Origin of the sequence: Pseudomonas sp. BN417 (assembly GCF_029871205.1) — a bacterium.
In the GTDB taxonomy this organism is placed as follows: Bacteria; Pseudomonadota; Gammaproteobacteria; order Pseudomonadales; family Pseudomonadaceae; genus Metapseudomonas.
In genome coordinates, this window is the sequence record NZ_SSOJ01000095.1 from 1 (window position 1) to 41,126 (window position 41,126).

The following is a 41,126-nucleotide window of genomic DNA, read 5'->3' on the forward strand; positions in this document are numbered from 1 at the left end:
TCAGCCGCAACCGACCTGAAAGGGTCGGTTGCATCTGATCGGAGAGATGGTATCTACGAACTGACGCTCTTCTGTGGGGGCGAATTCATTCGCTAGGGACCGCGCAGCGGTCCCAGTGGCTCGGAGCAACGGGCAGACCTTCGGCCTGCTTAGCGAATGAATTCGCCCCCACAAGGTTTGCCACGATCAAGCCCCAGCCCTACCCCACCACCTTCGCCGCTTTCAACGCCTCGATCTCTTCCCCGCTCAGGCCCAGCTCAGCCAGCACCTCGGCCGTATGCGCGCCCACCGCCCCACCGGTATGGCGCGGCGCCGGCAGCCCGGTGGAGAACTTGATCGGGCAGGCGATCTGCCGCTGCGGCGGCAGGCCATCGCGGGGCACTTCCACCACCAGGCCACGCGCTTTGATCTGCGGGTGCTCCACCGCCGCGGACAGCGGCAGCATCGGCTCCACGCAGGCATCCAGCGCCGCGAATACGTCCAGCCACTCAGCGTAGTCGCGCTTCTCGAACTCGGTCTCGATGGCCCGCTTCAGCTCGCGCTGGTCTTCGGCCTTGGGCGACAGTCCCTTGGCCGCCAGTTCCGGCCGGCCGATCGCCGCGCAGAACTGCTGCATGAACTGCGGCTCCAGGCTGCCCACCGAGAACCAGCGGCCATCGCGGGTGCGGTAGTAGTCGTAGAAGCTGCCGCCATTGAGGACCTGGTTCTCCATGTCCGGCTCCACACCGGCACCCAGGTAGGCCGCGCCGGCCATGCCGTGCAGGGCGAAGGCGCAGTCGGTCATGCTCACGTCCACCTGCTGGCCCTCCCCCGTGGCCTGGCGATGGATCACCGCCGCCAGCAGGCCCATCACGCCGTGCAGGGAACCGCCGCCAATGTCCGCCAGCTGGACGCCGAGCGGCAGCGGACCGCTGTCGCGGCGCCCGGTGTAGCTGGCGATGCCGGCCAGGGCCAGGTAGTTGATGTCGTGCCCGGCGCGGTCGCGGTACGGGCCGGTCTGGCCGTAACCGGTGATGGAGACGTAGATCAGCTTCGGGTTGACCGCCTTCAGCGCTTCATAGCCCAGGCCCAGCCGGTCCATCACGCCCGGGCGGAACTGCTCCAGGACGATGTCGTAGCCACGCACCAGTTGCTTGACCAGCTCCACTGCCTCCGGACGTTTCAGGTCCAGGGCGATGCTGCGCTTGTTGCGGTTGAGGTAGGCGTGGCTGGTGGACTGGCCGCCGTCATGGGGCGGCAGCACCCGCACCAGGTCCGTACGACTGGGGGATTCCACCCGCAGCACCTCGGCACCCATGTCGGCCAACAGCAATGAGGCGAACGGCCCCGGCAGCAAGGTAGAGAAGTCGAGGATTTTCAGTGAAGACAGCGGGCCTTTCATGGCGACTCCTGATCTGTTGGTCATTCCCAGTGCAGCGCCTGGCGTGCATCGAGACGTTCGACGGCCGGGGCGTAGCGGGCCTCCAGCACGTTGCGGCGAATCTTCATGGTCGGCGTCATGCAGCCGTTATCTACGGTCCAGGGCTCGCGCACCAGTAGCAAATGGCTGACGCGCTCGTGGGGCGAGAGGTTGCCGTTGAGTTGCGCCAGTGTGGCCAGCAGGTCGGCCTCCACCCGCGCACGCGCCTGCTCGCGGGCCGCCGGGCTCAGCTCTATCAGCGCCAGGGGCTGGTCGAGGCCGCTGCCCATGAGGCACACCTGCGCCACCCAGTGGCTCTTGGCGATTTCGCCTTCGATGGGAGCAGGCGCCACGTACTTGCCCTTGCTGGTCTTGAAAATGTCCTTCACCCGGCCGGTGATGCGCAGGTAGCCCTGGGCATCGATCTCGCCCTTGTCGCCGGTGTGCAACCAACCGTCACGCAGGGTTTCCGCACTCTTGTCCGGCTCCAGGTAGTAGCCGGCCATCAGTGCCGGGCTGCGATAGAGGATCTCGCCGTCTTCGGCGATGCGCACTTCGTTGTCCGGCATCACCCGGCCCACCGAGCCGAAACGCACCTGCCCCGGCCGGTTGAAATTGCCGTAGGCGAAGTTTTCGGTCATGCCGTAGCCCTCGCAGATGGTCAGGCCGATGCGCCGGTACCACTCCAGCAGCGCCACCGGGATGGGCGCGGCGCCGCTCACCAGCACCCGCGCACGATCCAGGCCAAGCCCTCGGCGCACTCGACGCGCCACCAGGGCGCCCAGCAGCGGGATGCGTAGCAGGCGGTCGAGCCGGCGCTGCGGCAGCTTTTCCAGCACCCCCTGCTGGAAGCGCGTCCACAGGCGCGGCACCGAGAAGAACTGGGTCGGCCGGACCTCGCGCAGGTCCTCGGCGAAGGTCTCGAGGGATTCGACGAAGGCGATGCCCCCGCCGCAATAGAGGCTGTTGGTTTCCACCAGGAAACGCTCGGCGGCATGGGACAGCGGCAGGTAAGAGAAGAACTGGTCGCCCTGCCCCAGGCCCATCTCCACCACCGAGCGGCTGGAGGCGAAGGCGAAGGCCCGTGCCGTCTGCATCACGCCCTTGGGCTGGCCGGTGGTGCCGGAGGTATAGAGGATGCTGAGCAGGTCGTCCGGCTGCTGTTCATGGGCATCACGCAAGGGCTCATGGCTGCCCAGCAGCTCGCCCCAGGCGTGGTCGGCGCGCAGGGTCGGATAGGGCATGGCGATGCGCACCACGTCCGCGGGGATGCCCGGCTCCAGGTGTTCGGCGCCGTCCAGCTTGCCGAGGATGATGGCCTTGCATGCGGAGTGGCGCAGCACGTAGCCGATGCTCTCCGCCGACTGCAGCGGGTAGAGCGGCACACTGACCAGCCCGGCGAGCATGATCGCCAGGTCGCTGAGCACCCACTCGGCGCAGTTCTTGGCCAGTATCGCCACCCGGTCGCCCGGTTCGCAGCCCAGCTCGCGCAGGGCACTGGCCAGGCGCCGGGCCTGGTCATCGGCCTGGCGCCAGGTGACGGGGTACCAGGTGCGCGCCACCGGTTGACGCAGCCAGACGCGGTCCGGACAGGTCGCCACCCAATGGGCGAAACGTTGCAGCGGCAGTTGCTCGCTCATCCCACAGCCCTCTTATTGTTGTTATCGGTTCGACGCCAGATGGCCCGCCACTCTAGAGCTTGAAGACCTTCCGCGCATTGGCGTGGAGGAATTTCTCGCGCACATCGGCAGTCAGGTCGAGCTCGGCCACCTGCTCCATGCAGCGGGAAAGCGAAAGCTGCGGGAAGTTGCTGCCGAACAGAACCTTGTCCTGGCCGTAGCTCTTCATGTACTGCAGCAGCGCCTGGGGGTAGTAGCGCGGCAGGTAGGCGGAGGTGTCGATATAGATGTTGTCGTGCTTCCAGGCGACGCCGATCATCTCCTCGGTCCAGGGGTGGCCGATGTGCCCGGCGACTATGCGCAGCTCGGGGAAGTCCAGCGCCACCTCATCCAGGTAGGGCACCGGCCGGCCGGTTTCCGAAGGCATCAAGGGCCCGGTATGGCCGACCTGGGTGCAGAAGGGGATGTCCAGCTCGATGCACTTGGCATAGAGCGGATAGTAGAGCCGGTGGTTGGGCGGCAGCTTCCACAGCCAGGGCACCACCCGCAGCGCCTTGAAGCCCAGTTCGGTCACTGCCCGCTCCAGCTCGCGCAGGGCGGCCATGGGCTTGCTCATGTCCACCGCGGCGACACCGACGAAACGCTCGGGATAGTCGCGGGTGTACTCGGCCACCTCGTCATTGGTGCTGACCCAGCGCTCGGGCCGGCACCAGGCGCTGACCATCAGCTTGTCGATGCCGGCGCGGTCCATCTCCGCCACCGTCTCCTCCGGGCTCAGGCCCTTGTCGAGCAGGGCCGTAGTGCCGGACTTCTCGAACAACCGCACGGCTTCCGGGATCAGTTCGCGGGTGCGGCCGGTGGCCAGTTGGGCCCAGGCGTCGATGGCGCCTTGTGCGTGGGTCATGACGATTGCCTCAATGGTGTCTGTCCAAGGTGCGCACGGCGCACCCTACGGGGCACATTTGCAGGGTGCGCCATGCGCACCACTCGCCCGCCTCAGAGCTTCATGCCGCGACTGATGATCTCCTTCATGATTTCCGAGGTGCCGGCGAAGATCCGCTGGATGCGCGCGTTCGCGTACATCCTGCAGATCGGGTACTCCCACATGTAGCCCCAGCCGCCGTGCAGCTGCACGCCCTCGTCCACCACCTTGCACAGCAGTTCGGTGGTGAACAGCTTGGCCTCGGCGGCCACTTCCGGGGTGAGCTTCTTCTGGTTGTGGTCCATCACGCAGCGGTCGGTGAAGACCTGGGCGACGTCTATCTGGGTGCGCATCTCGGCGAGCTTGAAGCGGGTGTTCTGGAAGGTCGCCACCGGCCGGTCGAAGGCCTTGCGCTCCTTCACGTAGTCGATAGTGGTCAGCAGCGCCGCCTCGGCCCCGGCCACCGCGCCGCAGGCGTTGGTCAGGCGCTCCTGGGCAAGCATGTTCATCAGGTAGAAGAAGCCGCCCTTGGCGTCGCCCAGCAGGTTCTCCTTGGGTACCTTGACGTTGTTGAAGAACAGCTCGGCGGTGTCCTGGCTCTTCATGCCCAGCTTCTTCAGGTTGCGCCCGCGCTCGAAGCCTTCCATGCCCCGCTCCACCAGGAACAGCCCCATGGCGTGCTTGTTCGCCGGGTCGGTCTTGGCCGCGACTATCACCACGTCCGCCAGCAGGCCGTTGGAGATGAATACCTTGGAACCGTTGAGGAGGAAGTGGTCACCCTTGTCCACCGCCGTAGTGCGCATGCCCGCCAGGTCGGAACCGGCGCTGGGCTCGGTCATGGCCACCGCGAGGATGGTTTCGCCACGGATGATCCCCGGCAGGAAACGCGCCTTCTGCTCGGCGTTGCCGTATTCGGCGATGTAGGGGCCGCAGAGGGCGGAATGCAGCGGGATCATGAAGCCGGGTTCGTTGATGTAGGCCAGCTCCTCGGCCATGATCTGCTCGTAGCGGAAGTCCTTGAGGCCGGCGCCACCGAACTCCTCGTCCGCCCAGGGCAGCAGGAAGCCCATCTCCCCCGCCTTCTTCCAGACGCTGCGGTCGACCACGCCGGCGGCCTCCCACTCTTCCTGGTGCGGCACTACTTCCTTCTGCAGGAAGGACCGGAAGGCCTCGCGGAACATATTGTGTTCGGTCTCGAAATGAATGCGCTGCATGGCGTTGCCTCCCTGGGCCGACGTGGTGCCGCAGGTTAGGCGCCAGCGCCGGACGCCCTCAATGACGCAAGCGCTCAGGGCAATTGACGCAATCGGTCAAGGCGTTTGGCGCGCCCGATCGCGATCGAAATCGCTCCCACAAGGAAAAAATCGCGGACAAAAAAAGCCCGGCTACGGGGGCCGGGCTTGAGAAATCTCCTCACCGGGAGGAGAACGCTGTAGCTATACGTCGATCAGGCAGCGGTTTGCGGGGCGACGGGCGCGTCGGCCTTGCCGCCGCTGGCCAGTTCGCTTTGCAGGGCGTTTTCGTCCAGCTGCTTGCACCACTTGGCGACAACGATGGTGGCCACGCCGTTGCCGATCAGGTTGGTCAGGGCGCGGGCTTCGGACATGAAGCGGTCGATGCCGAGGATCAGCGCCAGGCCGGCGACCGGCAGGGTGCCGACGGCGGACAGCGTGGCGGCCAGCACGATGAAGCCGGAGCCAGTGACGCCGGCGGCGCCCTTGGAGGCGACCAGCAGCACGGCCAGCAGGGTCAGCTGGTGGGTAAGGTCCATCGGAGTGTCAGTAGCCTGGGCGATGAACACCGCGGCCATGGTCAGGTAGATGGAGGTGCCGTCCAGGTTGAAGGAGTAACCGGTGGGGATGACCAGGCCGACCACGGACTTGTTCGCGCCCAGCTTTTCCATCTTGTTCAGCATGCGCGGCAGGGCCGACTCGGAGGAGGACGTGCCAAGCACGATCAGCAGCTCTTCGCGGATGTAGCGGATGAAACGCAGGATGCTGAAGCCGTGGGCGCGGGCGATGCCGCCCAGGACCACCAGGATGAAGAACACGCAGGTGATGTAGAAGCACAGCATCAGCTGGCCGAGCTGCACCAGCGAGCCCACGCCGTACTGGCCGATGGTGAAGGCCATGGCGCCGAAGGCACCGATGGGGGCGACCTTCATGATCATGTTGATGATGCCGAACATCACGTGGGCGATGCGGTCGATGAACTCCAGCACCGGCCTGCCGTAGTCACCCATGCGCTGCAGGGCGAAGGCGAAGATCACCGAGAAGAACAGCACCTGCAGGATGTCGCCACTGGCGAAGGCGCCGACAATAGTGCTGGGGATGACGTTGAGCAGGAAGGCGATGGTGCTCTGCTGTTCGCCGGCGGAGGCAAAGGCGGCGATGCCCTTGGTGTCCAGGGTGGCCGGATCGACATGCATGCCGACACCCGGCTGCACGATATTGACCACCACCAGGCCGATGATCAGGGCAACGGTGGAAACGATTTCGAAGTAAGCCAGCGCGTAGCCGCCGGTCTTTCCCACTGCCTTCATGTCCTGCATGCCGGCGATGCCGCTGACCACGGTGCAGAAGATGATGGGTGCGATGGCCATCTTGATCAGCTTGACGAAGCCGTCGCCCAGGGGTTTGAGCGCGACGCCGGTTTCCGGATAGAAGTGGCCCAGGAGGATACCGATGGCGATGGCGGCTATGACCTGGACGTACAAGCTCTTGTAGAACGGTTGGCGGGACATGGCAGTGTTCCTTTCGAGTGATCCCGACCTGTTCCGTACGGTCCGGCGTCACCGTGATCGACATATCTCCCTGTCCGGGAGACTTTTGTTGTTGTGCGGTCCAGTCGAATGGACGGCACTGTCCCTATCGCAAGCCCTGTGCCAAACCTGATAAATAATTAAAATCCTTTAAAATCAATGAATTAGAAAATACGCGCGAATATCTGGCAGCACCTCGCGGGCGGATTTCCGCCAAGACCCCGGGGGGATTTCCGCCACTTGCGCCCTTGTGGCCGCCTTGGCGAGGGACCTACCATCGGCCTCCCCGGACCACGGAACAGCCCCATGCGCGAGCGCACCATCGCCAGCCATTTCGTCCGTGCCGCCCTGCGCGGCGCCACCCGCCAGGGCGTGGATTGCGTACCCATACTGCGCGCCGCCGGCATCCAGCCGGCCCTGCTGGACGAACCCCGCGCACGGGTGGCGCCCGAGCAGTTCGCCCGGCTGCTGCAAGTGCTCTGGGAAGCGCTGGACGACGAATTCATGGGCTTCGGCCTGCAACCCAGCAAGCGCGGCACCTTCGCCATGATGTGCCACGCCATCATCCATTGCCGCACCCTGGAAAAGGCCCTTGGCCGGGGCACCCTCTTCTACGGGTTGTTCCCCGATGCACCGCCCATCACCCTGGAGCGCGACGGCGAGTTCGCCGTACTGACGGTGGACGACGCCCTGCTCCAGGATCCGGACCACTTCCTGGTGGAAAGCCTGCTGGTGATCTGGCACCGCCTGGGCAGCTGGCTGATCGGCCAGCGCATCCGCCTGGAGGAGGCCACCTTCAGCTACGCCGAGCCGGCCCACGCCAGCGAGTACGAGCTGCTGTTCACCAGCAACCGCCGCTTCGACGCCCCGCGCATCGGCTTGCGCTTCCACGCTCGCTACCTGGCCATGCCACTGCTGCAGGACGAACGCACCCTCAAGCATTTCCTCGAGCATTCCCCGGCCGACCTGCTGGCCCGTCCCGACGGCGGCGACACCCTGACCAGCCAGATCCGCCGCCTGCTCGGTCGCGATTGCCGCAACTGGCCGGACCTGGACGCGGTAGCGCGGCACCTGCACACCAGCCCGCAGACCCTGCGCCGGCACCTGCGGGAAGAAGGTTCGAGCTTCCAGGAACTCAAGGACCACCTGCGCCGTGACCTGGCCATCTACCACCTGGGCCGGGACGAGCTGTCGATCCAGGACATTGCCGAACAGCTCGGGTTTTCCGAGCCTTCGGCCTTCCACCGGGCCTTCAAGAAATGGACGGGGCTGACCCCGGGGGCGTATCGGGCGCAGGAGGCCTGATCGGTTCAGCCGCAGGAAAACTGTGGGGGCGAATTCATTCGCTATGGGCAGCGCAGCTGCCCCAGCCCCTCAGGGCAGACCTGCGGCCTGCTTCGCGAATGAATTCGCCCCCACAAGGAAAGCGACTAGCTCACCTGCTCAGAGCAACGGAAAGCGAATCCTGAACTCCGCCCCGCCCAGCGGCGAGTCCTCGAGGAAGAGTTCGCCGTCGTAGCTCTCGATGATGTCCTTCACCACTGCGGTGCCGATGCCCTGCCCCGGATGCTGGGAATCCAGGCGCTCGCCGCGCTTGAGGATGCGCTCGCGCTGGCCCACCGGCACGCCGGGGCCATCGTCTTCCACCCGCAATTCGCAGTAGCCGTCCTGCACCCGGGCGCTCACCCGGATCTCCCCGAGGCAGAGGCGGAAGGCGTTCTCCAGCAGGTTGCCGAGCAGCTCCAGCAGCGCGCCCTGCTCCATGGGGATCATCAGGCCGCTGTCGAACGCCCGCCCCACCCGCACGCGCTTGTCGCGATAGACCTTGTCCAGCGCGTCGCAAAGGGTATCCAGCAAGGGCGCCAGCTCGGCGCGATGACGCACCAGGCCGCTCTTGCGCAGGCTGGCCCGTTGCAACTGATAGCCGATCTGCTGGCTCATGCGCTCGACCTGGTTCTGCAGCACACGCGCCTGTTCGCGGGCCTCGGGCTGGTTGGCGATCACCTCGCTGACGCCCTGCAGCACCGACAGTGGCGTCTTCAGGCTATGCGCCAGGTCATCCAGGGAATGGCGGTAGCGCTCACGCTGTCGGCGCTCGCTGTCCAGCAGGCGGTTGAGGGACTTGGTCAGGCGCAGCAGTTCGCGGGGATGCTCGTCGCTCAGGCTGTCGCGGCTGCCGGACTCCACCTCGTCCAGCTCGGCACTGAGGCCCCGCAGGCTGCGAAAGCCCCAGGTCAGGCCGAACCAGAGCAGGCCCAGCAGCACCAGCAGCGCCGCTCCCAGCCAGAAATAGAGCTGCTGCACGAAGCCGTCGTACATGCCCTGATAGTCGTTGAAGGGTTGCATGGTGACCACGCTGTAGGCGGCCTTATGGCCCCGCAGCAGGTCCACCTCCACGTCGTAGACGAAGAATTCGCGCCCCTCGCCATCGGCAATGCGGAGGAACTCATGGGTCTGGCCGTCGTAGCGGGGCTGGTAGTCCATGCGCTCGTCCCGCGACGAACGCGACTGCCAGACCAGTTGCCCCTCGCTGTCGTAGATGTAGCCCAGCTGGCGGGCTTCGAGGTTGTCGAATTCCTCGTTGGGCAGCTTTTCCGGCATCCGCAGCTGACCGCTTTCCACTCGCGCCGCGGCGATCAGCGCGCTGGCGTCGGAGGCCAGGCGCTGCTGGATCGACTGTTCCAGGGCGATGACGAAGGCTCCGCGCAACGCCGGCAGCAGAGCCAGCATGAACAGCACCGCCATCACGGCGGCACCGAGCATCAGGCGCACCCGCAGCGACGCGCCCAGGCGCCGGTAGACCTGTCGCCAGCGACGGGTCATCGGCAGCGCTCGGTGAACAGGTAGCCCTGGCCACGTACCGTCTCGATCGGCTTGAACCCGCTGGCGCCTTCGAGCTTGCGGCGCAGCCGGCCGATCAATACCTCGATCACGTTCGGGTCGCGCTCTTCGTCACCGGGGTAGAGCTGCTCCATCAGCCGCTCCTTGGCCACGACCTGCTGATGATGGCGCATGAGGTACTCGAGAATGCGGTACTCGTAGGCGGTGAGCTGCAGCGCATCGCCGTCCATCTGCGCCTGCTTGCGATTGAGGTCCAGCAGCAGCGGGCCGGCCTCGATGGTGGGCTGTATGAAACCCGAAGAGCGCCGCAGCAAGGCATTGAGCCGGGCCTCCAGCTCTTCGAACTGGAACGGCTTGACCACATAGTCGTCGGCGCCGGCGGCCAGGCCCTCGACCTTGTCCTGCCAGTTCCCCCGCGCGGTGAGGACCAGGATCGGAAAGCTCTTGCCCTGGGCGCGCAACTGCCGGATCAGGTCGAGGCCGCCCATTCCCGGCAAGCCCAGGTCGACAATCGCCAGGTCGTGGTTGTATTCGGCGACCTTGTACAGCGCCTCCTCGGCATTGGCCACGGCGTCCACCACGTGGCCCTGCTCGCCCAGACGGGTGGAGAGATGGTGGCGCAGCAACGCCTCGTCTTCCACGACCAGCAATTTCATCCGACTTTCTCCCTGTAATGACTCGGCCGGGCAAGTGCCCGGCCGATAGCTGCAACCTGATCAGAACTTGTAGTTGGCGCCCACATAGGCCAGCGAACTGCTGTGCAGGTCCACGCTCCCCAGCCGCGGCCCGCCGTGCATCGCCATGTCGGTGCTGGCGTTGGTACGCAGGTAGCGGTAACCCACTTCGATGGACGCGCTCTTGTTCAGGTCCTGCAGCATGCCGGCCTGGAAGCCAGCAGCGTAGTTGATATTGCTGTCGCGGCGGAAGCCACGACTTTCCTGTTCCAGCTTGACCAGGCCCAGGGTCGGACCGCCGAACAGCTTGGTGTTGTAATCACCAACCGGCACGAACAGGTCAATGCTGCCGAGCAGGTTCTGCTGGCGCAGTTTGTAGCCGCTGTCGCTGTCCGAAATGTTTTCGTAGGTCATGTAGTAGCGGCCGGCGTCATCCATCTTGCCGGCGCGCAGACCCCAGGTACCGGTCTTGTGGATAACCTTGTCCAGCTGGGGCGTGTCGAGCGCCGCATTCAGCGAATCGGATTTCTGGATGTTGTTGTTGGTCTGGCCCCAGGTCAAACCAACGAAAGTGTCTGCGGCCTGGGCGCCGGCAGCGGCCAGCGCCAGGGTGGTGGCCAGTGCGATGCGGTTCAGGGAAAGTTTCATGAGGTAGTCCTCTGGGTGTTAGGAGTGGCTGACACGGGACCTAGCTTGCCCGGCCACTGCTGAACGGCCCCTGAACCGTTGCTGAACCCATACTGAACGTTTCTCTCATCGCTCAACGAGCGTGCTGAATCGGCAAAGCGCGGTCCAAGGCACCCGTAGGGAGGAAACCTGCGTGGCGGAATTCCACCGCAGCCTCCGCGCGAGGCCTTCTCCAAAAAAAAAACGGGAGCCCATCCGGGCTCCCGTACTCAATTCAGAGAAAATGTCCGGAACCGGCAATTGCCAGGGTTCCAGACTACAACCTCACCTGCGTTCCAGAAGAAACGCAGCGCTAGTCTGGCAAAAGGATGGCCAGCGATCCGTTTCGCTTTGTTTGCTGTTTGCAAACATTTGTAAACGGCGGCATCGCTGGCCGATTCCGCCGGCGCCGGGCAGAATGCCGCCATGACTTCGAACCACCCCGCCTGCTGCAGCGCCTTCGATGCCACCTGGCCTTTCGCCGAAATCTTGCCGGGCGTATCGATGCGTTCCTGCCGCTTCGATCCAGCGCAGCTTGCCGCCGACGACTTCCCCCGCTGCGCCATCCCGGCACCGGCCAATATCCAGCGCTCGGTGGCCAAGCGTCAGGCGGAGTTTCTCGCCGGCCGCCTCTGCGCCCGCGCCGCCCTCCTTGACCTGACCGGCCGGCCCGAGGTGCCCGCCTTGGGCGACGACCGCGCGCCGGTCTGGCCGGCAGGCGTCACCGGTTCCATCAGCCACAGCCACGGCCTGGCTACCGCCCTGGTGGCCGATAGCCAACAGTGGCGCGGCCTGGGCCTGGACCTGGAAGAACCCCTGGCCGCCGACCGCGCCCTGCGCCTGGCGGAAGAAATCCTCACCGAAGCCGAGTTGCAGCGCCTCCAGGGCCTTTCACCCGAGCAACAGGCCGAGCGCATCACCCTGACCTTCTCCATCAAGGAGAGCCTGTTCAAGGCGCTCTATCCGCTGGTGCAGAAGCGCTTCTACTTTCACGACGCCGAACTGCTGGACAGCGACGCCACCAGCGGACGCGCGCGCCTGCGGCTGTTGATCGAGCTATCGGCGGAATGGACGGCGGGAAAGGAGCTGGATGGCTGCTACTGCTATTTCCAGCGGCGGTTGCTGAGCCTGGTAGCAATCCCGGCCTGAGCCGTCTTGGTGGAAATCCGCCACGCGGATTCCCACCCTACCGGTCGGGACAACCCATCCTGCGATCTGCTACACCGTAGCCCCGATGAAATCAGGGGAAAGCCAGTGGGCCCAGTTCCCGGATTTCATCCAGGCTACGGCTACTTGTGGGGGCGAATTCATTCGCTAAGGGTAGCGAAGCTGCCCCCAGGTCTATCAAGGCAGGCCTTCGGCCTGCTTAGCGAATGAATTCGCCCCCACAGAACAAGCCCACCCTGCAGGTCTACCCCGACGTCTTAGAGAGTCTCCGCCTCACTTTGCCGCCTTGGCCAGACCAGGCTGAACCTCGCCCCGCCCAAGGCTTCGCTGCGGCCGATCTGCGCGCGGCCGGCGTGCCAATAGATGATTCGCCGCACGATGGACAGTCCCAGCCCATGCCCGCCGGAGGCGCGGGTGCGGCTGTCGTCCAGGCGCATGAAGGGCTTGAAGATCTTCTCCCACTGGCTTTCCGGCACGCCGGGGCCGTCGTCCTCGACGTCGATACGGCAACGCTTGTGGCCGATCTGGTAGTTCAGCTGGACCCGTGATTCGGCATGGCGCATGGCATTGCTCACCAGGTTCTGCAAGGCGCGGTGCAAGTAGCGCGGCTCCGCCTCGACCCAGGCGCCGTCGCTGCCGACGTTCAGGCACAGGCCGCGCTCGATGCGCACGCTGGCACGCAGAGGCGAAAGCTCGGCGATCACCTGGTCGAACAGCGCATCCAGGTCCACCCGCTGGAAATGCAGGGCCGGCGAGCCCTGCTCCAGACGGGCGTAGGTCAGCATCTCGTCCACCAGCTTGTCCAGTTCCTGGATGTCGCCGTCCATGCCGTCCATGTACTTGCGCCGGGCCGCTTCCGTTTCGGCGTCGGCGATCATCTCCAGGCCGAAGCGCAGCCGCGCCACCGGGGTGCGCAGCTCGTGGGACACCGCGCGAATCAGCTCGCGCTGCAGGGTAAGCAGCCGTTGCAACTGCTCGGCCATCCCGTTGAAAGCTGCAGCCAGGCGCCCCACCGAGTCGGCGCCCCTGGCCGGCACCCGCGCATCCAGCTTGCCCTGGGCGATATCGGTGGCAGCGCTCTCCAGGCCCATCAGGCGATGTTCCAGCTGGCGCACCAGGAAGTAGACGGTGAGGCCGATCAGGGTCAGGCCGAGGAAGCCGATCAGCACCAGCATCTGCGGCGGATAGGGGTTCATCTGGTGCAGCGGGCCCATCTCCAGTACCCAGGGCGTGTCCACCATGCCGGCGAATATGCGGATGGAATCGCCATCCTTGCCGAGCGCCATCACCGTATCGCCCTCGTCCACCCGGCGGCGCTGGTCGGCGTCGAGGTCGGCTTCCTTCAAGGGGATCAGCCGCAGGTCGAAGCCGAACTGCTTGTTCTCCTTGATGGAGGCAAGACGCTGCGGCTGCACATTGACCGGGAAGCGCACCAGCTCGTCCATCAACAGGTAGACGGTGGCTCTCGCCAGCTGCTCGCTGATCTGCTCCACCTCGCCCGTGAGCATCAACCGCTCGCCGACGCTGACCAGGCTGAAGACCCGTGCCGCATGGGGGCCGGTTTCCTCCACCAGCACCTGGCCGCGGGCCAGGCGGCCGCGCGCGCTGCTGTCCAGCCCCGAGCCCTCCATGGGCACCAGGTCGAGCGGGATGCCCAGCAGCCGCTCCCAGAGCACCACGGCGCGGCGGCGCTCCACTTCATTCATGGGTTGCAGGTTGTCCGCCATCAGGCGGAAGGTGCCGCGGGCCAGGCTCTCGCGATACTGGTCGGAACGCACCTGGTTGACCTGGTGGATGGTGAACACGCCGAGCAGCGCCACCAGCACCAGGGTCACCAGCATGCCGCCATAGATACGCAGGAAGATCGAGTTCATGCCAGTCGCTCAAAAATGGTACCCGTAGAAGCAGTTCAGGCCAATCCTTCGGCGGCCTCTCTTACAAACAGATAGCCCTTGCTGCGCACCGTCTTGATCAGGCGCGGGTGCATGGGGTCGTCACCAATCTTCGGGCGGATGCGCGAGATACGCACATCGATGGAACGGTCCTGGCCGTCGTACTCGATACCGCGCAGGGAATTGAAGATCTCTTCGCGGGACAGGATGCGACCGGCGTTCACCGCCAGCAGCCATAAAAGGTCGAACTCCGCGCTGGTCAGCTCGATGCTGCGCTCGTTGAGCCAAGCCTCGCGCATGGCGTTGTCGATCACCAGCGGCCCGAACTCCAGCCGGCGCTGGTTCTCCACCACCGGCGTCTCGACCACCGCCTCGCTACGCCGCAACAGGGCACGGATGCGCGCCAGCAACACGCGCGGGCGCACCGGCTTGCACACGTAGTCGTCGGCGCCCAGCTCCAGGCCCAGCACCTGGTCCATGTCGTCGGTGCGCGCGGTGAGCATCAGGATCGGACCCTCGTAGCGGCCGCGCAGCTTGCGGCAGATGGACAGGCCGTCCTCGCCTGGCAGCATCAGGTCGAGCACTACCAGGTCCGGGCGCTCCTTGAGGATGCGCGCCACCGCCTGGCCGCCATCGGACTCGATGGCCACCTGCAGTCCGTTGCCTTCCAGGTATTCGCGCGTCAGATCGGCCAGCCGCTGATCATCTTCGACTATGAGAATTCGCCAGGCTTCTTGCTCCACCACGCACTCCCGCAGACAGCGTCAGGACCATCGAAAAAGGGCCCGCATTGTAGCAACGCGAGGCCGTTAGCACAGCGCATGCCACATACGAACCAAAACACTACATATTGTGTTAGCTTGCGACGCCCTCTGCAGCTTCGCCAAGGCCTGAAAATAGGCATTTCGGCGGCGACGAACGGCAGAGCCTAGAGCCACCGGGGCTTTGCTCCCGTTACTCAAGAGTCACCCACAAATCACCCACAACTTATCCACAGGCTAGATGTTGTGGGTCGCCTTGCAATACCCCCAATAGCGCATTATCTTGTACCCCCATCGAGCCCAACCCCTACATATAGGGGTGAGGGCGTACCACCGGACACAATTAGAATCAAGCGCTCCAGGCTTTTTCAGAGCCCGACCACCGGTGCGTCACATGCGGTAAATCACCCACCATCCGCCATCCGCGAGTGGTGCCGGCCCAGGACACAAAGAAGCGTGACTGGGGGCCGGAAGCAGGTGCGGCGTGAACAGCGCCCACCACTAGGTATTGTGTTGTCACGGCGGATTTAACACCGTGGCGATTGACTTGTAGGGCCAGGAAGGCACTTGAGTCCTGTCCTTCAGCCTCGTAGCACCACGTTTTCGCGCCCGGCACCCAGCCGTGCGTATGGCGTTGTGAAAAGGCAATGAAGGCGACTCGGGCGCCGTTACATAAATAGAGATCATGGAGAACCCCATGCAGACCGACACCACTCGCGAGAACCCGCAGGCCGCAGCGCCCCAGGCCGCCGATTCCAACCAGGATCTGGCTGCCACCGCGCCCGGCCAGCTGCGCGTGATCAAACGCAACGGCACCGTCGTCGCCTACACCGACGACAAGATCACCGTTGCCATCACCAAGGCGTTCCTCGCTGTGGAAGGCGGTACTGCCGCTGCTTCGTCGCGTATCCATGAAACCGTCGCACGCCTGACCGAGCAGGTCACCGCCACCTTCAAGCGTCGCATGCCCTCCGGCGGCACCATCCACATCGAAGAGATCCAGGACCAGGTCGAACTGGCCCTGATGCGCGCCGGCGAGCAGAAGGTCGCCCGCGACTACGTGATCTACCGCGAATCGCGCGCCCAGGAGCGTTCCAAGCGCGTGGCCGGCGGCGAAGTGGCCCAGCCGCACCCGAGCATCCGCATCACCCGTGCCGACGGCAGCCTTCAGCCGCTCGACATGGGCCGCCTGAACACCATCATCAGCGAAGCCTGCGAAGGCCTGGCCGAAGTCGATGGCGACCTGATCCAGCGCGAAACCCTGAAGAACCTCTACGACGGCGTGGCCGAGAAGGACGTCAACACCGCCCTGGTGATGACCGCCCGCACCCTGGTGGAGCGCGAGCCGAACTACTCCTACGTCACCGCCCGCCTGCTGATGGACACCCTGCGCGCCGAAGCCCTGGGCTTCCTCGGCGTTGCCGAGAGCGCCACTCACCACGAGATGGCCGACCTCTACGCCAAGGCCCTGCCGGCCTACGTGGAAAAGGGCGTCGAGTTCGAACTGCTCGACCCGCAGCTGAAGACCTTCGACCTGGAACAACTGGGCAAGGCCATCAACCACGAGCGTGACCAGCAGTTCACCTACCTCGGCCTGCAGACCCTGTACGACCGCTACTTCATCCACAAGGACGGCATCCGCTTCGAACTGCCGCAAGTCTTCTTCATGCGCGTGGCCATGGGCCTGGCCATCGAAGAGAAGCAGAAAGAAGAGCGCGCCATCGAGTTCTACAACCTGCTGTCGTCCTTCGACTACATGAGCTCGACCCCGACCCTGTTCAACGCCGGCACCCTGCGTCCGCAGCTGTCGTCCTGCTACCTGACTACCGTGCCGGACGACCTGTCGGGCATCTACAGCGCGATCCACGACAACGCCATGCTGTCGAAATTCGCCGGTGGCCTGGGCAACGACTGGACTCCGGTACGTGCACTGGGTTCCTACATCAAGGGCACCAACGGCAAGTCCCAGGGCGTCGTGCCCTTCCTGAAAGTGGTGAACGACACCGCCGTCGCCGTGAACCAGGGTGGCAAGCGCAAGGGCGCCGTCTGCGCGTACCTCGAAACCTGGCACATGGACATCGAAGAGTTCATCGAGCTGCGCAAGAACACCGGTGACGACCGCCGCCGCACCCACGACATGAACACCGCGAACTGGATTCCGGACCTGTTCATGAAGCGCGTGTTCGACGATGGCCAGTGGACCCTGTTCTCGCCCTCCGAAGTACCGGACCTGCACGACCTGACCGGCAAGGCCTTCGAAGAGCGCTACGAGTACTACGAAGCCATGGCCGGCTACGGCAAGATCAAGCTGCACAAGACCATCGCCGCCAAGGACCTGTGGCGCAAGATGCTCTCCATGCTGTTCGAGACCGGCCACCCGTGGCTGACCTTCAAGGACCCGTGCAACCTGCGCAGCCCGCAGCAGCACGTGGGCGTGGTCCACAGCTCGAACCTGTGCACCGAGATCACCCTGAACACCAACCAGGACGAGATCGCAGTCTGCAACCTGGGCTCGATCAACCTGGTCAACCACATCGTCGACGGCAAGCTGGACACCGCCAAGCTCGAGAAGACTGTCAAGACCGCCGTTCGCATGCTCGATAACGTTATCGACATCAACTACTACTCGGTTCCGCAGGCTCGCAACTCGAACCTCAAGCACCGTCCGGTCGGCCTCGGCATCATGGGCTTCCAGGACGCCCTGTACCTGCAGCACATTGCCTACGGTTCCGACGCGGCCATCGAGTTCGCCGACAAGTCCATGGAAGCGGTGAGCTACTACGCCATCCAGGCTTCCTGCGACCTGGCCGACGAGCGCGGCGCCTACGAGACCTTCGACGGCTCGCTGTGGTCCAAGGGCATCCTGCCGCTGGACTCCCAGCAGATCCTCATCGAGGCCCGTGGCCAGAAGTACATCGACGTCGACCTGACCGAGTCCCTGGACTGGGCCCCGGTGCGCGAGCGCGTACAGAAAGGTATTCGTAACTCGAACATCATGGCCATCGCGCCGACCGCGACCATCGCCAACATCACCGGCGTATCGCAGTCCATCGAGCCGACTTACCAGAACCTCTACGTGAAGTCGAACCTCTCCGGCGAGTTCACCGTGATCAACCCCTACCTGGTACGCGACCTCAAGGCCCGCGGCCTGTGGGACCCGGTCATGGTCAACGACCTGAAGTACTACGACGGCTCCGTGCAGCAGATCGAGCGCATCCCGCAAGACCTGAAAGACCTGTACGCCACCGCCTTCGAAGTCGAGACCAAGTGGATCGTCGACGCCGCCAGCCGCCGCCAGAAGTGGATCGATCAGGCCCAGTCCCTGAACCTCTACATCGCCGGCGCCTCGGGCAAGAAGCTGGACGTGACCTACCGCATGGCCTGGTACCGTGGCCTGAAAACCACCTACTACCTCCGTGCCCTGGCCGCCACCAGCACCGAGAAGTCGACCATCAACACCGGCAAGCTCAACGCCGTGTCCGCTGCCATCGACGAAAGCCTGCAAGCCGCCCCGGCCGCAGCCCCGCAGCCGGCCCCGGTGCCGAAAGCCTGCTCCATCGACAACCCGGACTGCGAAGCCTGCCAATAACAGGTAACGCACAGCCAAGGCCCCCACGCGGGGCCGCTCCCTCCCCTCTCCTCTTCAGGGAGAGGGGCCGGGGGTGAGGGAAACCTCAGACCGCACCGAACACCGATCCAAAAGCCACGCCCACCAACCGGGCAGGCACAGGCCAGGGCAAACCACCGCCCTGCCCTCCGCCGCGAGCGGACCGTTGCCTTGCATGCACCAAGCAACGAACTAAGATTTTTACTGTATATCCATACAGGCCGGCAACTGACCGGCCCTCAAGCAGGAGAGCAACCGCCATGCTGAGCTGGGACGAATTCGACCAAGAAGACAGCGCACCCGCTGCCGCCAAACCGGCCGCTGCCGCAGCCGCACTGGGCGCCAACCACGACAAGCTCGACGACGAAGCCGCCGGCTCCGTCAGCGACGCCCGCGCCGTTTCCTCCAGCGACTCCGATGCGGTTGCCCGCGCCAAGAAAGCCCTGGACGCCCTCGACATCCAGGAAGGCCTGGACGACCTCGAAGGCTCCGCCGCGCGCGTGCAGGTTGGCGACAAGCAAATGATCAACGCCCGCGCCGACCTCAATCAGCTCGTACCCTTCAAGTACGACTGGGCCTGGCAGAAGTACCTGGATGGCTGCGCCAACCACTGGATGCCCCAGGAAGTGAACATGAACGCCGACATTGCCCTGTGGAAGAGCAAGGACGGCCTCAGCGAAGACGAGCGCCGCATCGTCATGCGCAACCTCGGCTTCTTCTCCACCGCCGACTCCCTGGTTGCCAACAACCTGGTGCTGGCCGTGTACCGCCTGATCACCAACCCCGAATGCCGCCAGTACATCCTGCGCCAGGCCTTCGAAGAGGCGATCCACACCCACGCCTACCAGTACTGCATCGAGTCCTTAGGGATGGATGAAGGCGAAATCTTCAACATGTACCACGAGATCCCGAGCGTCGCGAAGAAAGCGTCCTGGGGCCTCAAGTACACCCGCTCGATCTCCGACCCCGAGTTCAAGACCGGCACCCCGGAGACCGACCGCCAGTTCCTGCGCAACCTGATCGCCTACTACTGCGTACTGGAAGGCATCTTCTTCTACTGCGGCTTCACCCAGATCCTCTCCATGGGCCGCCGCAACAAGATGACCGGCACCGCCGAGCAGTTCCAGTACATCCTGCGCGACGAATCCATGCACCTGAACTTCGGCATCGACGTGATCAACCAGATCAAGATCGAAAACCCGCACCTGTGGGATGCCCAGATGAAGGACGAAGCCACCCAGATGATCCTCCAGGGCACCCAGCTCGAGATCGAATACGCACGCGACACCATGCCTCGCGGCGTACTGGGCATGAACGCCGCGATGATGGAGGACTACCTCAAGTTCATCGCCAACCGCCGCCTGACCCAGATCGGCCTGAAAGAGGAATACCCGGGCGCCACCAACCCGTTCCCGTGGATGTCTGAAATCATGGACCTGAAGAAAGAGAAGAACTTCTTCGAGACGCGCGTTATTGAATACCAGACCGGCGGCGCGCTGAGCTGGGATTGATTCCGGGTCACGTAGTTTTTCAACAAACACTGAAACTTTTTCACTGAATGTTGAAACGGATGCACCGAGAAGGTGCAGAACCGCTGCCCTGGGGAGGGCAGCGGCGCCAGCCATCCAAGGCTGGCTGTAGCAACAGGGCAAGGCCATTAGCCCCAAAGGAACTGGGGTAGAAGGGAGTAAACAAAAGGGCCGGCGAGCAATGCTCACCGGCCCTTTTTCATTGCTGGGTAGTTCCGCTTTGGGCCGATTCTGTTGAAAAAGTAGCTGCCACTCCATGCCGCCGGCAAAATCACGCCGTCAGCGAGCATGGGGGCAGGCAGCATGATGGGACGGTTACCGGGTGGGCAGCAGCGCCTGTTTTACTCGTTCAATCTGGAAGACCACGTCCCGCCCCAACACCTCCTGCGCAGCATCGACCAGTGCCTGGATCTCAGCGACCTGCGGGCCCACCTGGCCGACTTCTATAGCCCCATCGGGCGCCCGTCGATTGATCCGGAGTTGATGGTGCGCATGCTGGTCGTCGGTTACTGCTACGGCATCCGTTCCGAGCAGCGCTATGCGAGCATTAGCTCTTAGCTACCTGTCCACCAGCTCCGGGACAGACCACACATCCAGGGCTAACCTGAGTGTATTCCTCTCGGACCAAGCTCAATGACTTCCCCTCGCAACGCCCCTCGCGCAGATAGGGCTTCCATGGTAACTGAGGCAGGCTGCAGTCTTCGGGAGCTGGAGCGACTAAACCGGACGCTCAAGACCCTTAGTGCAGGTAATCGTATGCTCCTGCGCTGCTCAGATGAGCAAGAGTTACTGAACGGAATGTGCCGAGTGATAGTGGTAAAAGGCCATTATCGCTACGCCGGTGTTTGGTATTCGCTAAACGACGATGGCTATTCCCTAGTCCATATGGCGTATGCACTCAGCTCTACACATAGCCATCAGGAGGCTGATTTTTTTAGAAGCATTTCGCTTTCGTGGGCTAATTCAGAAGAGGGAGGTGCCGCAGCTATCGCTGTTATTACAGGTAAAGCCTGTGTCGGCCGTAATCTTCTCACCGACCCTGACCACGCTAAATGGCGCGAAGACATGGTTCGCCTTGGCTATGGATCGGTTACTGCCTTTCCATTACGGGTAGGTTCAGTTGTCGTAGGCTCTCTGTGCATTACTGCTACCGAGCCTGACGCATTTAATGAGTCTGAAGTTTCTCTTTTAGGTGAACTGGCTGATGATTTGACGTTTGGAATAGAAAATCTACGCATACGCGCAAAGCATCAGGCTGCAGAGGAAAGAATTCATCAAATAGCTTACTACGACTCACTTACTGGACTACCTAATCGAGAGATGTTTTATACAAAAGCCAAGTCAGTCATTACAGAACTCAGAGAGCAACACCGTCCGCTAGCAGTACTGCTTCTTAAGGCCGAAAATCATCACGAAATCAACGACACCCTTGGATACCTACAGGGCGACAAATTACTACAAGAGATTGCGAGCCTACTCTGCGCAACAATTCTCTCCAGCGGAGTTATTTTTCGCGCAGGCGAGGCCGAATTCGCAATTCTTTATGCAAATGCAGACGCAGACGCTGCTGTCCAAATGGCGCAAAGACTGAGTTCTTTATTTCATGGTGCGACTGACTCTTCTGGGCTAAACCACTATGCAAGGATGACGATAGGAGTTGCGTTATTCCCCGGCCATGGTGTTGAGCCGGACACATTATTTAGGCATGCACGGGCTGCCATGTCTGAGGCGAGGCGTACAGGACGCGACTTTTTGGTATTCGCTCCTAGCCTTGAAGAGGCGTGCACCAACCGACTATTACTGACGGCGGATTTGCGCGATGCGATCAAACTCGACCAGTTAATTCTCCATTGCCAGCCTCAGCTCAGCTTAATCTCCTCGCATATATGTGGCGCCGAGGCACTATTGCGTTGGCGGCATCCGGTTCGAAATATGGTGCCTCCCAGTGAGTTTGTAGCGCTTGCCGAATTTACCGGACTAATTACTCCGCTAACATTTTGGGTTCTTGAAGCTGCATTTAGACAACGCTTTGCGTGGAATGAATCAGGCTTAAACGTGCCTTTATCCATAAATCTTTCGGCACAAGACTTACGCGATGCTAGGCTAGTCACCAAGATCGAAGGGCTGATGGCGACTTGGGGGGCGGCGTCGAATTGGATTCAGTTTGAGGTTACTGAAAGTGCGCTCATGGAAGACCCAGCAAGTGCATTAGAAACACTGCGAAAATTGAAAGATGCCGGGATTCAACTAGCTATCGATGATTTTGGAATTGGCTATTCCAGCTTGAGCTATCTCCAGAACCTACCGGTAGATGCAATCAAGATCGATCAGTCCTTCGTTAAGCAAATAACCGAGCACCCAAAGCCAGCTGCCATTGTTCACTCTACAATTGAGCTAGCTCACAGATTAAATTTAAAGGTAGTTGCTGAGGGAATTGAAAACCAGGAGGTCCTGGGGCGCCTAATGGAGATGGGATGTGATGTAGCTCAAGGATATCTGATAGGAGCGCCAATGCCGACAGAAGATTTTGTAGATTGGCTGCAGTGCTCTAGCTGGAAGTTATTGGAGAAGTGAGTCCCCAGTCGCTTATATCTGACACGGTCTACCCACCAAAACTAGTGCGCCATGAAATGCCGCGTGCGCCTCAAGAAATACCGCGCCTACAGAGGTGAAGTAGGCCAGGTAGCGCCGAATTTGCTGGAGCGAAAATTCGATGCCAAGCGACCGAACCAGAAGTTGGTAACCGATGTGACGGAGTTTAAAGTCGGAGGCGAAAATCTTTACCTTTCACCGATACGTGACCTCTACAACGGCGAAATCATTGCCTACGAAACATCCAGGCGTCCTCTGTTCGACATGGTCGATGCGATTCTACGGAAAGCATTTTCGCGGCTACGGCCGCGAGACAAACTGATCTTGCATTCCGATCAGGGATGGCAGTATCGGATGCCCATCTACCGTCGCGTCCGTAACGAACATGCAGTGAAACCAAGCATCTCCGCAAAGGTAACTGCTATGACATTGCGGCTATGGAAAGCTTTTTCGGCACGTTGAAATCCGAATTCTTTTACCTGAGCAAATTCAACAGCCCCAATGAGCTTGAAGCAGGGCCGCGGGACTACATCCACTACTACAATCATTCGCGCATCAGGCTGAAACAAAGCGGCCTGAGCCCTGTTGAATACAGGACTCCAGCCGCCGGGCCCGCTTACCTATGTTCAGCGATTAGGAAGCGCAATCTTGGGAGCGACCTCTTTAGCGATCAACTCTAGAGACTGAAACCAGGGCGCAGGATCATCATAGTAATCATGTGCTTCTACCTGCAGCGTACCCCAACCACCTGTTGCCTCAAAAAGCGCATTGATCTTCTCCTTCACGGTATCGGGCGAACCGACCAAAAAGACGCGATCCACCAGGAACTCGAGATCAGCATCAGCCGGATCAATACCTGCATCCTTGGCATAGCCGTCCATCATGCCAAAACGACGCCAGATCGGGATCAGGTAGTGCTGGAAGCAGTAGCCGATCGGCCCCTCCATGACCAAGCGCTTGGCTTCCTTGTCAGTTTCAGCACAAAATACGGTGTGGGATACCGCATGACGCGAACGGTCCGGGGAATGGCCCGCTTGAATGGCTGCTTCGGAATAGACTTCCCAGTGTTTCTTCAGCGCATCTAGACCAGAGAAGATCGAAACCGGCTTGAAGTTGCGCTCACCTGCCAAACGCATGGACGGCGAGTTGTAGCTGAAACCGGTCACCGCAATCTCAGGTGCCTTGCTCCCCCAAGGGCTGAAATCAGCCAACTTATGCTGCTCATCACCCTCTGCGCCTTCAATCTCTTCCGGATAACCCGCGTCCCAGTACTTACCTTCATAGAAGAATGGCTCACGCTTCCAGATCTTCTCCATGATGTACAGGGACTCTCGCACCATGTCGTTCAGGTTCTTGGTTTCGTCCCCACCGTCAGCCGTGTTGGACTGACCGGCGTTGCGAATTCCGTGCATGTAGGAGGCCTGCGGATAGGCGCCAGCACCAATACCGAGGAAATAGCGGCCTTCCAGAATCTGTGACAACCAGCCGATCATGGTCGCCAGCTTGGCCGGATGCTGATGCGGCAGCAGGTGGGCCATGGGCGCGAACTTGATGTTCTTGGTTTGCAGGGCTGCCGCGGCGATTAACAGTTCAGGGTTGGGAATGTTTTCCCAGATCTGCGAGGCGTGCTCGGAGATCATCATCGAATCGATACCGACGCTGTCCGCCTGCACGGCACTCTGGATGCCCCAATCAAAGGTTTGCTTGGCTGTCCGACCAGGACGCATGTAGGGATGAAAGATCAAACCAGTTTCCATTGCCATGATTGTTATCTCCTCTAGATGGGTAATAGGCAAGGGAGGCATTAGCCTGTGTCTGCGGGCAGATGCCAGCAGTGGTGAATATAACGGCGTTATAGAGATCGGTCAACCCATGCGTTGATAGATTTTTGATGCTTGTCATCCCGACATTCGCTAAGCTGGAGCCCTGTCGCTCCTAGAATGTGCTTGGTGCCAAATGCCGCACGAGCAGGGGGGAGAGCCCTCAAGATGCCTTTTATCCACAAGGATTGACCCAAATCGGCTCAGGGAGCCTATTGAATTTTATGAACAGGTTGGTCAGATGAAATCGATGGCTTCTCGCAGCATGAAGGATCGCGGCAGCGACACTCTCGAGGTAAAGAAGCGCTTGCTGCAGGTAGCACGGCACCTACTGAGTACCGAGGGACGCGAGGGAGCAAGCTCACGCGCAATCTGCGCCCTTGCAGGGGTCGGCGCACCAACGATCTATCATTACTTCGGCGATCTGACAGGACTGCACCGGGCTGCCATTGATGAAACCTATGAACAAGTGGCTGAAGCCTATCAACAGGGAGCGAAAGAGCGCGGCCCCCAACAAGGATTGAGAAACGGCTGGGGCGCTTTTAATCACTTTGCTCATCAAGAGCCACTTATGTGCAGGATAGTTATCCAACAAATCCTAGCTGGCGAGCCACCTGCCACCGTTGCGGAAACGCTACGCACGGTAGAGAGCGACCTATCGCGACTATATGACGAAGGCGTCCTGAACTGCCCCGCTCATGAAGCAGTCCAGTTGCTTTGGATAGGCACGTTGGGCACCGCTTGTTTTACATCGAGCAAAAGAAATGACGAGCAGGAAAGGTATCCAGCATTACAAGAAAGGATGGTGGGTATAGTACTTAACGCTTTGTTTTCAAATGAAGACTAATCGATTTTTATTTTTATGAACTAGGGATGTCCTGAATTACCCCAACCTTTCCAGCCTGATAGCTCAGTTGCCTCAAAAACAGTTTACGCAGCAGGCGGCAGCACTAACTGCCTCGAGTTCCGTCCCATACGTTGGCTCGGCTTGGGGCACTTTCCATTACTGACGAACCACTCCTGCTGGTGGCCAGCAAATGTCGGCGAGCGATCAATAAGCGCGACAGGGCTAGGTTCTGTACGAAAAGTAATGCCGTAGGCATCGCAGCGTGCAAGCCAGTGTGACCATCGCGCCCGAACTGCTGGCCAACTTGTCGTAGCGGGTGCCGATTCTCCGGCTCTCTTTCAGCCAGCCAACATTCGCTCGATGATGTTCCGCTGTCGGTGCTTCGGACGGTCAAACTGCCGCCCCACCTGGCTTGGGCTCGCGCTTGATGGTGCGCTGCGGCATCACCGGCTGCATGCGGTAGCGATCACAGTAGAGACGTAGGTGTTCGGCATCGTAGCTCTTGTCGGCCAATAACCAGCGGCAGCGTTTACGAGGCCGCCCCGGTTTTCCGGGGATGCATACCTGCTCCAACAGAGGCTGAGCATGTGAAATGTCGCTGGCTTGCCCCCGGTGACAGCATGAAACGCCGAGGAACACCATTGGCATCGCAGATCAGGTGAATCTTGGTGGTCAGGCCGCCTCGGCTGCGTCCCAAGGCATGGTCTAGCGGTTCTTCCGGCCCCCCTTTTTCCCGGCGCCGGAGGAGGTTCGGGTTGCACGCACCACGGTGGAGTCGATCATCCAGGTGTCCAGGTCAATCAGGCCTTCCTGATTCAGCCGGACGTGCAATCGCTCAAGTACCTGATCGAACGTGCCGTCGTCTCGCCAGTCGCGAAAACGCTGATACACCGTCGCCCCAGGGCCGAAACGTTCCGGCAGATCCCGCCAGGCTGCCCCAGAGCACAGGATCCAGAAGATGCCATTGAGCACCAGTCGATTATCACTGCGCGGTCGCCCCATCTTCTGCTCCGGGAAACCAGATCCTGGATCAACTCCCCATGCCGCATCGGGGAGTTCGTAGCGCCTTGCCATGCGGGCCTCCAGCCAATCATGGCGGCGATTCTACCTGCACCGACTTTTCGTACAGAACCTAACAGCATCACCAACTGCGTCATACTCTTAGGCAGGCCACAGAAGCACACCTCGCCATACAGCAATTTATCGATCTGAGTAACCTCCGCGGCATTGGCCACCGTGACCACCTCACTGTGCGCCAATCCCGATTCATCGCCGGCGCCAATTTTCACTTTCGCGCCGAAGCATTACTGGTTGCCCTTCATCGCCTGGTTCATTACCGCCTCGATTTAGCCGGTGGCGGATCGTTCACCGGGCGATGCTTGCAACTGACTCAGACCGCAATCAACTTGCCCCACAGACCGGCAGGCCCAAACAGCTAAGCCACTCCCTGCCCAATGCGACGCAATGGCCCTAACGGCTGCCTGCTTCGTCGCACATCCAGCCCTGCAAACGATCGGAGACTCACATCACCTAGAGCTTCGACCTGCCCCATATCAACACATTCGTTGACCGGAAAGGAACCTCGATGCTAGTGTGCTAGACGAGGATTACGCACGTCTCCGTCGTCGCAAGGTTTTTCAACGGAATAGTGAGTGAGCCTGCCCGATCCGGCTTTCCGGCGGCACCGCTGGAAAATCGCTATAGGCACCATTCTTGGAACCAATACGTCAATTGGCCATGGTCGAATTCGAATGCAGACAATCGAATGATAGTAAGGATTGCATCACTTTGAATCACGAACAGGTTTCAATAGAAACACGCGATGGCAGGTGCCAGGCGCACATCTTCACGCCAGAGGGTCAGGGACCCTGGCCCTCCGTGATCTTCTGCATGGATGGCTTTGGCATCCGTCCCACATTGTTCCAAATGGCCGAACGGCTCGCACAACGCGGCTATGTCGTGTTACTGCCTGACCTGTTTTATCGAGCCGGCCCCTATGGGCCATTGGCACCTGCAGAGATATTCAGAAGCAGCGATGTCATGGGCGCAATTGGTCATCTCCTCGCCTCAACCGACAATCACAAGGCGGCACGGGATGCACAGGCATTCATAGACTACTTGGATACCCGCACCGATGTTTCTAGTCCCAATATTGGGACAATCGGATATTGCATGGGCGGTGGCATTGCTCTCTCCATTGCGGGCACCTATCCGGATCGAATTTTGGCTGTAGCGAGCTTCCATGGAGGCAATCTTGCTACGGATGCTGACACCAGCCCCCACTTACTGGCGCCATTGATCAAGGCGCGAGCCTATGTCGCCGGCGCCGATAGAGACGACTACTACTCACCACAAATGGCCAAGCGTCTAGAGAAAGCCCTGTTAGAGGCCGGCGTCGATCACCGATGTGAAATCTATGCTGAGGCCCTACACGGCTTCGCCGTAGCTGACTTTCAAGAGTTCAACGAAGAAGCTGCCGAGCGCCATTGGCGTGAGCTGTTTGACCTGCTTGACACGACACTCATTCGTTAATGGACTCAAAGCAATAATCTCTTATTTGTAGACGAGGGGCGACTTCCCTTAACTGCCATCTGCATTATCGAAACCAGAAGTAACCAGCTCCAAATAATTATTGAGAGGAGTCAAGAAATAAAAGACCACACCTCCCAAGAGAAGTATTTGACCAATAATTTTACAACATTACGGCCACGAACAACCAACCCCGAAATATTATTACCCAACCTACACAATTGTAGCTTTAGCTAAATCTTTAGTTCCGCCTACCCCATTGCAACGGGCGCTAACATGCTGATCTCTAAAAGTCGCCGAGCTACTATTGAATGCTTGATGCATCTAATTGATGCGCTGGAAGGACGCTCCCAATCCAACGCACCAGAAGAGGATGTAGCTGCACCCCCCCTAGTTAAGCGCGCTTACCGCGCATGGCGCGAACATTTTCAAGCTCAAGATCATCAGCAGAAACAACAGATTGCCCTCACCAACCAGATAGCTTCGTTAACTCAGCAGCAGGCCGCTACCACGACCGAACGATTGCATGTCGAACAACGCCTTGAACTGGTCAGCCTAGCCAGCAGCGAAGGGTTTTGGGATCTGCTGGTAAAAAATGGAGACCCTGTGAATGCAAATAACACCCTTTGGTGCTCAACACAGTTTCGCTCATTACTTGGGCTAGATGACGAAAAAGATCTCTCTATACAACTCGGCACTTGGATTCAGCGTATACATCCTGACGACTGGGAATCGACTACGGATGCATTGACCCGATATCTGAAAGATAGACGATACGACGTCACACTTCGTATTGAATACCGACTGCGTAACGGTAGAGGTGACTATGTCAAAGTTGAGGTAAATGCCAGGACTTGGTGTGACGCTAAAGGTGTACTGATACGCATGGCCGGTACTATACGTGACGTACACGTACAGCACGAACGTGATTGCGAACTGGGGCGGACGCTTGAGCGATTCGAGATTGCCAGGGAGATAATCAGCGACGGCCTCTGGGATATGGAGGTGATAGGTGGCAACCCACTAAATTCTCACAATCCCCTGTGGTGGTCGCAGCAATTCCTTCAGATGCTCGGCTTCGAAGAGCCAAAAGAATTTCCCAATGTTCTCGAAAGCTGGGCTTCTCGCATCCATCCAGACGACAGACAAAGTGTTTCTGAGTTGTTTGGCGCACACATAAACGACAGCAGCGGTTGCACCCCGTTTGAGGCGACTTACCGGATAAAGTTAAAAAACGGCGAGTATCGCTGGTTCAGCACCCGCTGCAAGACACGACGAAATACTGAAGGAAAGCCGCTCCGGATAGCGGGGGCGTTGGTAGACATGCACTCTCAGCGCCAAGAGGAACAACTACGTGAGGAGCGGGAAATGCAAAGACAGCTCATAGAACGAAACCTAAGTAAACTTACCGAGATTGTTGGTGCCATCCAAGCCATCGCTAGCCGAACAAATTTACTCGCTCTCAACGCGGCAATTGAGGCCGCACGCGCTGGTGAGGCTGGACGGGGTTTTGCAGTAGTTGCCGATGAAGTCCGCAAACTTGCCACACAAACAAGTGAGGCCACTCACCAGGCGGCCGAAATGCTTGCCACGCAGAATAATGATCAAAACTCTTCTTACCGATAATACATGCCGGAACGTACCAATAAAACCCTCACCACAAGCCACCCAGGCATCACAGCGGCACTAGTGACTTGGTTAGCTCCTAAATTACTCGCCCCATAGAATAAATTACCTGGATAAGTTTTATCTCACGCAGCCAGGCAACGGAAGTGCGCACATCAGCCCCAACACCAAAATCTTCCAGAATCTGGTTATGTAATCTAAAAATATTCTCGCCACATCTGCTGCAACCTTCAACCTAAGCACGCCACATGCCTAGGGATAGCACCGACCCACCCAACTGACACCTTCAGACGGGGTATTTTTTAATGCACATCGCACAGGTTTTTTTGCTTGTTACATGCTAGATGCCTGCATCCATATACTCGAGGCAGCTAGCTCATCGATGAACGACATATCGGCCACACAAAACAACAAGAGAACCAGCCATGAGAGACGTTGCTCTCAAGAAAGCCCAAGGTAATCCCAAGCATTACCGCAGCGCCGGACCTTCCAGGTTGGAGGGCACGACTATTGAATGGCACGACTTCTTTCTCTACAGCACCGCCGCCGCCCTAGCCTTCAACAAGCTATTCCTTCCTTTGCAAGTCACCTTGACTGCCTTCACCGTCTACGCAGAGGGGGTCGCCGGTCATCTGACGAGCACGATTGCCTCCATTCATGAAGAACGGTTGCTAGCTTGGGGTTGGCGGCTGCCATTTCTGACCAAGATCACTCTACGCATTTTCGGCCGGCTGCACCGAGCAAGCGTCGCTAAGTCTCCGGACCTTAGAAAACTCAAACGACATAGTCTTCGTTCGCAAGTGCCGCCGATTGCCGTAGTTCATAGCTATACGCAAAACGACGACTTACCAGCCTGCTCGAATTCACCACTCCCCTTTACCTCATCCCCTCACTACTTAGTACACGACAGTCAAACCTGGCTGTACGAGCGATCGCTCAACCTCTTTATAAACCACCCACAGGAACATACACATGGGCGCTTCAATTCCTAAAGTAAAACTCTTAATCAACGGTGAATTCGTCGAATCCAAGACCAGTCAATGGCGCGACGTGGTCAACCCGGCTACCCAGGAAGTCCTGGCCCGCGTCCCCTTCGCCACCCAAGACGAGATGGACGCTGCCGTCGCCGCCGCCCAGGCAGCCTTTAAGACCTGGCGCAAGACCCCGATCGGCGCCCGTGCCCGCATCTTCCTCAAGTACCAGCAACTGATCCGCGAGAACATCAAGGAACTGGCCGCGCTGCTCACCGCCGAGCAGGGCAAGACCCTGCCGGACGCCGAAGGCGACGTGTTCCGTGGCCTGGAAGTAGTGGAGCATGCCGCCAACATCGGCACCCTGCAGATGGGCGAGCTGGCCAACAACGTGGCCAATGGCGTGGACACCTACACCCTGCTGCAACCGATCGGCGTCTGCGCCGGCATCACCCCGTTCAACTTCCCGGCGATGATTCCGCTGTGGATGTTCCCCATGGCCATCGCCTGCGGCAACACCTTCGTCCTCAAGCCCTCCGAGCAGGACCCGCTGGTGACCATGCGTCTGGTTGAGCTGGCCCTGGAAGCCGGTATCCCGAAAGGCGTGCTGAACGTGATCCACGGTGGCGTCGACGCAGTGAACCTGCTCTGCGACCACCCGGACATCAAGGCCGTGTCCTTCGTCGGCTCCACCAAGGTGGGCACCCACGTCTACAACCGCGCCACCCTGAACGGCAAGCGTGCGCAGTGCATGATGGGCGCCAAGAACCACGCCATCGTCCTGCCCGACGCCCACAAGCAGCAGACCCTCAACAACCTGCTGGGCGCCTCCTTCGGTGCCGCCGGCCAGCGCTGCATGGCCCTGCCGGTGGTGATCCTGGTGGGCGAGGCCCAGGCCTGGCTGCCGGAGCTGGTGGAAAAGGCCAAGACCCTGAAGGTCAACGCCGGCGTCGAGCCGGGCACCGATATCGGCCCGGTGGTCTCCTGCGCCGCACTGGATCGCATCAGCGGCCTGATCGCCACCGGCATCGAGGAAGGCGCCAGGCTGGAACTGGACGGCCGCAACCCGAGCGTGCCCGGCTACCAGGACGGCAACTTCGTCGGCCCGACTGTCTTCTCCGGCGTGACCACCGAAATGACCATCTACCGCGAAGAGATCTTTGGTCCGGTGCTCTGCGTGGTGAACGCAGCCACCCTGGACGAGGCCATCGCCTTCATCAACGCCAACCCGAACGGCAACGGCACCGCCCTCTTCACCCGCTCCGGCGCCGCCGCGCGGCACTTCCAGGAAGAGATCGATGTCGGCCAAGTCGGCATCAACGTGCCGATCCCGGTGCCGGTGCCGCTGTTCTCTTTCAGCGGTTCGCGCGCCTCCAAGCTGGGCGACCTCGGCCCGTACGGCAAGCAAGTGGTGCTGTTCTACACCCAGACCAAGACCATCACCCAGCGCTGGTTCGACGAGAACGATGTCGGCGGGGCAGTGAACACCACCATCACCCTCAAGTGAGGCATCAGGGGCGGGCTATGCACCGCCCCTGATTCAGGAGACCTCTAGATGGCATACGAATCTCTACTTGTTGAAGTCCACGGCCGCGTTGGCGTGATCACCCTCAACCGTCCCAAGGCGCTCAATGCGTTAAACGTCCAGTTGATCGACGAAATCAACCGGGCACTCGACGGTCTGGATCGAGATCCCAACATCGGTTGCATGGTGATTACCGGTTCTTCCAAGGCCTTCGCTGCCGGAGCGGACATCAAGGAAATGGTCGCCATGGCCTATCCGCAAGTCCTCCTTGATGACTTCTTCTCTGCAGCAGATCGCATTGCAGCCCGGCGCAAACCCCTGATCGCAGCAGTCGCCGGTTATGCACTGGGTGGCGGCTGCGAGTTGGCGCTGATGTGCGACCTCATTTATGCCGCTGACAATGCTCGTTTTGCCCTGCCAGAAATCACTCTTGGTGTGTTGCCCGGGATCGGCGGAACCCAACGCTTGGCTCGTGCCATTGGCAAAGCCAAAGCCATGGACATGTGCCTGAGCGGTCGGCAAATGGATGCCCTGGAGGCAGAGCGCACCGGCTTGGTTGCACGTGTACTACCGGTCGACCTCCTCCTCGAGGAAACGCTTAAAAGCGCTGCAGCCATTGCAGAAAAATCTCTGCCGGCGGCCATGTTGATCAAGGAGTCGGTTAATCGCGCCTTCGAAGGTAGCTTGGCGGAAGGTATCCGGTTCGAGCGCCGAGTATTCCACTCCACTTTTGCCAACGCCGATCAGAAGGAAGGCATGAGTGCCTTCGTCGAAAAGCGCGCTCCCAGTTTTATTCACCGCTGACTTTTCCGGCCCTACCTCAAGAGGACGCCAACATGCACATCGGATTCCTTGGCCTCGGCAACATGGGCGGCCCCATGGCCCGCAACCTGCTCAAGGCCGGCCACACCCTCACCGTGTTCGATCCCTCGCCCCTGGCCACCGCCGCCCTGGTGGAACTGGGCGCCCGCGTGGCCAGCAGCCCGGCGGAAGTCGCCCGCGGCGGTGCCGCGGCGATCATCACCATGCTGCCCACCGCGGCCCACGTGAAGCAGGTCTACCTGGGCCAGGATGGCCTTCTGGCCAATATTGGCCAAGGCGTACTACTGATCGACAGCTCCACCATCGACCCGCTGAGCGCCCGCGAAGTCGCCCAGGCCGCCGCCGCCCAGGGCAATCCCATGCTCGACGCACCGGTCTCCGGTGGCACCGGCGGCGCAGCGGCAGGCACCCTGACCTTCATGGTCGGCGGAACCGCCAGCGCCTTCGACCAGGCGCAACCGCTACTCGCCGCCATGGGCAAGAACATCGTCCACTGTGGCGACACCGGCAACGGCCAGGTGGCCAAGATCGCCAACAACATGCTGCTGGGCATTTCCATGGTCGGCGTCGCCGAAGCTATGGCCCTGGGCGTCTCCCTCGGGATGGACGCCAAAGTGCTGGCCGGCATCATCAACACCTCCAGCGGCCGCTGCTGGAGCTCGGAGATCAACAACCCCTTCCCCGGCGTGCTGGAGAATGCACCGGCCTCCCGCGGCTACAGCGGCGGCTTCGGTACCGACCTGATGCTCAAGGACCTGGGCCTGGCCACCGAGGCCGCCCGCCACGCGAAACAGCCGGTGGTGCTGGGCGCAGCGGCCCAGCAGCTCTACCAGACCTTCAGCCTGCAGGGACATGGCGGCCTGGACTTCTCCGCGATCATCAACCTGCTCCGTCGGGAAGCTTGAGCATGAGCGAGCACGAGGCACCGGTCCTGGCCAGCGTGCGCAACCGCGTCGGCCACCTCACCCTCAACCGCCCGGCCGGGCTGAACGCCCTGACCCTGCCCATGGTGCGCCTGCTCCATCGGCACCTCTGGGCCTGGGAACTGGACCCGGACATAGTCGCCGTGGTGATCCGCGGCGCCGGCGAGAAGGCCTTCTGTGCCGGTGGTGACATCCGCATGCTCTACGAGAGCCATGCGGCCGGCGACAACCAGCACGAGCTGTTCCTTGAAGAGGAATATGCCCTGGACGAATACCTGCACGGTTACGCCAAGCCGGTGCTGGCACTGATGGACGGTTTCGTCCTCGGCGGCGGCATGGGCCTGGCCCAGTCCGCCTCGCTGCGGGTCATCACCGAACGCACGCGGATGGGCATGCCGGAAGTCGGCATCGGCTTCTTCCCGGATGTCGGCGGCAGCTACTTCCTGCCGCGCCTGCCCGGTGAACTGGGCGTCTACCTGGGCGTCACCGGCCACCATGTGCGCGCCGCCGACGCGCTCTATGCCGGGCTGGCCGACTACTGCCTGCCCAGTGAACGCCTTGCCGAGCTGGACTGGGCGCTGGACAGCCTGAACTGGAGCTACGCCCCTCGGGAGAACCTCCACCAGTTGCTGGCTGGCCTTGCCACCGAGCGTATTCCGGGTTCGGAGCTGAAGGCTTATCGCCAAGTTATCGACGAAATCTTTTCACTGCCCAATCTCCAGGAGATCCGCACTGCATTGCAGTCCGACAGCCGGCCCGACGTACAAGATTGGGCAGAGGAAACGATTCGCCTCCTCAACAAAAATTCCCCACTCGCCATGGCGGTAACCCTCGAGCTTCTGCGCTGCGGCCGACGTCTTAATCTGGCTGACTGTTTCGATCTTGAGCTGCATCTGGACCGCCAGTGGTTCGACAAGGGCGACCTGATGGAGGGCATCCGTGCCCTGATCATCGACAAGGACAAGAACCCACGCTGGAACCCGCCGAACCTTGAGGAGTTACAGGACGAACAGGTGAAAGCCTTTTTTGCAGGCTTCCATACCCGTCGCACCTCTGCAATAGCTGCTGAACGGCCAGTAACTCAATAGCGCCAGGCACGCCCGATCCGCTGGAGACCTTTAATGCACGATATCGAACTCACCGAAGAACAACGCATGATCCGCGACATGGCGCGCGACTTCGCCCGCGCCGAAGTCGCCCCGCGCGCCCAGGCCTGGGAAAAGGCCGGCTGGATCGACGACGATCTGGTACGGCAGATGGGCGAGCTGGGCCTGCTCGGCATGGTGGTGCCCGAGGAATGGGGCGGCACCTACATCGACTATGTGGCCTATGCCCTGGCGGTGGAGGAAATCTCCGCCGGCGACGGCGCCCTCGGCGCGCTGATGAGCATCCACAACTCGGTGGGCTGCGGGCCCCTCCTCAAGTACGGCAGCGAAGCACAGAAAGGCCGCTGGCTGGCGGAGCTGGCCAGTGGCGCCGCCATCGGCTGCTTCTGCCTTACCGAACCCCAGGCTGGCTCGGAAGCGCACAACCTGCGCACCCGTGCCGAGCTCAAGGACGGCCAGTGGGTGCTGAACGGCGCCAAGCAGTTCGTCAGCAACGGCAAGCGGGCGAAGCTGGCCATCGTCTTCGCGGTGACCGATCCGGAACTGGGCAAGAAAGGCCTGTCCGCCTTCCTGGTGCCCACCGACACCCCCGGCTTCGTGGTCGACCGCAGCGAGCACAAGATGGGGATCAAGGCCTCGGACACCTGCGCGGTGACCCTGAGCGACTGCCGCATCCCGGAAGAGAACCTGCTGGGCCAGCGCGGCAAGGGCCTGGCCATCGCCCTGTCGAACCTGGAAGGCGGGCGCATCGGCATCGCCGCCCAGGCCCTGGGCATCGCCCGTGCAGCCTTCGAGGCGGCCCTGGGCTACGCGCGGGAACGGGTGCAGTTCGGCAAGCCGATCATCGAGCACCAGAGCATCGGCAACCTGCTGGCGGACATGCAGGTCCGTCTCAATGCCGCGCGCCTGATGATCCTCCACGCCGCGCGCCTGAAGGGCGCCGGCCTGCCCTGCCTGTCCGAAGCCTCCCAGGCCAAGCTGTTCGCTTCAGAAATCGCCGAGCAGGTGTGCTCCAGCGCCATCCAGGTCCATGGCGGCTACGGCTACCTGGAGGACTACCCGGTGGAGAAGTACTACCGCGATGCGCGGATCACGCAGATCTACGAAGGCTCCAGCGAAGTACAGCGGCTTTTGATCACTCGGGAAATGACCAATTACACGCTATGAAACCATTTGTGGGCGCCTCAGCGGCGCCCACAAGCGCCCCAACTACACACCTACGATCATGACAAACATCCAAGACTCGCTAGAAGCGGTATCGCTAGCGGTCAATAACACAGTCAGCTGCAGCCACATCGATGAAGGTCTGATGTCCATGCCCATCGCCTTGCAAAACAAGCTGCCGTCATCCACTCGCAGCCAACCTATAAGTACTACTGGCTCCCCAAAACGCTATCACCAAACACGCGAGAAAGCTCTGGAGTTGTTCGCTCAGCGTGGCTACAGCCGAGTCAGTATGCGCGACTTGGCAGAGTTCATGGGCATTCCTGTCGGCTCCCTCTACAACCACATCGAGAGCAAAGAAGCCTTGCTGTTCGAGCTAATCGAGGAACTATATGAGCAGTTGCTAAATGGCGCGCTGAAACTGTCCCACCGGGACGTCTCCCCCACAGCACGACTGCTTCTCCTCACTGAAGCCCATCTCCAGCTACACAACGGTATGGGCGCACACTTCCGTTTGGCAGAATACGACCTGCACTGCCTCGATAACGATCACCAGGAGCGAATCCTAAAGTTGCGCCAACGCTATGAGGCAGTGCTAATAGAAACCGTGGAGCAACTAACCGGAGAGCCAGCATGCGAGGTCCGCCGTGCCGGCCTAGCTAGCATCGTTTCACAGCTTAATCAGTTACCGGCTTGGCTCGGAGAGGCACCAACTGGCAACACGGCAAAGTTTGAGTTGCTACGCGAAATGATTATCGGATCCATACGAGGCGTGATCCGGGCCACCCAGAGTTTAGCTAACTCGGTAGCTCAGTCCGGCGGCAGATAGCTCATCGACGTTGACTCGCCCAACAGTAGCGGCTGGTTAAGCTCGACGCAGGCCCGCAGATATTCGGCTACCCGAGTAATACGACGGAGTTTACGTAGATCCTCGCTGTAATAGATCCAGAACTGCCGCACTACCTCTATCTCACCCGGAAGAACTTCGCACAGACGCGGGTTATGTCCTGCGAGAAAGCAGGGCAAAATTGCAAGCGCCCTCCCCTCCAGCGCTGCATGGTAATGAGCAATTACGCTGGTGCTACGCAGCTGGCGAACCGCTCCGGGTACAAGATCATTCAAGTAGAGAAGCTTTGGGCTGAAGGCTAAGTCTTCAACGTAGGAGATGAACGTGTGCCCGGCCAGGCTTTCGAGGCTGCGAATCGGCGCATTATTGGCCAAGTACTCAGGAGTGGCATACAAGCGTAGACGGTAGTCGCAGAGCTTAGAGCAGACATAAGGCCCACGTTGCGGACGCTCCAGCGTGATAGCGATATCAGCCTCACGCCTCGACAAGCTGACGAAGTGTGGCACCGGGAGGATATCCAGCGAGATGTGTGGATAGCGGTCCTGGAATCGACTCATATGCGGAGTAATGAAACTGGAGCCGAATCCCTCAGTGCAACCGATGCGCACATGCCCAGACAGTTCCAAACCAGTGCCTGAAACTTGCTCGCAGGCTGCCTGTAGGGTGCTTTCCAGAGTCTCGGCGTAGCGCAGCATGCGCTGCCCTTCAAGCGTGGGCACGAAACCCGCCGCCCTCGATTTCTCGAATAGCAATGCACCCAGGTTCTGTTCCAGAACACGGATTCGACGCGAGACCGTAGTGTAGTCAACGCCCAGCCTTCGAGACGCAGCGCTGGCGGTACCGGTGCGCGCCACTTCTAAGAAGAAGCGAAGGTCGTCCCAATTTAAACGCTCGAGGCTGGCGCAATTTGGCATATTTTTCCTCCAGTTCGCACGATCAGGGCTTAGCGAGCACGGCGCTCATCACGCGCACTACAATTATCAACGTAAATGTTGATTTCCAAAGCATCATTACCCGATATCGATCCAAAAATCAAGGCAGATCGAACGGCGGCTGCCACAGCGGACCTACGCGCGCTTTCAAACAGATTGAGATGTTCTGAGGACGTTGAACAGCGTCACTAGCTGCGCTGTATTCTTGGCAAGGCCAGGGACGGACCAAACCCTCAAACATAACCGAACTGGGGCTTGATCATCCGAAGGACGCTTCACGTCCCGTGTAAGGATCACGGGGCCACTGTCAGACCACCATCAAGGGGGATAATCGTCCCAGTGAGATAGGCACTTGCACGGGAGATCAAATAGATAACGGTGCCGCCAACATCTGCCGCACTGCCAAAGCGATGAGCAGGGATACCATCCAGCACCGCTCGCTCAACCTCTGCATCAGCGATGACTCCTGCGGTGAGATCACTTGGAAAGTAACCCGGAGCAATGGCGTTGACATTGATATTGCGCGAACGTAAATCTGATGCCAGCGTGCGGCTAAGCTGATGCATGGCAGCCTTGCTGCAACCATAGGCATAGGCGCCGCCGTAACTTTTCCCGAGAATGCCACCCACTGAACCGATATTGATTATGCGTGCCGGATCATCAGATGTGCCGGCCTTTTCCAGCAGGGGACACAGCGCCTGGATCAGCAGAAACGGCGACTGCAGGTTGAGGCTCATCACCGCAGACCAGTCTTTCTCAGTGACAGAGCCAAGTGGCGGCGCATGAAATACACCGGCGTTGTTAACCAGTGCGTGCAGTTGCGAACAGCAATCCTGCACCGTGCGAAATAGATCAGCCAACTGATCATCTCGCACAAGGTCACACTCAATGAACTCAAAACCTCCGTACTCCGCCAGTTCATGGTTCAAACTGTCTGCCGCAGCATGGTCCCGCCCAGCGACCAGCACCCGGCAGCCTGCCGCCACCAGACAGCGGGTAATCATTGCACCAATACCCTTGGCCCCACCTGTAACCAATACTGTTTTGCCGGCAACGGAAAACAGTCCAGAGATGTCATTGCAAGACATATACCTGAGCTTCTTGTCAGTCGAATAATATGAGCGGTGAAAAATGGCTGCCAAGCAGCAGCCATTTGTGTCGGATCAACACAGCAAAAACAAGGCAACTTGATCCTCAGTGCCACCTGTTTTTATTAGAACTGATCAAGCCAGGTGGAGGAGACCAGAACCTAGCCTTTCGTTCTCAGGATGTTCTGACGTTGGGTACCACTTCTTGCGCCAAGCGCTGCAGCGACTCGAAATAGGGTTCCGGGTTGTCGATATTGTCATGCGAGTTAACGATGACCTGACCGAAGCCGCCGGTGCGCTCGATCATTGCCTCGATCTTGCGCGTCACGGTTTCCGGCGAGCCGCAGAGCCAGACATGGTCGGCAAGGAAGTCCATGTCGATCTGGCTGGGGTCAATATCTACACCAGCATCGGCGATGATGCCCGGGAACAGATTGAACTTCTTGTAGATCGGGAACAGGTAGTGCTCCCAGGTCTTGGCCATGCCGCTGGCTTTGGCGCGCTTGCGGGCCTCGGCATCGGAGTCGGCAATGAAGATTTCCCGGGTCACACGGAAGCGCGAGGCTTCCGGGGTAAAGCCCTTGGACTGCATAGCTGTGGCCCAGGTGTCGTAATGCGAGCGCATGACCTCATGACCACCGAAGAAGGAGATCGGGCTGTAATTGCGCTCACCCGCCCACTTCAGCGACGAGGAGTTTTTGGTCAGACCGGTAACGGCGATTTCCAATGCTTCGCGGCCACCCCAAGGGCTGTTGTCGGCGATTTCCACATCGTATTCGGGCATGGTATCCGGCCCCGGAAATCCGGCCTGGAAGAACTTGCCCTTGTCCATGAAAGGCTTGCGTGCCCAGACCTTCTCCATCAGCTCCAGCGCCTCGAACATTTGTTCCTGCAGCGGGCCAATGCCTTCGAAACCGTGCAGGATGGCATCGGTGTGATGTCCACCGGGCGCCACGCCAAGGAAATAGCGGCCTTCGAGAATCTGTGACAGCCATCCAACCTGAATCGCCAGACTGGCCGGGTTGTGATAGGGCAGCAGGTGGGCCATCGGCGCAAAACGGATATTCTTGGTGATCGGCGCTGCGGCGCCGATGATGATCTCCGGACAGGGAATGTTTTCCCAAGCCAGGGTCGAATGCTCACCGATCATGAAATCGGTAAACCCCGCCTGATCACAGACCTGTGCCAGTTTGAGAGACCAATCGAACATCTCCCGTGCCGTGCGGTGCGGAAGGTTATAGGGAGTATGGAAAAAACCGCATTGCATAGTCGTTACCTCTTGTTTTTGTTTACCTTGTCAGGCTGGCGTGCCAGGCATACCGGCCATGCAATCACTTAAACCAGCGTCCCTTCGGCATCCTTGGTCGCGAACCGAGGGGCCACCAGGCTGGCAAACTTCTCCAACTCTTCATTGTTCTGCTCCGGGTCCAGGTGGCCCTGGCCAAACATCAGGAACAGTTCGTTGAAGCCCAGGCGGTCATGCGCGCGGCCGATCTGCTCGGCGATGTCGTCAGCCGAGCCGATCAGCACGTTCGGCATTTTCTGGCCGAACGGGATGAACCACTTGTCCCAGAACCACTTGTGCTCAGCCATCAACTGCTTGGCCTTGTCCTTGTCATCGGTCAGCATCAGGAAACCACCCCAGGCGGCAACATCCTCGCGGGCAACTTCGCGCTCATGCTGGCGGGCGGTATCGGCATAGCGGTTCCACAGGGCATCGCAGAAGTCCAGGTCGGCAGCCAGCACGATCGGCTTGCCGCCTTCCCGTGCCCACATGTCGACGGTGCGCATGCTGCCGGCAAAGCCGCCGTAAATCTTCGGGTGGGGATTCTGGTAGCACTTCGGCGCAATCCCGATCTGGCGCACGATGCCATCGGCATCCATGCCCTTGCCCATGCTGGCATAGGCCGGGTGACCGGCAGAGCCGCCATTTGGCGGGAACTCCCAGTGCTTGCCCTTGTGGCTGAACACGTCGTTGGCCCAGGCCTTCTTGATGACCTGCAGCGACTCCTCGAAGACTTCGCGGTTCAGCGCATCCTGCTCATCGCGGGCCTTGGCGTTGTCCGGCGTAGTGGCGCTGACCCCCGGACGCGCGGCATAGGAGTCGACCCAGCGCGCATGGTAACCACGGGTGAAACCGACCATCAGCCGCCCTTGGAGCATATGGTCAAGGGTGGCGATTTCTTCGGCGATGCGCACCGGGTTATGGGTCGGCAGGGTGTACCCCATGATGCCGGCCTTCATCCGCTTGGAATGCAGGCCCACATAGAGGCTGAACATGCCGGGATGGTTGTTGATCTCAAAACCCTCGATCTGCAGGTGATGCTCAGGTTGGCAGTAGCCTGCGTAGCCAAGCTCATCCGCCAGACGCACGTAATCGCGCACCTCGGATAGAAAGCGCTGATACAGCTCAGGGCGCTGACCGGCCATGCCCGCTTCCAGCTCATAACGACGACCGATCACACCTGTTTGCATCAAATGAAACTTCATTGGGCC

Annotated in this window: 29 protein-coding genes and 5 pseudogenes; 17 read left to right on the top strand and 17 right to left on the bottom strand. The window is 60.5% G+C overall.

Going from position 1 to position 41,126, the window contains the following annotated elements; translation table 11 throughout:
- Positions 1 to 199: 199 nt before the first annotated feature.
- The 5 genes from E8F11_RS11820 to E8F11_RS11840 form a co-directional block, all read right to left on the bottom strand.
- Positions 200 to 1,381, bottom strand: coding sequence for a CaiB/BaiF CoA-transferase family protein (locus E8F11_RS11820; protein ID WP_280289023.1), 1,182 nt, complete (start codon positions 1,379 to 1,381; stop codon positions 200 to 202).
- A gap of 20 nt (positions 1,382 to 1,401) precedes the next feature.
- Positions 1,402 to 3,039, bottom strand: coding sequence for an AMP-binding protein (locus E8F11_RS11825; RefSeq protein WP_280289024.1), 1,638 nt, complete (start codon positions 3,037 to 3,039; stop codon positions 1,402 to 1,404).
- 52 nt (positions 3,040 to 3,091) lie between these two features.
- On the bottom strand, positions 3,092 to 3,922 hold the full coding sequence (locus E8F11_RS11830) for an amidohydrolase family protein (RefSeq protein ID WP_280289025.1): 831 nt from the start codon (positions 3,920 to 3,922) through the stop codon (positions 3,092 to 3,094).
- Positions 3,923 to 4,014: 92 nt separating this feature from the next.
- Positions 4,015 to 5,154, bottom strand: a complete 1,140-nt coding sequence (locus tag E8F11_RS11835; RefSeq protein WP_280289026.1) for an acyl-CoA dehydrogenase family protein — start codon at positions 5,152 to 5,154, stop codon at positions 4,015 to 4,017.
- A gap of 233 nt (positions 5,155 to 5,387) precedes the next feature.
- Complete coding sequence (locus E8F11_RS11840; protein WP_280289027.1) at positions 5,388 to 6,683, bottom strand: dicarboxylate/amino acid:cation symporter; 1,296 nt, start codon at positions 6,681 to 6,683, stop codon at positions 5,388 to 5,390.
- Positions 6,684 to 7,007: 324 nt separating this feature from the next.
- On the opposite strand from E8F11_RS11840, the gene E8F11_RS11845 reads away from it, so the two are divergent.
- Positions 7,008 to 8,006, top strand: a complete 999-nt coding sequence (locus E8F11_RS11845) for an AraC family transcriptional regulator (protein ID WP_280289028.1) — start codon at positions 7,008 to 7,010, stop codon at positions 8,004 to 8,006.
- Positions 8,007 to 8,144: 138 nt separating this feature from the next.
- Here E8F11_RS11845 and E8F11_RS11850 read toward each other — a convergent pair whose 3' ends face one another.
- The 3 genes from E8F11_RS11850 to E8F11_RS11860 are packed head-to-tail and all read right to left on the bottom strand — an operon-like array spanning position 8,145 to position 10,864.
- Positions 8,145 to 9,491, bottom strand: a complete 1,347-nt coding sequence (locus E8F11_RS11850; protein WP_280289040.1) for an ATP-binding protein — start codon at positions 9,489 to 9,491, stop codon at positions 8,145 to 8,147.
- 29 nt (positions 9,492 to 9,520) lie between these two features.
- Complete coding sequence (locus tag E8F11_RS11855; protein ID WP_280289029.1) at positions 9,521 to 10,198, bottom strand: response regulator; 678 nt, start codon at positions 10,196 to 10,198, stop codon at positions 9,521 to 9,523.
- A gap of 60 nt (positions 10,199 to 10,258) precedes the next feature.
- Positions 10,259 to 10,864 (bottom strand): outer membrane beta-barrel protein, encoded by a 606-nt coding sequence (locus tag E8F11_RS11860; RefSeq protein ID WP_280289030.1) that lies wholly within the window; start codon positions 10,862 to 10,864, stop codon positions 10,259 to 10,261.
- A 444-nt stretch (positions 10,865 to 11,308) separates the two neighbouring features.
- Here E8F11_RS11860 and E8F11_RS11865 point away from each other — a divergent pair, with 444 nt between their 5' ends.
- Positions 11,309 to 12,031: a 4'-phosphopantetheinyl transferase superfamily protein gene (locus E8F11_RS11865; protein ID WP_280289031.1), complete on the top strand. Its 723-nt coding sequence runs from the start codon at positions 11,309 to 11,311 to the stop codon at positions 12,029 to 12,031.
- A gap of 275 nt (positions 12,032 to 12,306) precedes the next feature.
- Here E8F11_RS11865 and E8F11_RS11870 read toward each other — a convergent pair whose 3' ends face one another.
- Positions 12,307 to 13,923, bottom strand: a complete 1,617-nt coding sequence (locus E8F11_RS11870; RefSeq protein WP_280289032.1) for an ATP-binding protein — start codon at positions 13,921 to 13,923, stop codon at positions 12,307 to 12,309.
- Positions 13,924 to 13,958: 35 nt separating this feature from the next.
- A complete protein-coding gene (locus E8F11_RS11875; protein ID WP_280289033.1) occupies positions 13,959 to 14,684 on the bottom strand; it encodes a response regulator in 726 nt (241 codons plus the stop codon).
- A 715-nt stretch (positions 14,685 to 15,399) separates the two neighbouring features.
- On the opposite strand from E8F11_RS11875, the gene E8F11_RS11880 reads away from it, so the two are divergent.
- From E8F11_RS11880 to E8F11_RS11900, 5 genes and pseudogenes are all read left to right on the top strand, one after another.
- Positions 15,400 to 18,291: a ribonucleoside-diphosphate reductase subunit alpha gene (locus tag E8F11_RS11880; protein ID WP_280289034.1), complete on the top strand. Its 2,892-nt coding sequence runs from the start codon at positions 15,400 to 15,402 to the stop codon at positions 18,289 to 18,291.
- A gap of 278 nt (positions 18,292 to 18,569) precedes the next feature.
- The gene (locus tag E8F11_RS11885; protein WP_280289035.1) at positions 18,570 to 19,820 is read left to right on the top strand and encodes a ribonucleotide-diphosphate reductase subunit beta; all 1,251 of its coding nucleotides are present in this window, start codon (positions 18,570 to 18,572) and stop codon (positions 19,818 to 19,820) included.
- A gap of 321 nt (positions 19,821 to 20,141) precedes the next feature.
- Positions 20,142 to 20,375: pseudogene (locus tag E8F11_RS11890) on the top strand (transposase); the annotation flags it as partial.
- Between the two features lie 219 nt (positions 20,376 to 20,594).
- A complete protein-coding gene (locus E8F11_RS11895) occupies positions 20,595 to 22,412 on the top strand; it encodes a GGDEF domain-containing protein (RefSeq protein ID WP_280289036.1) in 1,818 nt (605 codons plus the stop codon).
- 51 nt (positions 22,413 to 22,463) lie between these two features.
- Positions 22,464 to 23,029: pseudogene (locus E8F11_RS11900) on the top strand (IS3 family transposase); the annotation flags it as partial.
- A gap of 27 nt (positions 23,030 to 23,056) precedes the next feature.
- Here the strand turns inward: E8F11_RS11900 and E8F11_RS11905 are convergent.
- Positions 23,057 to 24,193, bottom strand: coding sequence for an LLM class flavin-dependent oxidoreductase (locus tag E8F11_RS11905; RefSeq protein WP_069084939.1), 1,137 nt, complete (start codon positions 24,191 to 24,193; stop codon positions 23,057 to 23,059).
- A gap of 298 nt (positions 24,194 to 24,491) precedes the next feature.
- On the opposite strand from E8F11_RS11905, the gene E8F11_RS11910 reads away from it, so the two are divergent.
- Positions 24,492 to 25,097: a TetR/AcrR family transcriptional regulator gene (locus E8F11_RS11910; protein ID WP_069084940.1), complete on the top strand. Its 606-nt coding sequence runs from the start codon at positions 24,492 to 24,494 to the stop codon at positions 25,095 to 25,097.
- 222 nt (positions 25,098 to 25,319) lie between these two features.
- Here the strand turns inward: E8F11_RS11910 and E8F11_RS11915 are convergent.
- Together E8F11_RS11915 and E8F11_RS11920 are read right to left on the bottom strand one after the other, a co-directional pair.
- Positions 25,320 to 26,171, bottom strand: a pseudogene (locus E8F11_RS11915) (IS5 family transposase).
- Positions 26,172 to 26,281: 110 nt separating this feature from the next.
- Positions 26,282 to 26,431, bottom strand: a pseudogene (locus E8F11_RS11920) (IS5/IS1182 family transposase); the annotation flags it as partial.
- Between the two features lie 403 nt (positions 26,432 to 26,834).
- Between E8F11_RS11920 and E8F11_RS11925 the strand changes: the two are divergent.
- The 9 genes and pseudogenes from E8F11_RS11925 to E8F11_RS11965 all read left to right on the top strand — a co-directional run bounded on the left by E8F11_RS11925 (position 26,835) and on the right by E8F11_RS11965 (position 36,592).
- A complete protein-coding gene (locus E8F11_RS11925; protein ID WP_280289037.1) occupies positions 26,835 to 27,629 on the top strand; it encodes a dienelactone hydrolase family protein in 795 nt (264 codons plus the stop codon).
- Between the two features lie 273 nt (positions 27,630 to 27,902).
- Positions 27,903 to 29,228: pseudogene (locus tag E8F11_RS11930) on the top strand (PAS domain-containing protein); the annotation flags it as partial.
- Between the two features lie 449 nt (positions 29,229 to 29,677).
- Entirely contained in the window at positions 29,678 to 30,244 is a 567-nt protein-coding gene (locus tag E8F11_RS11935; protein WP_145928352.1) for an MHS family MFS transporter, read from the top strand.
- A complete protein-coding gene (locus E8F11_RS11940; RefSeq protein ID WP_069084943.1) occupies positions 30,225 to 31,730 on the top strand; it encodes a CoA-acylating methylmalonate-semialdehyde dehydrogenase in 1,506 nt (501 codons plus the stop codon). Before E8F11_RS11935 ends, E8F11_RS11940 begins: the two co-directional genes overlap by 20 nt.
- A 48-nt stretch (positions 31,731 to 31,778) precedes the next feature.
- Complete coding sequence (locus tag E8F11_RS11945) at positions 31,779 to 32,552, top strand: enoyl-CoA hydratase (RefSeq protein WP_280289038.1); 774 nt, start codon at positions 31,779 to 31,781, stop codon at positions 32,550 to 32,552.
- A 32-nt stretch (positions 32,553 to 32,584) separates the two neighbouring features.
- Positions 32,585 to 33,475 (top strand): 3-hydroxyisobutyrate dehydrogenase, encoded by an 891-nt coding sequence (gene mmsB / locus E8F11_RS11950; RefSeq protein ID WP_069084945.1) that lies wholly within the window; start codon positions 32,585 to 32,587, stop codon positions 33,473 to 33,475.
- A gap of 2 nt (positions 33,476 to 33,477) precedes the next feature.
- On the top strand, positions 33,478 to 34,581 hold the full coding sequence (locus E8F11_RS11955) for an enoyl-CoA hydratase/isomerase family protein (protein WP_280289039.1): 1,104 nt from the start codon (positions 33,478 to 33,480) through the stop codon (positions 34,579 to 34,581).
- 33 nt (positions 34,582 to 34,614) lie between these two features.
- Entirely contained in the window at positions 34,615 to 35,766 is a 1,152-nt protein-coding gene (locus E8F11_RS11960) for an acyl-CoA dehydrogenase family protein (protein WP_069084947.1), read from the top strand.
- Between the two features lie 142 nt (positions 35,767 to 35,908).
- Complete coding sequence (locus tag E8F11_RS11965) at positions 35,909 to 36,592, top strand: TetR/AcrR family transcriptional regulator (RefSeq protein WP_237234736.1); 684 nt, start codon at positions 35,909 to 35,911, stop codon at positions 36,590 to 36,592.
- On the opposite strand, the gene E8F11_RS11970 is transcribed toward E8F11_RS11965, so the two are convergent.
- The 4 genes from E8F11_RS11970 to E8F11_RS11985 form a co-directional block, all read right to left on the bottom strand.
- Positions 36,574 to 37,524, bottom strand: a complete 951-nt coding sequence (locus E8F11_RS11970) for a LysR family transcriptional regulator (protein WP_069084948.1) — start codon at positions 37,522 to 37,524, stop codon at positions 36,574 to 36,576. The genes E8F11_RS11965 and E8F11_RS11970 overlap by 19 nt on opposite strands.
- 311 nt (positions 37,525 to 37,835) lie before the next feature.
- On the bottom strand, positions 37,836 to 38,630 hold the full coding sequence (locus tag E8F11_RS11975) for an SDR family oxidoreductase (RefSeq protein WP_069084949.1): 795 nt from the start codon (positions 38,628 to 38,630) through the stop codon (positions 37,836 to 37,838).
- Positions 38,631 to 38,805: 175 nt separating this feature from the next.
- A complete protein-coding gene (locus tag E8F11_RS11980; protein WP_069084950.1) occupies positions 38,806 to 39,897 on the bottom strand; it encodes an LLM class flavin-dependent oxidoreductase in 1,092 nt (363 codons plus the stop codon).
- Between the two features lie 68 nt (positions 39,898 to 39,965).
- Positions 39,966 to 41,126, bottom strand: a 1,161-nt coding sequence (locus E8F11_RS11985) for an LLM class flavin-dependent oxidoreductase (RefSeq protein WP_280287239.1), incomplete at its 5' end; no start/stop codon positions are given.

Coding starts and splice junctions, on each gene's coding strand:
- E8F11_RS11820 (WP_280289023.1), bottom strand. CDS start 1,381: ATGAAAGGCCCGCTGTCTTCACTGAAAATCCTCGACTTCTCTACCTTG.
- E8F11_RS11825 (WP_280289024.1), bottom strand. CDS start 3,039: ATGAGCGAGCAACTGCCGCTGCAACGTTTCGCCCATTGGGTGGCGACC.
- E8F11_RS11830 (WP_280289025.1), bottom strand. CDS start 3,922: ATGACCCACGCACAAGGCGCCATCGACGCCTGGGCCCAACTGGCCACC.
- E8F11_RS11835 (WP_280289026.1), bottom strand. CDS start 5,154: ATGCAGCGCATTCATTTCGAGACCGAACACAATATGTTCCGCGAGGCC.
- E8F11_RS11840 (WP_280289027.1), bottom strand. CDS start 6,683: ATGTCCCGCCAACCGTTCTACAAGAGCTTGTACGTCCAGGTCATAGCC.
- E8F11_RS11845 (WP_280289028.1), top strand. CDS start 7,008: ATGCGCGAGCGCACCATCGCCAGCCATTTCGTCCGTGCCGCCCTGCGC.
- E8F11_RS11855 (WP_280289029.1), bottom strand. CDS start 10,198: ATGAAATTGCTGGTCGTGGAAGACGAGGCGTTGCTGCGCCACCATCTC.
- E8F11_RS11860 (WP_280289030.1), bottom strand. CDS start 10,864: ATGAAACTTTCCCTGAACCGCATCGCACTGGCCACCACCCTGGCGCTG.
- E8F11_RS11865 (WP_280289031.1), top strand. CDS start 11,309: ATGACTTCGAACCACCCCGCCTGCTGCAGCGCCTTCGATGCCACCTGG.
- E8F11_RS11870 (WP_280289032.1), bottom strand. CDS start 13,923: ATGAACTCGATCTTCCTGCGTATCTATGGCGGCATGCTGGTGACCCTG.
- E8F11_RS11880 (WP_280289034.1), top strand. CDS start 15,400: ATGCAGACCGACACCACTCGCGAGAACCCGCAGGCCGCAGCGCCCCAG.
- E8F11_RS11885 (WP_280289035.1), top strand. CDS start 18,570: ATGCTGAGCTGGGACGAATTCGACCAAGAAGACAGCGCACCCGCTGCC.
- E8F11_RS11895 (WP_280289036.1), top strand. CDS start 20,595: ATGCTCCTGCGCTGCTCAGATGAGCAAGAGTTACTGAACGGAATGTGC.
- E8F11_RS11905 (WP_069084939.1), bottom strand. CDS start 24,193: ATGGCAATGGAAACTGGTTTGATCTTTCATCCCTACATGCGTCCTGGT.
- E8F11_RS11910 (WP_069084940.1), top strand. CDS start 24,492: ATGAAATCGATGGCTTCTCGCAGCATGAAGGATCGCGGCAGCGACACT.
- E8F11_RS11925 (WP_280289037.1), top strand. CDS start 26,835: ATGGTCGAATTCGAATGCAGACAATCGAATGATAGTAAGGATTGCATC.
- E8F11_RS11935 (WP_145928352.1), top strand. CDS start 29,678: ATGAGAGACGTTGCTCTCAAGAAAGCCCAAGGTAATCCCAAGCATTAC.
- E8F11_RS11940 (WP_069084943.1), top strand. CDS start 30,225: ATGGGCGCTTCAATTCCTAAAGTAAAACTCTTAATCAACGGTGAATTC.
- E8F11_RS11945 (WP_280289038.1), top strand. CDS start 31,779: ATGGCATACGAATCTCTACTTGTTGAAGTCCACGGCCGCGTTGGCGTG.
- mmsB (WP_069084945.1), top strand. CDS start 32,585: ATGCACATCGGATTCCTTGGCCTCGGCAACATGGGCGGCCCCATGGCC.
- E8F11_RS11955 (WP_280289039.1), top strand. CDS start 33,478: ATGAGCGAGCACGAGGCACCGGTCCTGGCCAGCGTGCGCAACCGCGTC.
- E8F11_RS11960 (WP_069084947.1), top strand. CDS start 34,615: ATGCACGATATCGAACTCACCGAAGAACAACGCATGATCCGCGACATG.
- E8F11_RS11965 (WP_237234736.1), top strand. CDS start 35,909: ATGTCCATGCCCATCGCCTTGCAAAACAAGCTGCCGTCATCCACTCGC.
- E8F11_RS11970 (WP_069084948.1), bottom strand. CDS start 37,524: ATGCCAAATTGCGCCAGCCTCGAGCGTTTAAATTGGGACGACCTTCGC.
- E8F11_RS11975 (WP_069084949.1), bottom strand. CDS start 38,630: ATGTCTTGCAATGACATCTCTGGACTGTTTTCCGTTGCCGGCAAAACA.
- E8F11_RS11980 (WP_069084950.1), bottom strand. CDS start 39,897: ATGCAATGCGGTTTTTTCCATACTCCCTATAACCTTCCGCACCGCACG.